49 protein-coding genes and 1 tRNA gene (2 of these 50 only partly in view) are annotated in these 56,766 nt (G+C 60.4%); 35 read left to right on the top strand and 15 right to left on the bottom strand.

Features of this window, described 5'->3' with window-relative positions; all coding sequences use genetic code 11:
* A protein-coding gene (locus AC24GY_RS11655; protein WP_487682996.1) for an outer membrane protein assembly factor BamB family protein crosses the window boundary here: on the bottom strand, positions 1–1,107 show its beginning. The gene continues 1,176 nt to the left of window position 1, outside the view; 1,107 of the gene's 2,283 nt are visible here — the first part of the coding sequence; the start codon lies at positions 1,105–1,107; the stop codon falls past the left edge of the window.
* 504 nt (positions 1,108–1,611) lie between these two features.
* On the opposite strand from AC24GY_RS11655, the gene AC24GY_RS11650 reads away from it, so the two are divergent.
* Genes AC24GY_RS11650 through AC24GY_RS11640 form a run of 3 tightly spaced genes read left to right on the top strand, consistent with a single transcriptional unit; the run spans position 1,612 to position 6,532 of the window.
* The gene (locus tag AC24GY_RS11650) at positions 1,612–2,655 is read left to right on the top strand and encodes an HlyD family secretion protein (protein WP_487683025.1); all 1,044 of its coding nucleotides are present in this window, start codon (positions 1,612–1,614) and stop codon (positions 2,653–2,655) included.
* The gene (rbbA, locus tag AC24GY_RS11645) at positions 2,652–5,405 is read left to right on the top strand and encodes a ribosome-associated ATPase/putative transporter RbbA (RefSeq protein WP_487682994.1); all 2,754 of its coding nucleotides are present in this window, start codon (positions 2,652–2,654) and stop codon (positions 5,403–5,405) included. Before AC24GY_RS11650 ends, rbbA begins: the two co-directional genes overlap by 4 nt.
* A 2-nt stretch (positions 5,406–5,407) precedes the next feature.
* Positions 5,408–6,532, top strand: coding sequence for an ABC transporter permease (locus AC24GY_RS11640; RefSeq protein ID WP_487682992.1), 1,125 nt, complete (start codon positions 5,408–5,410; stop codon positions 6,530–6,532).
* A gap of 33 nt (positions 6,533–6,565) precedes the next feature.
* Here AC24GY_RS11640 and AC24GY_RS11635 read toward each other — a convergent pair whose 3' ends face one another.
* A complete protein-coding gene (locus AC24GY_RS11635; RefSeq protein ID WP_487682990.1) occupies positions 6,566–7,315 on the bottom strand; it encodes a glycosyltransferase family 2 protein in 750 nt (249 codons plus the stop codon).
* Between the two features lie 168 nt (positions 7,316–7,483).
* Between AC24GY_RS11635 and AC24GY_RS11630 the strand changes: the two genes are divergently transcribed.
* The 12 genes from AC24GY_RS11630 to ybeY all read left to right on the top strand — a co-directional run bounded on the left by AC24GY_RS11630 (position 7,484) and on the right by ybeY (position 21,170).
* Positions 7,484–8,167, top strand: a complete 684-nt coding sequence (locus AC24GY_RS11630; protein ID WP_487682988.1) for a PIG-L deacetylase family protein — start codon at positions 7,484–7,486, stop codon at positions 8,165–8,167.
* Positions 8,167–9,831: an ArnT family glycosyltransferase gene (locus AC24GY_RS11625; protein ID WP_487682986.1), complete on the top strand. Its 1,665-nt coding sequence runs from the start codon at positions 8,167–8,169 to the stop codon at positions 9,829–9,831. The genes AC24GY_RS11630 and AC24GY_RS11625 overlap by 1 nt, the downstream gene beginning before the upstream one ends.
* Positions 9,832–9,942: 111 nt before the next feature.
* A complete protein-coding gene (locus AC24GY_RS11620) occupies positions 9,943–12,492 on the top strand; it encodes a protein kinase domain-containing protein (protein WP_487682983.1) in 2,550 nt (849 codons plus the stop codon).
* 153 nt (positions 12,493–12,645) lie between these two features.
* Positions 12,646–13,986 carry a coproporphyrinogen-III oxidase family protein gene (locus AC24GY_RS11615; RefSeq protein WP_397384936.1) on the top strand — a complete coding sequence of 447 codons (1,341 nt, stop codon included), beginning with the start codon at positions 12,646–12,648 and terminating at the stop codon, positions 13,984–13,986.
* Between the two features lie 37 nt (positions 13,987–14,023).
* Positions 14,024–14,575: a hypothetical protein gene (locus AC24GY_RS11610; RefSeq protein ID WP_487682981.1), complete on the top strand. Its 552-nt coding sequence runs from the start codon at positions 14,024–14,026 to the stop codon at positions 14,573–14,575.
* Positions 14,576–14,743: 168 nt separating this feature from the next.
* The gene (locus tag AC24GY_RS11605) at positions 14,744–15,850 is read left to right on the top strand and encodes an AAA family ATPase (RefSeq protein ID WP_487682979.1); all 1,107 of its coding nucleotides are present in this window, start codon (positions 14,744–14,746) and stop codon (positions 15,848–15,850) included.
* Entirely contained in the window at positions 15,847–16,359 is a 513-nt protein-coding gene (locus AC24GY_RS11600; protein WP_422318336.1) for a hypothetical protein, read from the top strand. Before AC24GY_RS11605 ends, AC24GY_RS11600 begins: the two co-directional genes overlap by 4 nt.
* Positions 16,360–16,608: 249 nt before the next feature.
* Complete coding sequence (locus AC24GY_RS11595; protein ID WP_487682976.1) at positions 16,609–17,433, top strand: hypothetical protein; 825 nt, start codon at positions 16,609–16,611, stop codon at positions 17,431–17,433.
* A 48-nt stretch (positions 17,434–17,481) separates the two neighbouring features.
* Complete coding sequence (locus tag AC24GY_RS11590; protein ID WP_422321161.1) at positions 17,482–17,925, top strand: hypothetical protein; 444 nt, start codon at positions 17,482–17,484, stop codon at positions 17,923–17,925.
* Positions 17,925–18,950 (top strand): PhoH family protein, encoded by a 1,026-nt coding sequence (locus tag AC24GY_RS11585; protein WP_422321162.1) that lies wholly within the window; start codon positions 17,925–17,927, stop codon positions 18,948–18,950. The genes AC24GY_RS11590 and AC24GY_RS11585 overlap by 1 nt, the downstream gene beginning before the upstream one ends.
* A gap of 34 nt (positions 18,951–18,984) precedes the next feature.
* Complete coding sequence (locus AC24GY_RS11580) at positions 18,985–20,706, top strand: HD family phosphohydrolase (protein ID WP_487682974.1); 1,722 nt, start codon at positions 18,985–18,987, stop codon at positions 20,704–20,706.
* Complete coding sequence (gene ybeY / locus AC24GY_RS11575; RefSeq protein ID WP_487682972.1) at positions 20,706–21,170, top strand: rRNA maturation RNase YbeY; 465 nt, start codon at positions 20,706–20,708, stop codon at positions 21,168–21,170. Before AC24GY_RS11580 ends, ybeY begins: the two co-directional genes overlap by 1 nt.
* A gap of 57 nt (positions 21,171–21,227) precedes the next feature.
* On the opposite strand, the gene hisH is transcribed toward ybeY, so the two are convergent.
* The 4 genes from hisH to AC24GY_RS11555 form a co-directional block, all read right to left on the bottom strand.
* Positions 21,228–21,848: an imidazole glycerol phosphate synthase subunit HisH gene (gene hisH, locus AC24GY_RS11570; protein WP_422321165.1), complete on the bottom strand. Its 621-nt coding sequence runs from the start codon at positions 21,846–21,848 to the stop codon at positions 21,228–21,230.
* Positions 21,848–22,450, bottom strand: coding sequence for an imidazoleglycerol-phosphate dehydratase HisB (hisB, locus tag AC24GY_RS11565; protein ID WP_487682970.1), 603 nt, complete (start codon positions 22,448–22,450; stop codon positions 21,848–21,850). The genes hisH and hisB overlap by 1 nt, the downstream gene beginning before the upstream one ends.
* A 66-nt stretch (positions 22,451–22,516) precedes the next feature.
* A complete protein-coding gene (locus AC24GY_RS11560) occupies positions 22,517–23,938 on the bottom strand; it encodes a DUF1501 domain-containing protein (protein WP_487682968.1) in 1,422 nt (473 codons plus the stop codon).
* A gap of 355 nt (positions 23,939–24,293) precedes the next feature.
* On the bottom strand, positions 24,294–27,368 hold the full coding sequence (locus tag AC24GY_RS11555) for a DUF1553 domain-containing protein (RefSeq protein WP_487682966.1): 3,075 nt from the start codon (positions 27,366–27,368) through the stop codon (positions 24,294–24,296).
* A gap of 137 nt (positions 27,369–27,505) precedes the next feature.
* Here AC24GY_RS11555 and AC24GY_RS11550 point away from each other — a divergent pair, with 137 nt between their 5' ends.
* From AC24GY_RS11550 to AC24GY_RS11535, 4 genes are all read left to right on the top strand, one after another.
* The gene (locus AC24GY_RS11550; protein WP_487682964.1) at positions 27,506–28,351 is read left to right on the top strand and encodes a helix-turn-helix domain-containing protein; all 846 of its coding nucleotides are present in this window, start codon (positions 27,506–27,508) and stop codon (positions 28,349–28,351) included.
* Positions 28,352–28,431: 80 nt separating this feature from the next.
* Positions 28,432–28,839, top strand: coding sequence for a hypothetical protein (locus AC24GY_RS11545; RefSeq protein WP_487682962.1), 408 nt, complete (start codon positions 28,432–28,434; stop codon positions 28,837–28,839).
* A gap of 41 nt (positions 28,840–28,880) precedes the next feature.
* A complete protein-coding gene (locus AC24GY_RS11540) occupies positions 28,881–29,225 on the top strand; it encodes a hypothetical protein (RefSeq protein WP_487682960.1) in 345 nt (114 codons plus the stop codon).
* A gap of 43 nt (positions 29,226–29,268) precedes the next feature.
* The gene (locus AC24GY_RS11535) at positions 29,269–29,739 is read left to right on the top strand and encodes a hypothetical protein (protein WP_487682958.1); all 471 of its coding nucleotides are present in this window, start codon (positions 29,269–29,271) and stop codon (positions 29,737–29,739) included.
* Between the two features lie 156 nt (positions 29,740–29,895).
* Here AC24GY_RS11535 and AC24GY_RS11530 read toward each other — a convergent pair whose 3' ends face one another.
* The 3 genes from AC24GY_RS11530 to AC24GY_RS11520 all read right to left on the bottom strand — a co-directional run bounded on the left by AC24GY_RS11530 (position 29,896) and on the right by AC24GY_RS11520 (position 35,933).
* Positions 29,896–31,338 carry a DUF1501 domain-containing protein gene (locus AC24GY_RS11530; protein ID WP_487682956.1) on the bottom strand — a complete coding sequence of 481 codons (1,443 nt, stop codon included), beginning with the start codon at positions 31,336–31,338 and terminating at the stop codon, positions 29,896–29,898.
* Position 31,339: 1 nt separating this feature from the next.
* On the bottom strand, positions 31,340–34,447 hold the full coding sequence (locus AC24GY_RS11525) for a PSD1 and planctomycete cytochrome C domain-containing protein (RefSeq protein WP_487682954.1): 3,108 nt from the start codon (positions 34,445–34,447) through the stop codon (positions 31,340–31,342).
* Between the two features lie 70 nt (positions 34,448–34,517).
* Complete coding sequence (locus AC24GY_RS11520) at positions 34,518–35,933, bottom strand: dihydrolipoyl dehydrogenase family protein (RefSeq protein WP_487682952.1); 1,416 nt, start codon at positions 35,931–35,933, stop codon at positions 34,518–34,520.
* 132 nt (positions 35,934–36,065) lie between these two features.
* Here AC24GY_RS11520 and AC24GY_RS11515 point away from each other — a divergent pair, with 132 nt between their 5' ends.
* Positions 36,066–37,364: a Gfo/Idh/MocA family protein gene (locus AC24GY_RS11515; RefSeq protein ID WP_487682950.1), complete on the top strand. Its 1,299-nt coding sequence runs from the start codon at positions 36,066–36,068 to the stop codon at positions 37,362–37,364.
* A gap of 155 nt (positions 37,365–37,519) precedes the next feature.
* On the opposite strand, the gene AC24GY_RS11510 is transcribed toward AC24GY_RS11515, so the two are convergent.
* Entirely contained in the window at positions 37,520–38,290 is a 771-nt protein-coding gene (locus tag AC24GY_RS11510; protein WP_487682948.1) for a TrmH family RNA methyltransferase, read from the bottom strand.
* Positions 38,291–38,382: 92 nt separating this feature from the next.
* Here AC24GY_RS11510 and AC24GY_RS11505 point away from each other — a divergent pair.
* Both AC24GY_RS11505 and AC24GY_RS11500 read left to right on the top strand, forming a co-directional pair.
* A tRNA-Thr gene (locus AC24GY_RS11505) sits at positions 38,383–38,457 on the top strand.
* Between the two features lie 147 nt (positions 38,458–38,604).
* The gene (locus AC24GY_RS11500) at positions 38,605–40,062 is read left to right on the top strand and encodes a hypothetical protein (protein ID WP_487682946.1); all 1,458 of its coding nucleotides are present in this window, start codon (positions 38,605–38,607) and stop codon (positions 40,060–40,062) included.
* Between the two features lie 16 nt (positions 40,063–40,078).
* On the opposite strand, the gene AC24GY_RS11495 is transcribed toward AC24GY_RS11500, so the two are convergent.
* From AC24GY_RS11495 to AC24GY_RS11485, 3 genes are all read right to left on the bottom strand, one after another.
* Positions 40,079–41,731: a CehA/McbA family metallohydrolase domain-containing protein gene (locus AC24GY_RS11495; RefSeq protein WP_487682944.1), complete on the bottom strand. Its 1,653-nt coding sequence runs from the start codon at positions 41,729–41,731 to the stop codon at positions 40,079–40,081.
* Positions 41,732–41,793: 62 nt separating this feature from the next.
* The gene (locus AC24GY_RS11490) at positions 41,794–42,168 is read right to left on the bottom strand and encodes a c-type cytochrome domain-containing protein (protein WP_487682942.1); all 375 of its coding nucleotides are present in this window, start codon (positions 42,166–42,168) and stop codon (positions 41,794–41,796) included.
* Between the two features lie 14 nt (positions 42,169–42,182).
* The gene (locus tag AC24GY_RS11485) at positions 42,183–43,250 is read right to left on the bottom strand and encodes a DUF3500 domain-containing protein (RefSeq protein ID WP_487682940.1); all 1,068 of its coding nucleotides are present in this window, start codon (positions 43,248–43,250) and stop codon (positions 42,183–42,185) included.
* Between the two features lie 250 nt (positions 43,251–43,500).
* On the opposite strand from AC24GY_RS11485, the gene AC24GY_RS11480 reads away from it, so the two are divergent.
* Together AC24GY_RS11480 and dnaE are read left to right on the top strand one after the other, a co-directional pair.
* Positions 43,501–43,953, top strand: a complete 453-nt coding sequence (locus AC24GY_RS11480) for a LexA family protein (protein ID WP_487682938.1) — start codon at positions 43,501–43,503, stop codon at positions 43,951–43,953.
* 6 nt (positions 43,954–43,959) lie between these two features.
* A complete protein-coding gene (gene dnaE / locus AC24GY_RS11475; RefSeq protein WP_487682936.1) occupies positions 43,960–48,222 on the top strand; it encodes a DNA polymerase III subunit alpha in 4,263 nt (1,420 codons plus the stop codon).
* Between the two features lie 7 nt (positions 48,223–48,229).
* On the opposite strand, the gene def is transcribed toward dnaE, so the two are convergent.
* Positions 48,230–48,793, bottom strand: coding sequence for a peptide deformylase (gene def, locus AC24GY_RS11470; protein ID WP_422316242.1), 564 nt, complete (start codon positions 48,791–48,793; stop codon positions 48,230–48,232).
* A 97-nt stretch (positions 48,794–48,890) separates the two neighbouring features.
* Between def and AC24GY_RS11465 the strand changes: the two genes are divergently transcribed.
* The 5 genes from AC24GY_RS11465 (at position 48,891) to AC24GY_RS11445 (ending at position 53,110) form a co-directional block, all read left to right on the top strand.
* Entirely contained in the window at positions 48,891–50,126 is a 1,236-nt protein-coding gene (locus AC24GY_RS11465) for a nucleoside permease (RefSeq protein ID WP_487682934.1), read from the top strand.
* Positions 50,127–50,144: 18 nt separating this feature from the next.
* Positions 50,145–50,510, top strand: coding sequence for a hypothetical protein (locus tag AC24GY_RS11460; RefSeq protein WP_487682932.1), 366 nt, complete (start codon positions 50,145–50,147; stop codon positions 50,508–50,510).
* On the top strand, positions 50,507–50,767 hold the full coding sequence (locus AC24GY_RS11455; RefSeq protein WP_487682930.1) for a hypothetical protein: 261 nt from the start codon (positions 50,507–50,509) through the stop codon (positions 50,765–50,767). Before AC24GY_RS11460 ends, AC24GY_RS11455 begins: the two co-directional genes overlap by 4 nt.
* Positions 50,768–50,895: 128 nt before the next feature.
* Positions 50,896–52,224 (top strand): dipeptidase, encoded by a 1,329-nt coding sequence (locus tag AC24GY_RS11450; RefSeq protein WP_487682928.1) that lies wholly within the window; start codon positions 50,896–50,898, stop codon positions 52,222–52,224.
* 82 nt (positions 52,225–52,306) lie between these two features.
* Positions 52,307–53,110, top strand: a complete 804-nt coding sequence (locus AC24GY_RS11445; RefSeq protein ID WP_487682926.1) for a hypothetical protein — start codon at positions 52,307–52,309, stop codon at positions 53,108–53,110.
* Between the two features lie 68 nt (positions 53,111–53,178).
* Here the strand turns inward: AC24GY_RS11445 and AC24GY_RS11440 are convergent, their stop codons facing one another.
* Positions 53,179–53,994 carry a sugar phosphate isomerase/epimerase family protein gene (locus AC24GY_RS11440; protein WP_487682924.1) on the bottom strand — a complete coding sequence of 272 codons (816 nt, stop codon included), beginning with the start codon at positions 53,992–53,994 and terminating at the stop codon, positions 53,179–53,181.
* 113 nt (positions 53,995–54,107) lie between these two features.
* On the opposite strand from AC24GY_RS11440, the gene AC24GY_RS11435 reads away from it, so the two are divergent.
* The 6 genes in view from AC24GY_RS11435 to AC24GY_RS11410 are tightly spaced (at most 47 nt apart) and all read left to right on the top strand, a layout consistent with a single transcriptional unit that may run on beyond the window.
* Positions 54,108–54,398, top strand: coding sequence for a hypothetical protein (locus tag AC24GY_RS11435; RefSeq protein ID WP_397381025.1), 291 nt, complete (start codon positions 54,108–54,110; stop codon positions 54,396–54,398).
* Complete coding sequence (locus AC24GY_RS11430) at positions 54,373–54,660, top strand: hypothetical protein (RefSeq protein ID WP_487682922.1); 288 nt, start codon at positions 54,373–54,375, stop codon at positions 54,658–54,660. The genes AC24GY_RS11435 and AC24GY_RS11430 overlap by 26 nt, the downstream gene beginning before the upstream one ends.
* Positions 54,661–54,690: 30 nt before the next feature.
* Positions 54,691–55,389 (top strand): DUF1573 domain-containing protein, encoded by a 699-nt coding sequence (locus tag AC24GY_RS11425; protein ID WP_487682920.1) that lies wholly within the window; start codon positions 54,691–54,693, stop codon positions 55,387–55,389.
* Between the two features lie 11 nt (positions 55,390–55,400).
* Positions 55,401–55,844, top strand: coding sequence for a rhodanese-like domain-containing protein (locus AC24GY_RS11420; protein ID WP_487682918.1), 444 nt, complete (start codon positions 55,401–55,403; stop codon positions 55,842–55,844).
* Positions 55,845–55,891: 47 nt separating this feature from the next.
* Positions 55,892–56,158 (top strand): GlsB/YeaQ/YmgE family stress response membrane protein, encoded by a 267-nt coding sequence (locus tag AC24GY_RS11415; protein WP_294400216.1) that lies wholly within the window; start codon positions 55,892–55,894, stop codon positions 56,156–56,158.
* Positions 56,159–56,203: 45 nt separating this feature from the next.
* Positions 56,204–56,766, top strand: partial view of an NfeD family protein gene (locus tag AC24GY_RS11410; RefSeq protein WP_487682916.1) — the beginning only. The gene runs 1,588 nt beyond the window's last position; 563 of the gene's 2,151 nt are visible here — the first part of the coding sequence; its start codon is at positions 56,204–56,206; its stop codon lies off the right edge, out of view.

The following is a 56,766-nucleotide window of genomic DNA, read 5'->3' as shown; positions in this document are numbered from 1 at the left end:
GCTGAGTTTGAGCTTCCAGAGGTCGGTGCCGGTGTTGGCGTCGATGGCGTAGAGTTCCGCGCCGTCGGTGAGCTGGTAGATCACGTCTCCCACCAGGACAGGGGAGCTGCTGGTGGCGCCGATCGGGTTGCGCCACACTTCCACGCCGGGTTCCAGCGTGGTGGCTTCCTGCGCAGGCGGCACCGGGGCGGTGAGCTTTTCCGGGAGCTTGATGCAGATCATGCGGCCCTTCTCGGAGTTGTCCACGTTTTCATCTCCGTGGATGGCGATGAGGTTGCCCTTGTGCAGGACCACGGAGGGGTTCACGCCGTTTTTGCAGATGGGCATCTTCCAGTAGGGCTTGCCGTTGTGCGTGTTGACGCAGACGACGTGGCCGCAGCCGGTGGTGAAGTAGGCCACGCGCTTGCCGTCGCGGGTTTCCAGCACGGGGGTGGAGAAGGAGCTGTCCACGGGCGGGCTCACGCCGGGCAGTGTCCACCAGGCCAGCTCGCCGGTCTTCTTGTCAAAGCCGTAAACGCGGTCGGCGGCAGGGCCGTCTGCGCCCCAGTTGGAGAAGATGAAGTGGATGATGACGAACTCGCCTTCGATCACCGGGCTGCCCACGCGGGAGTTCGGGAAGGTCATGCGGCCAAAGTCCTCCATGAGCGGGATCTCAAACACCTTGGTGCCGTCCAGCTCGTAGCAGAGGAAATTGCCGGCGTTGCTCACCAGATAGATGCGCTTCGTCTCAGGGTCGACCGTTGGAGCCCCGATGGAGTAGCGGTTGTAGATGGAGTCGCTGAGATAGTCGGGGATCTCATGCTGCCAGAGCTGCTTGCCCGTCTTTGCATCCATGCAGGTGATGAGTTCGATGAGATCCGATGTCTCACCTTTGTATCCCCAGAGGATCACCTTGCCATCCACCACCACCGGCGTGCCACGGCTGCGGATGTCAGCGGACCACGTGGGCTTTTCGTTCAATTTTCCAGCCTTGGTGTAATGCTCCAGGCTCACGCCGTTTTGCAGCGGGCCGCGCCAGTTGGTCCAGTCATTCGCTTGGGAGATTCCGGTCAGTGCCAGAGTGGCGGCAAACAAACAGCCGAAGGAGGGTCGGGGACGGTGGTGCATGGATTGGGAGGGGAGGATGGAAAATGAAACATCGTGAGCACGCGACGCGCTTCAATGCGATTTTCATACCTTTCGCACAGGAGGCGTCACTAGCTGTCATGGGGGGGATAATGGCAACGCATCTTACGCCTGCCATCTTGCAGAAGGACGACCACAGTTGCGGGCGGAAACGTGGAATCCTCCTTGCCTGCCATATTAGACTTCGGCCGTGGCTGCCTTGGGCCCAACCCGCTCAACGGTTGGCATGACCGCTGTCCACCACCTGCAAGAATGGCACAGGAATCGACAGTTCAGATTCTTGGAAAGAGGTAAATTGAAGGCGCTTCCAAACCTGTCTCCTTCCTCTCCCTGATCATGACTCTGCCCGTTACACCGAATGCTTCGAACAGTGTCACTCCCGTGCCTCCCGCTGCCACGGGTGCGGCACCGCCAGTTCCGGCCCCGGACTTGGCAAGCCGGCCCTTCAAAAAAACAAGCATGTCTTTGATCAAGGATCATGGGGGCATGATCGCCACTGCCGTTATTGTGGTCGTCATGGCTGTTGTGCTGGGGCTCAAATTAAAGCCTGCAGGACCAGGCGCTGGCTTTGTGAGCGGGAACGGGCGCGTGGAAGCCACCGAGGTGGACATCGCCACCAAGCTGGCCGGACGCGTCCAGAACATTCTGGTGGATGAGGGGGATTTTGTGCAGGCGGGGCAGTTGCTGGCGCAGATGCAGGTGGACGTGCTCAATGCGCAGTACGACGCGGCGAAAGCCCAGCTGCAGCAGGCCATCACCGCCGTTGCCAGTGCCGAGGCCCAGGTGGTCGCACGGCAGAGTGACATGGCTGCCGCGCAGGCTGCGACCGCCCAGCGCCAGGCTGAACTCGGAGCCGCCAAGAGCCGCTACGCTCGCACCAAAACGCTGTCTGCCAGCGGTGCGATATCCTTGCAGGACCATGACGATGATGTCGCAAGGTTGCACGGTGCCGAGGCTGCGGTGACGGCGGCACAAGCCCAGGTGGCCGCAGCCCAGGCGGCGATCAAGGCGGCGGAAGCTCAGGTCATAGGAGCCAACTCCGCCGTAACCGCGAGCAAGGCGACCGCCGCCAGCATCGAGGCGGACATTCTGGACTGCCAGCTCAAGTCGCCACGGGATGGGCGTGTGCAGTACCGCGTCGCACAACCGGGCGAGGTCCTGGCCGCCGGAGGCAAGGTTCTCAATCTGGTCGATCTCAGCGATGTCTATCTGACCTTTTTTCTGCCCGAGACGGCGGTGGGCAAAGTGGCGCTGGGCAGCGAAGTGCGCGTGATCCTGGACGCGGCACCGCAGTATGTGATCCCGGCGCAAGTTTCCTATGTGGCCAGCGTTGCTCAATTCACACCCAAGACCGTGGAGACCGCCACCGAACGGCAGAAGCTGATGTTTCGCGTCAAGGCGCAGTTCGGCCGCCCATTGTTGCAAAAGAATTTGAAACTGGTCAAAACAGGTGTGCCCGGCGTGGCATGGCTGAAACTTGACGCGAAAGCAGCTTGGCCGGAGAGCCTTGCGATCAAGGTGCCCCAATGAACCGGGTGCCATCCAGTTCCGTGCATGTGGCCCATTTGGTGGACGTCAGTCTGCACTATGGCAAAACCAGCGCGCTCGCCGGTGTCACGTTGGAGATTCCGGCCGGGCAAATGGTGGGGCTGATCGGCCCGGATGGCGTGGGCAAATCCAGTCTGCTCGCGCTGGTGGCCGGAGCCCGCAAGGTGCAGCAGGGGCGCGTCGAAGTTCTGGGTGGCGACATGGCGGGAGCGCGTCATCGCGAGGAGGTGTGCCCGCACATCGCCTACATGCCGCAGGGGCTTGGCAAAAATCTTTATCCCACGTTGTCGGTGGAGGAGAATCTGCAGTTCTTTGGCAGGCTCTTCGGTCACGATGCTGCCGAGCGCCGCCGCCGCATTGACGAGCTCACGCGCAGCACCGGGCTGCTTCCCTTTTTGTCGCGTCCGGCGGGGAAGCTGTCCGGCGGGATGAAACAGAAGCTGGGCCTGTGCTGCGCGCTGATTCACGATCCTGATTTGTTGATTCTCGATGAGCCCACCACCGGCGTGGATCCTCTGGCCCGGTCGCAGTTTTGGGATCTGATTCAACGCATCCGTGACGGGCGCTCCGGCATGAGCGTCATTGTCGCGACGGCTTACATGGAGGAGGCGGAGCGGTTCGACTGGCTGGTGGCGATGGATGCCGGCAAGGTGCTGGCCACCGGCTCACCCGCAGAGATCCTCGCCCGTTCTCAGAGTGAATCACTCGACGCAGCTTTCATTGCCTTGCTGCCAGAGGAAAAGCAGCGCGAACACCGTGCGGTTTCGATCCCGCCGCTAGGCACTGCGAACAAGGATCAGTTTGCCATTGAAGCCTCAAATCTCACCAAGCGCTTCGGCGATTTCGCTGCGGTGGACCACGTCAGCTTTCGCATTTTGCGGGGAGAAATCTTTGGCTTCATCGGGTCGAATGGCTGCGGCAAGTCCACCACCATGAAGATGCTGACCGGCCTGCTGCCGGCCACCGAGGGGCGTGCGATGTTGCTCGGTCATGAAGTCAATGCCAGGGACATCACCACCCGCAGGCGCGTCGGCTACATGTCCCAGGGTTTCTCGTTGTATTCGGAGCTTTCGGTGCAGCAGAACCTCGTGCTGCATGCGCGGCTGTTTTCGGTGCCGGAAGTGGAAATTGCCGCACGCGTCGCGGAGATGGCCCGGCGGTTTGGCCTGGCTTCGTTGCTGGATGCCATGCCGGACAGTTTGCCGCTGGGCATCCGCCAGCGTCTTTCGCTTGCCGTGGCGATGGTGCACAAGCCGGAGCTGCTGATCTTGGACGAGCCGACATCGGGCGTGGACCCCATCGCCCGTGACACGCTCTGGCAGCTGATGATAGATCTCTCGCGCAACGACCAGGTCACGATTTTCATCTCCACCCATTTCATGAACGAGGCGGGACGCTGCGACCGCATCTCGCTGATGAACGCGGGCAAGGTGCTGGCCACCGATGCTCCCGCCGCCATCGTGCGTGAGCGAGGCGCCGCCTCGCTGGAGGAGGCCTTCATCGGCTATCTGCAAGAAAGCGATGAGCAGGAGAGGCAGACGCCCGCAGTGGAAGCGGAGGCTCCACCTCCTTCGGCGGCGCCGGTCGCGCGCACTGGCCGGAAAGCATTCAGCTGGCGGCGTGCGTGGAGTTACAGCTTGCGCGAAGCGCTGGAACTCAAGCGCGATCCCGTCCGCGCCACCATGGCCCTGCTCGGGTCCATCTTCCTGCTGTTCGTCTTTGGCTATGGCATGAGCCTGGACGTGGAAAACCTGACCTATGCGGTGCTTGATCGTGACCAGACCGGCCTGAGCCAGAATTACGCGCTCAACCTGTCCGGCTCGCGCTACTTCATCGAACGTCCGGCCATCACCGACTATGCTGATCTGGATCGGCGGATGCGATCTGGCGAACTCGCGCTGGCGATTGAGATTCCCCCCAACTTTGCCAGGAACCTGGAGCGCGGCAATCCAGCCCAAATCGCAGCCTGGGTGGACGGCTCCATGCCAGCCCGCGCCGAGACGGTGCAGGCGTATGTGCATGGCATGCATCAGAACTGGCTGCAGGATGTTTCCCAGCGGCGGCTCGGTCAGAATGCCGGAGCCGGTCCGGCCACCATCGAGACGCGCTACCGTTACAACCCTGATGTGGCGAGCCTGCCGTCCATGGTGCCGGCGGTGATACCGATGCTCCTGCTGATGATTCCTGCGATGCTCACCGCGCTGTCGGTCGTGCGTGAAAAGGAGCTGGGATCGATCACCAATCTTTACGTCACCCCGGTCACGCGCAGTGAATTTTTGCTCGGCAAGCAGCTGCCCTACGTGCTGCTGGCGATGCTGAACTTCACCCTGCTCACGCTGCTGGCCATCACGGTTTTTGGCGTGCCGCTCAAAGGCAGTTTTCTGACCTACGCCGTGGCCGCGTTTTTGTTTGTGATGTTTTCGACCGGCCTGGGCCTGTTCTGCTCCACGTTTACGCGCAGCCAGATTGCGGCCATCTTCGTCACCCTCATTGGCACCATCATCCCCGTGGTTCAGTTTGCCGGCCTCCTGAATCCGGTTTCTTCGCTGGAGGGAACGGGCCTCTTCATCGGCCGCATTCAGCCGGCCACCTATTTTCTCAACATCAGCCGCGGCGTGTTCAACAAGGCCCTGGGCTTCTCCGGCCTGCAGCATTCCTTCTGGCCCATGCTGCTGGCGGTGGTGTTCATCATCTCCTTGTCCATTGCGCTGCTGAAAAAGCAGGATGCCTGACCATGCCACTCGCCCCCAACATCTACCGGCTTGGAATCAAGGAACTTTGGAGCCTGGCACGTGATCCTGTCATGCTCGTGCTGATCGCCTACACCTTCACGGTTTCGATCTATATCGCCGCCACGGCCATGCCGGACACGCTGCACAAGGCGCCGATCGCCATCGTGGACGAGGACGGTTCACCGCTTTCGGCACGCATCGCCGCAGCGTTTTCCATGCCCCGCTTCAGTCCGCCGGTCATGATCTCGCTGTCCGAGATGGATGCGGGCATGGACAATGGCGACTACACCTTTGTCATCGACATACCGCCGGATTTTCAGCGCGACGTGCTGGCGGGCAAGTCCCCGCGTCTCCAGCTCAATGTGGACGCCACCCGCATGACGCAGGCCTTCACCGGCAGCAGCTATGTGCAGCAGATGATCTCCGACGAGGTCAATGAATTCGTCGCGCACTACCGCAGCAGTGCCGCACCGAGGGTGGAACTGGTCCTGCGTGAACGTTTCAATCCCAATCTGGAGCAGTCCTGGTTCGGCTCCTTGATGGAGGTCATCAACAATGTGACCATGCTTTCCATCATCCTGACAGGTGCGGCGCTGATCCGCGAACGCGAGCACGGGACCATCGAGCATCTGCTGGTGATGCCCGTCACGCCGTTCGAGATCATGGTCGCCAAAATCTGGTCCATGGGGCTGGTGGTGCTGGTGGCGGCGACCATCGCCCTGCTCGGCGTGGTGCAGGGGGCCTTGCACGTGCCGGTGGAAGGTTCCGTGGGGCTCTTCCTGCTCGGCGCGGCGCTGCATCTTTTCGCCACCACCTCGATGGGGATTTTCATGGCCACCCTGGCGCGCTCCATGCCGCAGTTTGGCCTTCTGGCGGTGCTGATCCTGCTGCCCATGGAACTGCTTTCTGGCGGCTTCACTCCACGCGAAAGCATGCCGGGCATTGTGCAGCATCTGATGCTCTGCGCGCCGACGACGCATTTCGTGTCGTTCGGCAAGGCGGTTTTGTTTCGCGGTGCCGGCCTCAACGTGGTGTGGCCTCAGTTTCTGGTGCTGATCGGCATCGGCGCTACATTCTTCACCATCGCCCTCGTGCGCTTTCGCAAAACCATCCATGAAATGGCCTGAACCCTTTCAAACGACGGCACCCCGTGGGCGGGCCTACTTCTCCGCAGCAGCCTGGCGCAGGTCGGCCGCTCCGGCGGGCATGGTGCCTGATTGGCGCTGCCACCTGCGCATCAGCTTGATGAACTTGATGGTGTCCTGCACCGGACGGATCTTGGTCTTTTCGGCACCGTAGATGGTGCTCACCGGCACGCTTTGAATGGTGAATCCGGCGCGGCTGGCCAGCAGCAGCATCTCCGTTTCAAAGTCAAAGTGGTCGCTGCTGCCCATGATGTAGGACACCAGGCTGGAGCGCACCAGGCGGAAGCCGCACTGGGTGTCCGGGATGCGCACGCCGCAGGCATTGCTGATGATGCGCGACATCAGGCTGTTCACCATCCGGCGCACAATCGGCATGCCCTTGACGTTTTCAAAGCGGTTGCCCACCACCACGTAGGCAGAGCCATCGCGGGCAGGGGCGGTGAAGCGCGGAATTTCTTCAGGCGCGTGCTGGCCGTCGCCGTCGAGGAGCAAAATGAAATCAAAGCCGCGCTCGGTCAGGGTCTTCATGCCCGTCTTCATGGCGGCGCCTTTGCCCTGATTGACCGAGTGAATGATGACTTCCGCGCCAGCCGTCTTGGCGAGTGCCGCCGTTTCATCGGGGGAGCCGTCGTCCACCACCAGCACCAGGTCCACATGCGGAATCGTCCTCTGCACCACATCGGCAATGGCCATCGCTTCTCGGTAGGCCGGAATGAGTGCAGCGATCTTGCACGTGGGGGTTGGGGGGTGGCTGGCGGCCTGCATGAATTAAGTGGGTCGGCAATCTTCCACGGTTTCCCTGACCCTGTCCAACCAGAATATGCCGCCGCCAAGAATTCATCTGGCACGCTGAAAGAAGCCGGGTATGGAAATGCCTCCCATCCTCCCCCCACCCAGCGGTTTCTTTATTCCCTTATTCCCTGATCCCACCAGATGCCTTCCTCCTTCACGCTTTCACCCCAGGATCGCGTGTTGGTTTTCGCCCCCCATCCGGATGACGAGGCCCTGGGCTGCGGCGGGCTGATCCAGCAGGCGGTGGCGCTGGGGGCGCAGGTGCGGGTCGTTTTTCAGACCGATGGCGACAACAATCCCTGGCCGCAGCGCTACGTCGAGCAGCGCTGGACCATCGACGCCTCCTGCCGCCAGCGCTGGGGCGCGCGGCGGCGTCTTGAGGCGCTGCGTTCCTTGCAGACTCTCGGCCTGCAGTCGGATGCGGCCTCCTTTTTTGGCCTGCCAGATCAGGGGCTGACCCGGCTGTCGCAGCAGAAAGACGCGAGCACCCTGGATCTGCATGTGTCTGAGCTGCAAACCTTCCGCCCCACGCTGCTTGTGGTGCCCTCCCAGGATGACAACCACCCGGACCACGTTGGCTCCTACGACCTTATTCAAGAGTCCATGCACCGTGCCGGGATGGACCTGCCGCAGTGGGCCTACCTCATCCACCGCCGCTGGTTTTGCCCTGAGGCCGCCGGGCTCACCCTTCACCTCACTTTGAAGCAAAAGGCCCGCAAGCTCGCAGCCATCGAGTGCCACGAAACCCAACTTTTCCTTAGCAGCTCCCGCTTTTGCGGGTATGCACGCGATCAAGAAATCTTCATTCCATCCAACCCAGTCTGATGTCCACGCGCTCCCAATTTGTCACCCTCCTCGCTATTTGTACAGTCATGTTCTGGTGGCGCCTCGGGCATCTGCCCCTGATCGACCCCGATGAGCCGTTCTACGCGCAGACCACGACGGAAATGGTGAAGGGGAACGAATGGATCACGCCCACGATCTTTGGCGAGCGCCAGTTTGAAAAGCCCATCTTCTTCTACTGGCAGGCCATGATCGCGCAGAAGATCTTCGGCCAGACGGAGCTCGCCGCACGCGTGCCTTCCGCCGCCGCCGGCACGCTGCTGGTGTTCCTTACTTGGATTTTTGGGCGGCGCATGTTCTCTCCCCGCGCCGGTTTCTGTGCGGCAGTCGTGCTCGCCACCGGGGTGGAGTACGCCTTCATGTCGCGGCTCATGCTCACCGACATCTTTCTGGCGCTGTGCATCAGCGCGTCCGTCTTCTGCTTCTGGCTGGCCACCGAGGAGGAGGACAAACGCGACCGCTGGATGATCCTGCACTTCATCGCCTCCGCGCTGGCGATGCTGACCAAAGGCCCCGTCGGCTTTCTGGTGCCCACGCTCGGCTCCATCTGCTACCTCTGGCTCACCGGCAAGCGCTCTCCCTGGCGTGGCAAGGGCCTCTGGCTTGGCATCGTTGCCTGGCTTCTGATCGCAGGCCCGTGGTATGCCACCATGTTTGCCAAATACGGCATGGAATACTGGCACCGCTTCTTTGTGCATGAAAACTGGGAGCGCCTCACCAGCGCCGAGCACAAGCACAGCAACCACTGGTGGTACTACCTCATGATCCTGGTGGCGGGCAATCTGCCCTGGATTCCGCTGCTCATCGCCGCCGTGGTGCGCACGGTGAAGGACCTCAAAACCGACCGCCGCATGCTCTTCCTAGTGTGCTGGTTCGTGCCCAACCTGATCTTTTTCACCATCTGCAACAGCAAGCTGCCCACCTACACCTTCTTCCTCTTCGTCACCCTCGCCCTGGTGATGGGCCACACCCTCGATCAATGGATCGGCAAAGGCTTCCGTGGCAAAGGGGAGCGCATCCTCGTCTCCGCCCTCGCCATCCTGCAGACCGTTCTCGTGCTGGGGGCTGCCAGTGCCATCACGCTCATGCTGCCCAAGGACAGCAACGCCTTCATCAAAGACCTGTCCCCGGTCATCTACGTCCTGGCGGCGATCATCAGCATCCCCATGGTGCTCATGCTCCTGCGGCGCACCGTTGCCTGGGCCGGCACCACGGTTCTCGTCACCGCCTTCATCATCATGTACATGCAGTACGGGGTGGATGCCAAGGTCATGGAATACACCTCCACCCGTGGCATCGCCGCAGAGGCCATGAAAGTCCGCCAGCCCGGCGAGCCGATCATCTCCTCCAGCTTCATTGCCCGTGCCGTGACTTACTACACAGGCAGCATGCCTGATGGCGTCATCTTCTTCCCATCCAGGCCGGATCAGTTGCAGCCCTACTTCACCCCGCACCCGCCCCTGCACATGCTGCGTGCGGACGTCGGCACGGGTGAGTTTGCCGACAAGTATCCCAGCGTCCTCTGCATCGCCCTCATGCGTGACTGGGACCACTTCCAGTCCAGCGGCTCGGTGCTCAGGGAGCGTTGCGAAAAAATCAAGGTCATTGGTGACCGCCTGGTGTTCCGCATCAAAGGCAAGCAGTAGGCGCTGGACCCATGGGCTGTGGCTGCCAGTGCCACAGCCCCGCATTTCTCCACTTCACAACTCGACAAGCAGGCGTGGTTGCGGTGTAATTCCGCTATTCCAACCTCCTGCATGCAGTCCAAGTCACGAACAGCGCCCGATATTCGCGATCACGAGACCCTTCGTATTATCGGCCAGGGGGCGTTTGGAGAGGTCTGGCTGGCGCGCAGTGTCACCGGGGTGCTGCGCGCGGTGAAGGTGGTGTGGCGGGAGGACTACGACCGGCCCGAATCCTTTGAGCGAGAGTTTGAAGCGATTAAAAAGTTTGAGCCCATCTCCCGCCGGCATGAGGCGCTGGTGCCCATCCTGCAGGTGGGGCGCAACGACCTTGAGGGCTTCTATTACTATGTGATGGAGCTGGCGGATGATCTGGAGACCGGCCGCGAAATCCATGCCGACACCTACAAGCCTCACACGCTGGGGCTGCAGATGAAGCGGGACAAATGCGTCTCTGCCGATCTGTGCATCAAACTGGGCGCGACCATTGCCGAGGGGCTGGACTACCTGCACCGCAATCAGCTCATTCACCGCGACGTCAAACCGTCGAACCTCATCTTCATCGACGGCATCTGCCGGTTGGCGGACATCGGGCTGGTGGCCCTGCTGGGGCAGCGCAGTTTTGTGGGCACGGAGGGCTTTGTGGCACCCGAGGGACCGGGCACGGCGGCCTCCGACATTTTCTCTCTGGGCATGGTGCTGTATGAAGCGAGCACCGGAAAGGACCGCCTGGATTTCCCGGACCTGCCATCCTGCGCGGAAACGGGCTCCAGCCTGGAGGTCTGGCGCAGGCTTCAGGATGTGGTGTGCACCGCCTGTGCTCCCAAGGCGAAAGGGCGTTTTGTCAGTGCGCGGGAGATGGCGCTGGCGCTTCGAGGCGAGCCTTTGCCTTCCTCACGTCGGCTCATGTGGTCGTGGATCGCAGTCGGCTCCGTGGCGCTGCTGCTGGCGGTGGGATTTGGCATGTGGCTGGCGCAGAATCATCGCACCCGCACGCTCATGGCGGTCAACAACAGCGTGCCGCGCCTGAAGATCGTGACGACGCCTCCGGGCGCGGTAGTCTTTGCCGGTGAAGAAAAGCTGGGCGTGACGCCGCTGGAGCTTAATCCAGCTGAAGGCGTGCCGGTGATCTATCAACTGCGCCTGCCGGGCTACAAGCAGATCGAGATCGACCACATCGCCCTGGATGAAAAGCCGGCGATGTTTGACCTAAAACTGGAGCCTTCCAAGCTGCCGCAAAAGGGCGAGCGCTGGGTGAACAGCCTCGGCATGGTCTTCAAGCCCGGAGCGGGCGGACACATCAGCGCGGAGCCGGTGGAGATGAAATTCTTCAAGCGCTTTCTGGAGGCCACCGGCAGATCGTTTGAAGGCAAAGTGGTGCGTTATCAGCGCGGCAAAGATCAGGACTCGGCTTATCTTGTCGTGGTGCCTGACGGCGATGCGGAAGCCTTCCGCTACTGGTTGACGGACCGTGATCGCAGCGAGGCCTTTCTGAGTCAGGAACACCGTTATGAGGTGGAACCGTTCTACTTTGTGGAAAGCGGGCAGGCCGCCGCCGATGACATGCCGGATGGCCGGGAAATGGACAAAGGGGAGCTGACGGAGGAAAAGAACTGGCGTGCGTTTCACCTGCGCGTGGAGCGGCAGACCTACGGCAGCGTGGTCGTGCACAGCCAGCCGGAGAAAGTGCGCGTGTTTCAGCACGATCAGTTTCTGGGCGAGACACCGTTGGAACTTCCCCGGGTGCGTACCGGCCCCGTGGAGTTTGAATTGCGCGAGGAAGGCTTCGCGGATGTGGTGCTGGAAGGCGAGGTGAGGGAAGGGGAGCAGGCGGAACTCATTGCCGACATGCAGACACGCAAGGCCGTCACCTTCGGCCGCCAATGGAAGGCGAACAGTCTCGGGATGAATCTGGTGCCGCTCGGGGACGTGATGCTTTCTGCGTGGGAGACCCGCCATCGCGACTACATGGAGTTTTGCAAAGCCACTCAGGCGCGCCGCCCGGGGCGGGTGGACGGCACCAACAAAGGCGGCGGCACCCTGCCTGTGGTGGGAGTGGACCGCGAGGAGGCCCGGGCCTTCTGCGCGTGGCTGACAGAGCGTGAGCGCAATGCCGGGCTGATCGGCGCGAAGGATTCGTACCGCCTGCCCACGGATGAAGAATGGAGCCGTGCGGTGGGCCTGCCGCTGGAGCGCGGTTCGTCGCCCGAGGAGCGCAACGGCCGTATCCGTGGCATCTATCCGTGGGGTTTTGAATGGCCGCCGCCACAGGACGTGGACAATCTCGCCGACATGAGCGGCGCACGCAAAGCCAGCCTCGACAGCGCCATTCCCGGCTACGACGACAGATTTCCATTCCTCGCTCCCGTGACCGCACTGCGCCCGAATGATCGCGGCATCGCCGGACTCGCAGGCAATGTCTCCGAATGGGTGGAAACGGACTTCACACCGCTGCCACCCGCCAAGCCAGGTGAACCCGCGAAACCCGTTCTCGGCACCACACGCGGCGGCAACTGGCGCTCCGCCTCCCAGGATGAACTCCTGGCCTCAGCACGCATGCCCGTGCCGCCGGAAACACGGCGGAACACCATCGGCTTCCGTGTGGTGCTGGCGCATGGGAAGTGAGGGGGGAGCTTTGCCGAAGCCTTTGGCTCAAAATACCCAGCCATCTCTTTATGCGGGGTCCCTTCCTCAGGGAGAAAATCATCCCTTCGCCTCGCTTCGCGCACATTTTGCTCGTAGAACTTCCTGCGGCAGTCGTTATTCTTTTACCCCATCATGCAAACCGCTCTCGAAACTCCCGCACCGGAGAAAAAGGTCGAACAGACCGAGGCTGGAAACTACTTTGTCTCCAATTATCCGCCGTTCTCATTTTGGAAGCCTGACCAGGTTCCCGTGGTGGAGGAAGTGCTGAAGCAGCCCGCCCCGGCCAACATCCCGCTGGGCGTTTATTTCCACATCCCGTTCTGCCGCAAACGCTGCCACTTCTGCTATTTCAAAGTCTATACGGACAAGAATGCGCAGGAGGTGAAGGCCTACATCGACGCCGGCATGCGCGAGATGGAGCGCTTCACCAGCCAGCCCTATCTGAAGGGACGCAAGGCGCACTTCGTGTACTTCGGCGGCGGCACCCCCAGCTACCTTTCCGTGCCGCAGCTCAAGGATCTGACCAACCGCATGAAGGACATGATCCCCTGGGACGAGGCGGAAGAAGTCGCCTTCGAGGCCGAACCCGGCACGCTCAATGAAGTCAAGCTCACCGGCATCCGTGACATTGGTGTCACACGTCTGAGCCTCGGCGTGGAAAACTTCGACGATCACATCCTCGAAACGAACGGTCGCGCACACCGCAGTGGCGAGATCGAGAAGGCCTATCGCTTCGCCCGCACGCTCGGCTTTGAGCACATCAACATCGACCTCATCGCGGGGATGATGAACGAGACCTGGGAGAACTGGAAGGACACCGTCCGCAAGGCCATCGCCCTGCAGCCGGACGCCGTGACCATCTACCAGATGGAGGTGCCCTACAACACCACCATGTATCAGCAGATGAAGGCCGAGGGCAAAGTCACCGCACCCGTGGCCGACTGGCAGACCAAGCGCGACTGGGTCAGCTACGCCTTCGATGAATTCCAAAAAGACGGCTACACCGTGACCAGCGCCTACACGGTGGTGAAGGACCCCAAGCGCATCAAATTCGTCTATCGCGACTCCCTCTGGGAAGGTGCCGATCTCTTGAGCTGCGGGGTGGCCTCCTTCGGCCATCTCGGTGGTGTGCATTACCAAAACCAGGCCGATGTGGGCCCCTACATGCAGGCCGTGGATGCCGGCCAGCTGCCGATCTTCCGCGCCTACCAGACCACGGCGGAAGACCGCTTCGTGCGCGAGTTCATCCTCAAGCTCAAGCTCGGCCGCAGCGAGTTCGACTACTACATCCAAAAGTTCGGTGAAGATCCGCGCAAACACTTTGGCCCGCAGCTCGACTACCTGGCCAAGGAAGGCTTTGCCACCCTGGATGCGGCGGGCGTCACGCTCTCGCGCGATGGCCTGCTGCAGGTGGACCGTCTGCTGCACGATTTCTTCCTGCCGCAGCACCGCCAGTACGCCCGCTATACCTGAAGCCCTTCGACGCAACCGAACGACGATAACGACGGCGATGAACGAGGCACCCCGGCAGGACGAGGACATCCTGGCACCCCTGATCTTTTTTTACGGCATCGGCAGCACACGTCCGCGCGTGACCTTTGTGGATCCCCAGGACCTGGCCGAGCAGGAGCGCGGCCTGCTGGTGCATGACAAAGACATGACGCCGCGCCTGCGGGATTTTCACGCCAGCGAGATCGATCTGGATGTCGCCGCCCGTGCCCGCATCGGCAATTACCTCGTGCGTGCCTCAGTGCTGCATCGCCATACAGACGGCATGCCCGTGGAGTTTGGAGCCATCGGCATTCACCTGGATCTCCTGCCTGAGGAAGCGCAGAAACTCGTCCTCGAAGGCCTCGTTCCCTTCGGTGCCATCCTGGAGCGCTATCAAGTCCCGCACTCCAGCCACCCCCGCGGCTACTTCCGCATTTCGGTGGACCAGCGCCTCGCAGACCTCCTCGGTGCCACCAGCGGCCAGATGCTCTTCGGTCGATGCAATGAGCTGCGCCACGGCAGCGGCCGGGTGCTGGCGGATGTGGTCGAGGTGCTGCCGAGGATGTCATAATGTTTCAGCGTCCACGCACGCGCTCAGCGCGAAGGTAGGGCGGTTGGTCCTCCAACCGCCGGGAGAGCGGGAAGCGGCCCGTTTGAATTCTTGCCAATTCTGCGACATCACCCAGTGTGGAGCTATTCCGAATAATTCAAAAACACGCATGACTTCTGACTCGCCGCCATGATCCAACGATTTTATGTTCACAACTATCGAAGCCTCGAAAACTTCGAGCTGCCCGTTGGTGGCCTCTCCTCGGCCTTGCTGATCGGCAAGAATGGATCAGGCAAATCGTCCGTGGGTTTTGCGCTGCAAATTTTCCAGCAGATCGGGCGGGGAATCAACAAAGTGGGCAATCTCCTGCAACCTCGTGACATCAGTCATGGGCGCACGGAAGTGCCTGTACGCCTGGAACTGGAAGTGGAGATCGAAAAAGTTCGCTACGAGTACAAGGTGGCGTTCGAACTGCCGAAGGGGGCGAAAGAACTGCGCGTGGCTGAAGAGTCACTGGTAGTCGCAGGCGAGACCAAGTTCATTCGCAAAGGGGCGGAGGTGAATACGTCTCCTTCGGCTTTAATGGGTGTCCTAATCCCCTTGGATCAGCACTTGGTCTGGCTGCCGATGATGCAGGCAGCATCAGATACAGATCCTCTGCACATTTTACAGCAATGGCTGGCACGCATGATTATCCTTCGCCCAGTGCCGTATATAATCGATGGAGATTCCACCGAGGAAACTCTGCATCCCTCTGCTATTGGGATCGATCTGGGCGGCTGGTGGAGCGGACTCCTTGCGCATTCGCCAGCGGCTTACTCCCGCATTGATGCCAGCTTGAAGCAACTGATGCCTGATTTGAAAGACATCAAAAATCCTTTGATCGCCAAGGATTCACGCAGCCTCACTGTGCAGTTTGAAGGACAGAATTCAGCCTCATCCCTGGCCTTCGATCTCCTTTCGGACGGTGAAAAGTGCATGGTCATCTGGGCGCTGACCATGGCGGCCAATGAGGCCTATGGCCCCTTGCTGTGCTTCTGGGATGAGCCGGACAACTATCTGGCTCTCTCGGAGATCGCCAATTTTGCCACCGATCTCCGGCGTGCCTTTCAGGGCGGGGGGCAGTTCATCGCCACCTCACACAATGCGGAGGCCATCCGGCAGTTTTCGGATGAAAACACCTTTGTTATCTACCGGCGCAATCACCTGGAACCTTCGCAGATCAGGTCTCTCGCCAGCATCGGCTACACCGGAGACCTGATCGGCGCGCTCACGCGCGGAGAAATCGAGCCATGAGCGCCAACAACTATCTGCCTCACCTTTTGGTGCTGCCAGAAGATGATGCCAACCGTCAGATCTTGGTGGGCTTTAGGAACCATCATGCCGTGAATTTCAGGAAGATGGATGTGCAAAACATTGCCGGGGGATGGCTCGTGGCAGTGAAGTTAGTTAAAGATGAGCATGTTCCATTGATGCGTAAATTTCCAAAACGGCATGTCCTGCTGGTCATCGATTTTGATGGTCACTCCGAAAGGCGTGATCAGATCTTGAGCGAAATTCCGGCAGAATTGAAGAGCCGCTTTTATATCCTCAGCTGCTCAGATGAGCCCGAGGCGCTTCTGGCCTCCCTCGCCTCCACGGGCATCCGCGCTGAAGAAGGTAGCAAGCTTGAAACTTTGGGCAAACGGCTGGCAACTGACTGTGATCAAAACACCAACGAGACTTGGGGCCACGACATGCTGGCCCACAATGCCACAGAACTGGAGCGGCTGAAGACGAATGTGAAGGACTTTTTGTTCAGCTAGGGCGGTGGAAAATCCCCCCAGCCTTCGTTTCCACCACGCCCCCCTGGGAGGGAAACGGGAAACAAAGCGCGGCCTGTTGTTTTCCCTGGCATGCAGGCTGGAGTGGACTGCGGCTGGGACGGCGGAGGGATTTCCGCAGCGAAAAGACGTGAGCTTCGTACGGTTGGTGGTCAAACCATTTGCGATTTAAGGGTAATGGGGTTTGAGTTGGCATAACCCAATTTGCGCTCTTACCCTGGTTATTTTGTCATGAAACGCTCCCTGTTCATTCGCCCCACCTTGACTGCCGCCCTGCTTCTGGCCGGCATTCTGCCTCTCACCGCCGCTCCCAAGGGCACCAAGGGGGTGGAGGAGTTCGACCCGCTCGCTTTCCCGGGCAAGGTCGTGGACGACGTGATCGTCCCGGTCCCGAGCGAAGTTTTCTCCGTGCTCGACAAACTCGGCGAGCCCAACTGGAACGCGGAACTGCGCAAGCAGGACATGCCGACCACCAGCGACCGCACCAAGCTTTCCCTCCTCTTTGGCTACACCGTGGCCGAGGGCTTCGTGGCCGTGCAGGCCGAAGACAAGGAAGCAGTGAAGGACATCGGCCATGACGTCATCTCCCTGGCCAAGAGCCTCGGTCTCAGCAAGTCCGTGCTGCCTCACGCCCAGGCCATCCTGGATGCGGCGGACAAGGGACAATGGAGCTCCATCCGCAAGGAATTCGACCAGACCCAGAAGACCGTGCGCGACACGATGGAGCAGATGAAGGACATGGACCTCTCGCAGTGCGTCAGCCTCGGCGGCTGGCTGCGTGGCACGGCCTCCGTGACCTCCGTGGTGAAGAAAAGTTTTTCCGCCGACCGCGCGGAGCTGCTGAACCAGCCGATGCTGGTGGAGCACTTCGTCAACAGCATCGCCAAAATGCCCGTCAGCACCCGTGATCACGATGTGGTGAGGTCCATCCAAAAGGGCCTGGCCTCCGTGCTTCAGCAGATGGAAGGCGCCGTGGACGGTTTCTCCAAGGATGCAGTGTCTGACATCGGCAAAACCTGCGATGGCCTGCTGACGGAAATCCTCGCGAAAAAGTAGTCGGTGCCCTTCACCTTCATGATCTCCTCCATGGAAAGATACCCCCAAATGAAACGCCCCTGGTCCCGCTTTCAAGTTCTCGCCGCCGCCTGCCTGCTGGTGCTGGGAGCCACGTGCGTCTATGCGACCGTGGATGAGTCCCATGACTTTGCCATGGAGGCCGCCACTCCGTTTGTGGAGCAGGGCTTCATCGTGCGTGAAGACTACTGGAACGGCGAGGTGAAGAGCGGACAGAAGCTCCAGATCACCCACCAGCTCTTCAAGGGCAACGAATACGCCTTCTGGCTCGGCACGAGCCAGGAAGGGGTCACGCTCGACATGAAGGTCTACGATGAAAAGAACCAGCCGGTGCAGATCAATGCCAAGTCCGACAAGTTCTTCATGAGCGTGCGCGTCAATCCGCCGAAGACCGGCACTTACAAGATCGTCTTTGAACTGAAGTCGAAGACGGATGCCGGCGTGCTCTGGGCGCTGGCCTATGGCTACCGCTGATGCCCGTCGAAACGCTCACTTACGAGACGCCACAGTTCCTCCAAAAACTGATTGGCAATGACCTCGGCAGTCTGCGGCTGATCGGTGAGTCGTTCGGCGTGAACGTGACCAGCCGTGAAGGCTGGGTGCGTTTGGAGGGCGAGGAGAAACCCATCGCCTCAGTGCGCGAGGTTTTCACCCAGCTTGAAAAAGTGCGCCGCAGCGGTGGCGATGTGTCTGCCGGCATGGTGCGTCTGGTGACCGAGAGCGTGCAGCGTGAAATGGGCGATGCCCCTGCGGATGCCATCATGCAGCTGAAACTGCTGGGCTCCGGCAAGCGTCCTCCCGTGCTGGCCAAGACGCGCGGGCAGATCGCCTACGTGCAGGCCATGCGGGAATGCGAAGTGGTCTTTGGCGTGGGGCCTGCGGGCACTGGCAAGACCTATCTCGCGATGGCTCAGGGCCTTCATTACCTCAAAGAAAAGCTCGTGCAGCGGCTGGTGCTCACCCGTCCTGCCGTGGAGGCTGGCGAGGCGCTGGGCTTTCTGCCGGGTGACTTGAAGGAAAAGATTTTCCCCTACCTGCGTCCCCTCTACGACGCCCTCTATGACATGCTGGAGCCGGAGGAGGCGGAGCGCCTCATCGAGCGCGGCAGCATCGAGATCGCGCCGCTGGCCTACATGCGCGGGAGAACGCTTAAAAATGCCTTCATCATCCTCGATGAAGCGCAGAACACGACCACCGAGCAGATGCTGATGTTCCTGACCCGTCTGGGGGAAGGGGCCCGCTGCGTGGTCACGGGAGACCCTTCACAGATCGACCTGCGTCGTCATGTGAAGTCGGGTTTGAAGGAGGCCGTGGAGCTGCTGCAGGACGTGGAAGGCGTGCGTTTCGTGGCTTTTGCCCCGAAAGACATCGTTCGTTTGCCCGTCGTGCAGCGTATCATTGAAGCCTATCAGTCTGGGCGGAGCCGTAAAAATGAGACACAATGGCCCAAACAGGATGAAGGTCCGGGGAAAGATTCTTGTCCCAGCCCCGATGTATGATAGCTTCATAGCCGTCCCCTCTATTTTTTAACACATGTTCGAGTCCATTCGTCGTGCCCGCTTGCAACGCGAAGGGCTTTCCTGCGGTAAAACCCGCCGAAAGCACCAGGAAGGGGATCTGCTTGACGAGATGCGCACGCATCCTGCGGGCACGGTGGGGGCTTACGTTCTGTTTTTCGTTGGCATCGGCATCCTGATGCGCCTCGGCACCCAGGTGGAGGCCGGACTGCCTGCCGTCACCTGGCTGCATATGCTCTATGCTGGGGCCATTGGCTTTGCCATGGTGGTGCATGAGCGCGTGGCACTGCGGCATGACATCTGTGACAACGGCGTGCTCCTGCTGGTGCTGGGCACCATCTTCACCCATCTTGCCCTCGTGGTGCTCATGCTGGATCTGTCCTTCAGCCAGAGCTGGGGCAAGACGCTCAAGGCCATCGTGCTTCCTCATGCCTTTGGCCCGGTGGTGCTGTCCGTGATTCTTGGTCGGCGCATCGGCCTCTTTGGGGCCATCTACGCCACCCTCTTCGGGGTGCTGGTCTGCATTTCCATTTCGGCTCCCACCTACATGGCCACATCGGCCCTGCTCGGCTTCACCGGAGTGCTCCTCACCAAGCATGTGCGCCGTCGCAACCGTCTCTTCATGGCGGGGCTCTACGTCGGACTCGTGGCCATGGCTTATTCGCTCCTGCTGCATGAGGCCGCTGGCGTCATCATGGAGGAAAAAATCGGCCGCATGGTGGGCCTGCCGCTGCTCATCGGCGTCGTCACCGGCATGGCCGTGGGCGGCTTGCTGCCGGTGATGGAAAGTGTCTTCGGTGTCACCACGGATGTGTCCTGGCTGGAACTCGGAGATTTGAACCACCCGCTGATGCGCCGCCTCAGCATCGAAGCACCCGGCACCTACCATCACAGCCTCGTCGTGGCGAATCTCTCCGAGGCCGCTGCGGAGAAGATTGGTGCCAGCGCCAGCATGTGCCGCGTGTGCGCCTACTTCCATGACATCGGCAAGCTCAGCAAGCCGGAGTACTTCATCGAGAACATGGACCCCTCGGCCAATCCGCATGAGGACCTCACGCCGCGCATGAGTGCGCTGGTGATCATCGCGCACGTCAAGGATGGCGTGGATCTCGCCATCAAGCACAACCTCAACTCGCGCATCATCGACGTCATCGAGCAGCACCACGGTAACTCGCTCGCGTGGTTCTTCTACCGTCAGGCGCTGGATCAGAAAGCCGAGGTGGAGCGTCTGGTGAAGCAGGCCAAGGCCAAGGAGGACGACGTCCCGCAGGTGAGCGAGGAAACCTTCCGCTATCCGGGCCCGCGTCCGCAGTTCAAGGAATCCGCCATCATCTCCCTGGCAGACGCCGTGGAGAGCGCCTCCCGCACGCTGGACAAACCCAATGCCTCACGCATTGAAACGATGATCGACGACATCGTGCAGGCACGCATGATGGACGGCCAGTTGGATGAATGTGATCTCACCATCGCCGAACTGGCCAGGATCAAGGCCAGCTTTGCCAAAACCCTGCTCAGCATGATGCATGGCCGCATCAAGTATCAGAAGGCCGTTGAGACCAAGCCTTCAACACAGCAGTCTCATGCAAGGGAGGAAGCCAAGCCCGTGCTGGTGGGCGATGAAGAAACCGAAGCCTCGGCAAAAATCGTCGAAGCCTCCTTTTCCAGCCCCGCCGCTGACGAGACCGCCCCCGTCAAGAAGCCCCGCAGCCGTAAATCTCCCCCAGCCTCCGCCGCCTGATGCCGCTGCCGAAGCTCCGTATTTATAACCGGCAGAAAGCCCACTCCATCCCGCTGCCCTGGCTGCGGCGCATCGGCAAAGCCGCGCTGCCCGGGTGCCTCGCCGCCCTCAAATCTCCGGACGCCCCGCTCGCCTCGCTGGAGGAGATCGAGATCACCATCGTCGATGACGCCGACATCGCCCGCGTGCACGCCGATTTCCTCGACGATCCCACGCCCACGGACGTCATCACCTTCCACCACGGCGAGATCCTCATCAGCGCCGACACCGCCCTGCGCCAGGGCACTGAGCACGGCCAGACCCTCGACCACGAGGTGGCCCTCTACCTCGTCCACGGCCTCATGCACCTCGCTGGCTGGGACGATCATGAGCCGGAAGAGGCCAAAGAGATGGCACAGCGCCAAGAGGCCATCCTGCAAGGAGCATTGGCCGCAAAGAGCCTCAAAAAGGAACAAAAAAACTGATCAAGATCTGATCTGTTTTTTGCGAGTCTTTGCGTCTTTTTGCGGCCAACGAATGCCTTACTGCTCCAGCACCTTCAGCGCATTGCGCAGCAGCGTGAGTCCGGCTTCCTGGCTTTTCTCCGGGTGGAACTGCACGGCCACGAGGTTCTTTTTGGCGATGCCGCTGATGAAGCTGACGCCGTAGTCGGTGCGGCAAAGGGCGAGGGATTCATCCTGCACGTCCGGGTAGTAGGAGTGCACAAAGTAGACGTAAGTTGGGTTTGGCAATCCGGACCACACGGCAGCCTGTTCTGGAGCCCACTGGGCGACGTTCCAGCCCATGTGGGGGATCTTGAGGCCGCTGGTGGGATCGAACTTGCGCACCAGACCTTTGGCCACGCAGAGGCCTTCCACGCCGGGGGATTCTTCGCTGCTTTCAAACAGGAGCTGGTAGCCCAGGCAGATGCCGAGGTAGGGCTTTTCCGCTTTCAACCAGGCCTGCAGGGGCTCCCAGAGGCCGGTCTCCTTGAGGATGCGGATGGAGTCGCCAAAGGCACCCTGGCCGGGGAAGACGAGGACATCGATGGCATCGAAGTCTTCCGGCTTGGTGACGAGGTTGGCGTGGGCGTCGATCGCATCAAAAGCATTCAGCACGCTGCGGAGGTTTCCGCCGCCGTAATCAAGCACTCCGAGTTTCATCACAGGACGTCCTTGGTGCTGGGGATGCCGGTGACGCGGGGATCATGCTTCGTTGCAGCATCCAGTGCGCGGGCAAGACCTTTGAAGATGGCTTCGGCCATGTGGTGCGCATCGCGACCACGGCGGATTTCGACGTGCAGTGTCGCCAGCAGGCTGGAGGAGAAAGCGCGGAGGAATTCTTCCACGAGCTGGTAGCTGAAGCGGTTCACGCCACCGATGGCTTCCACGTTTTCAGGCGCGTGATAGCTGAGGAAGGAGCGGCCGCTGAGGTCGAGCGCGACTTCGGCGAGGGTTTCATCCATGGGCAGGAGGAAGAAGCCGTAGCGCACGATGCCCGCCTTGTTGCCCAGGGCTTCGCGGAAGCAGTTGCCGAGCACGATGCCGGTGTCTTCGACGGAGTGGTGGTAATCCACCTCGATGTCGCCCACGCACTTCACCTTGAGGTCAAAGAGGCCGTGCTTGGTGAACAACGTCAGCATGTGGTCAAAGAACGGCACTCCGGTGTCGATCTGTGATTTGCCGGACCCATCGACATTGAGTTCGATCTCAATGTCGGTCTCGGCGGTTTTGCGGTGCTGCTTGGCGGTTCTGGCTTGGCTCATTTGGGGAGGGGCAATGAACACGCGTTTCCCCGTAGTGCAACCGTCTCGGTTGCCTCATCACAGGCGTCAGGCGAGCAGGCCCTTCACCAGCTTTCCTTGGATGTCCGTGAGCCGGTAGCGCCGGCCCTGGAACTTGTACGTCAGGCGTTCGTGGTCGATGCCGAGGAGGTGCATGAGCGTGGCGTGGAAGTCGTGGATGTGCAGACCGTCCTTCACGGTGTTGTAGCCGAAGTCGTCGGTTTCGCCATAGACGGAGCCTGCCTTGATGCCGCCGCCGGCGAACCAGGCGCTGAAGCAGCGGGGGTGGTGGTCGCGGCCGAAGTTGGTGCTGATCTTGCCCTGGCAGTAGGCGGTGCGACCGAATTCGCCGCCCCAGACGACGAGGGTGTCGTCCAGCAGGCCGCGCTGCTTGAGGTCCTTTACCAGTGCGGCTGCGGGCTGATCGGTTTCTTTGCAGAGTTTTGGTAATGCACCGGGCAGACCGCCGTGGTGGTCCCAGTCCTGGTGGTAGAGCTGGATGAAGCGCACGCCTTTTTCCGCGAGACGACGCGCTTGCAGGCAGTTCGCGGCAAAGGTGCCGGGTGTTTTCACATCGGGTCCGTAGCTGTCGAGGATGTGCTGCGGCTCATCGCTGAGGTCGGTGACTTCGGGGATGCTGGTCTGCATGCGGAAGGCCATTTCATAGTGGTCGATGCGGTTCTGGATTTCGGCATCGGGTGTCCCTGTGAACTGGTGCTCATGCAGTTCCTTGAGGCGGTCCAGCATGAGCCTGCGGCTGTCAGCGCTGACACCGGCGGGGTTGCCGAGGTAGAGCACGGGGTCCTTGGCGGCGCGGAAGAGCACACCTTGATGTTTCGTGGGCAGGAAGCCGCTGCCCCAGAGATGGGAGCCGAGCGGCTGGCCACCTTTGCCCTTGGTGATTAGGACGGTGAACGATGGCAAATTCGCATTCTCCGCGCCGAGGCCGTAGCTGAGCCACGAGCCGAAGCTGGGCCGTCCGGCGATTTGGGATCCCGTTTGGAAAAACGTCACACCGGGGCCATGATTGATCGACTCCGTGTACATCGAGCGGACCACGCAGAGATCATTCGCGATGCTCGCGGTGTGCGGCAGCAGTTCGCTGAACCATCCACCGGCCTGACCATGCTGGGTGAACTTGAAGGGAGAGCCCACCATGGGAATGGAGGACTGATTTCCCGACATGCCGGTCAGTCGCTGACCACCGCGCACGGAATCGGGAAGCTGCTCTCCGTTGCGTTTGTTGAGCAGCGGCTTGTAGTCAAACAGGTCCAAGTGGGATGGACCGCCGGACATGAAGAGGTAGATGATGCGCTTGGCCTTTGGCGCAAAGTGAGTGCCGCCGAGCACGCCATGGTCTGCGGGTTCGGAGCCTTGGGCGAGAAGCTCGTTCAAAGCGATGCCGCCGAGGCCCATGCCAAAGCGGTTGAGGAGTGTGCGGCGGTTGAGAGGTGAATTTGAAGGGTTCATGGGAGCTGCGGTAAGAAGCGAGTGCGAGTCATGAAAGGCACTCAATGAAGGCGGGGAGTCGTTTGTTTTTTGCCTGACTTAGTGATGGAAAGAGCGAAAGCGCGACAGCGTCTTGGAGTGCGGTGGGAAGCGCAGCGCCACACCGCTTTCGCAGGCCGGACGGCAGTTTCAGGCTCAAGAACAGCCTGCACCTCGCGAAAGCGGTGTCGCCGATGCAGGCTTGCGCCGTGCATCTCTGCCACCGCACTCCAAGACGCTGTCGCGTTGATTGAATGCGCCCGGCTGGGATTCGTGTCCTTGAGCAATTTGCGTTCATGAAAGAGCTTTTAAGAGAGGGCGGTCAGTGGTTCAAATCTCACCGTTTCACCACACAAGCATCGTGGTTCAAGAAGGCCTGTGCGAGCACCGTTGCCGCAGCGGCTTGTGGCAGGGGGATGGCGGGATTGCGTTTGGCATTGCCGGTTTTAAGCAGTACTTCCGCTTCTTTGGGAACGGCTTTGAAATGGGTGAGCTGCTCTTGGTAGAGCTGGGTGCAGATCTGCACTTCCTTGGCGTCGGGCTTGCGGCTAAGGCAGCGGAGGAAGCCGAGTTCGATCATCTTGGGGAGATCGCCTTTGGTTTCTTGATGCAGCTTTTCGCCGAGGACGCGGGCGGCTTCGACGTATTGGACTCCGTTGAGGAGGATGAGGGCCTGGAGGGGGGAGTCGGTGCGTTCGCGTTTGGAGATGCAGACGGCGCGGCGGGGGGCGTCAAAGGCGACCATGGCGGGCGGGGGGCTGGTGCGGCGCCAGTTGGTGTAGATGCTGCGGCGATACACGGCATCGCCCGCGCTGGGGCCAATGGGCTTGAAGGCTTCGGTCATTTCATAAGGATAGACCGGCGCACCACCCATGGTGAGTTTGAGCAAGCCAGCGGCTGCGAGGGCGTTGTCGCGGATCATCTCGGCGGGCAGGCGGAAGTGCGGGCCGCGTGCGAGCCATTGGTTCTCGGGATCGTCGGCCATGGTCTTGGCATCGGCGATGCTGCGCTGGAGATAGACTTTGCTGGTGACGATCTCCTGAATCAGCGCCTTCACGTTCCAGCCGCTTTGAATGAACTTCATGGCGAGGTAATTGAGCAGCTCTCGATGCAGGGGGCGCTCGCCCTGGCTGCCAAAGTCTTCCGCCGTCTTCACCAGTCCGCGTCCGAACAGGCTCTGCCAGATGCGATTCACGGTGACGCGGGCGGTAAGTGGATGGTCGGGTGCGGTGAGCCACTGCGCGTAGCCGAGACGGTTCTTGGGGGCTTTTTTGGGGAAAGGGGGAAGGAATGCGGGCGTGGCAGGGCCGACCTCGTCACCGCGCTTGTCATACTCGCCACGTGTCAGCACATAGGCCTTCTTGGGCTGCGGCAGTTCTTGCATGACCATGATTTCCTTCTGCGCATCGGCAAAGGCGGTGACCTCTGCGCGTGCGGCTTTGAGTTCAGCGAGCAGCGGTTCCAGCTTGGCATCAAAGGGCAGTGAGAGGTCGCGATTGAAGATGCGCAGGTCATCCACCAGTCCGTTTTTAAAGCCGCGATCCCGCATGCGCTCGCCGAGGCTGATGTTGTCATGGCCACCGCCGGTGATGTTCTTGGTGAGGTGGTCTTTGATGATGTCCACGGCGGCCAGTTTGCCATTGATGAAGATCTTCAGGCCGGAGGCGCGGCTGCTGCCGTCGTTGGTCACGATGACCTGTGTCCACTCATTGAGCGGCACCTTGGCCTGCGTGCGGATGGAGATGGCGTTGCCGGGCCAGAAGTGAATCAGGGACCACTTGATGCGGCCATTTTCGATGAGGAGTTCATAGCCGCGGCTGGCGGCATCTGTCCAAGCCTGGGAGCGATGCAGCACCACAGCGCGGTCCTTCTCGTCCGGGGTTTGCAGCCAGAGGGAGATGCTGAAGGGATCGTGGCGTTGGAAGTTTCCCAGCGGTGTGTCCACCGAGTCATCGCCGGTGAACTGGATCGCGCTGCCGAGTTTGCCGGACACGAGTTTGTTTTCGCCTTTGAGGATCGCCTCGGGGCCCGGAGGTGGGGCTTTGGCGTCTTTCTTTTTCTGTGCGGGTGTTTTGTCCTTCGCGTCTGCGGCTACCTTTGGCTGAGGAGGTGCGGGTGGCGGTGCGGGATGGAGGGCATCGGCGAGCTTGTTGCCTTTGAGTTCGTCGAAGGTGAAATGGGCGATCTGGCCTTCCAGTGATGCAGGCACTCCTGCCTGCAGTTCGAGCGTTGTGCGGGCAGGAGTGCCCGCATCACTTAGCTTTGCTTCCAGCGCTTTCACCTTGGAATTCAGTGCCGCCATTTTCTCTTTGGCGGGTGCGTCCATCATCATGAGCGCGGGTGTGGGCGGGGAGGGAGTGAAGTAGGAATACAGGCCTGCTTCGTCGATGTTCTGCAGCATGGAGAACAAACCGTAATAGTCCTTCTGCTTGATGGGGTCATACTTGTGATCGTGGCAGCGTGAGCACTCGAAGGTAAGGCCGAGGAAGGCGGTGGCGACGGTCTGCACGCGGTCGGCCACGTACTCCACGCGGTACTCCTCCTCGACGCTGCCGCCTTCGCTTTCCTGCTGGTGCATGCGGTTGAAAGCGGTCGCGAGAATCTGTTCGTCGGTGGGATTGGGCAGCAGATCGCCCGCGAGCTGCCAGGTGATGAACTGGTTGAAGGGGAGGTTCTCGTTGTAGGACTTCACCACCCAGTCGCGCCAGGGCCAGACTTCGCGTTCGCGATCCACCTGGAAGCCGTAGCTGTCGGCGTAGCGAGATACATCCAGCCAGTCCACCGCCATGCGTTCGCCATAGTGAGGTGAGGCGAGGAGGCGAGTGACGAGATGCTGGATGCTTGATGCAGGATTGAACTCGTGTTCGGTGACGAAGGCGCTGATCTCCTCGGGTGATGGAGGCAGGCCGGTGAGGTCAAAGCTCAGACGGCGAATGAGGGTTTCGGGTGTGGCTTCGGGCTGCAGTTTCAAGCCCAGCTCTGACAGTCCGGCGCTGACGATCTTGTCGATGCTCTGATCCTTGGTGGATTCGGGCTTCAAGGAGATGAAGGCCCAGTGGGCCTCATACTCAGCGCCTTCGTTGATCCATTGCTTCAAGATGGCGATTTCAGCGGGTGTGAGATCGCCGAGCTTGGACTTGGCCGGTGGCATGTGGTCGTCGGCATCGGTGGTGAGGATGCGCTGGATCAGCTCGCTGACTTCGGCTTTGCCGGGCAGGAAGGCCTTGGCCTCGATGGCGGCATCGCGTTCATCCAGTCGGAGATCGGCCTCGCGCTTCTTGGGATCAGGGCCGTGGCAGAAGAAGCACTTGTCCGAGAGGATGGGCCGCACATCGCGGTTGAACTTCACCTTCGCGGGTGCTGCCGGTAGCAGGGCGGGGAAGGAGAGGAGGAAAATGAGAAGCCGGTGCATGAGTGGAAGGATGCTGCCAGAACAAACGGCGCGCGCCTATGCCTCTTTATGGATGTTTTGTGTCTTATTCTGCTGCTGGATATGCGAAAAGCTGGTGAATGAAGGCTGCGATTGCGTATCTGATTCCATAGATACGCATGCCGATCCGCCGCAAATACCTGAACTACACCACGCCGTGGGGCGTGGATCTGGCGCGCGTGGCGCAGTCTGGCTGGACGCCGTTTTTGATTCATGAAAGCGGCTATCAGCCAGCCTTGGACAATTGGAATCATCAGGGCGTTGATTCGCCTTTTTGGCGTTTCTATTACAACCCGAAGCCGGGCTGCCATCTCCTGTTTGAAGGGCGCAAGATTCCGCTGGGGCCCAAGTGCGCGGTGCTGATTCCGGCTGACACGGTGTTTGACTGCTGCGGCCCGGTGAAGGCGAGCCACTTCTGGCTGCATTTTACGACAGCGCGGCCGGGAGTGACGATTCCTGCGGCTCCCATCGTCATCGAGGTGGATGAAGTGCTGCGAGCAATGCTGAGCCAGATGATTGCGACGCATCGTGAGCCCCCTGCTGAATTGCGCGATCATCGGCTGCATCATTTGAGCGCGGCATTGCTGCATACGGTTTTTGCCGGGTTGGAAACGGAAGCGCCGCCGGTGATGCCCGAGCGGCTTGCCGAAGTGCTGGCACTCATTGCGCGTGCGCCGCACGGCAAGCTGACGAACCCATTTTTAGCGGAGCGTGCGGGGATGAGTGTGGAGCGGTTCATCCGTGCCTTTCGTGAACACACAGGGCAGACGCCTGCGGCATATGTGCTGGGCACTCGGGTGCGTCTGGCGGGTGAGGCGCTGGCGCTGACGGACAAGACGATTGAGCAAATCGCCGTGGAGTTTGGGTTTCCGAACCGGCATTACTTCAGCCGCATGTTTGCGCGGCAGGTGGGGTGCGGGCCGGGGGAGTTTCGACAGCGGCAAAGGGAGCGGAAGGGAAGATGAGGCGGGAAAGCATCAGTGCTGGAATTCATTCGTGATAAACACCGCCCCTGTTGTGCATTCCGCTCGTATTCGCCTGATCCATGAGCGAGAAGGAATCCTTGATGCTGCGTTACATTCTTCTCTGGTTCGTCATGCTGATCATTGCGATCGGCAACGGCGTTCTTCGCGAAACGACGTTTGGCAAAGTGCTGCCCGAACTGCGTGCGCACCAGCTTTCGACACTCATTGGAGCGGTGCTCATGGGCGTGTTCATCTGGTTTGTCATCCACGAGTGGCCGCCATCTTCCAGTGGAGAGGCTTTCACCATTGGGGCTGTTTGGCTGTGCCTCACCGTTGTCTTCGAGTGCTTCATGGGGATGGTGCTGCGCAAACGTCCGCTGGCCGAGGTGCTGGCCGACTACAACTTGCTGGCCGGTCGCGTGTGGGTGTTCTTGCTGCTCTGGATCATGGTCGCGCCATGGCTCTTTTTCGTTTTGAGAAGTGTCTGACAAAGCAGAGCTGGCACCTATATTGTTGATGCTGAAACGGCATGTCTCTTTCCGCCTCCATCTCGCTCAGGACAGTCAAGCTTCTCCATACTTGCGTGTGGGCATTCTTCGTTGCCTGCATCATCGCCATTCCCTTCGCGGCCATTCATTCGGCTTATGGGGTGGCGGCGCTTCTGATTGTCGTCGTGGGCATTGAGGTGCTGGTTCTATTCCTCCATTCCTGGCAGTGCCCCCTGACTGCTGTCGCTGGGCGCTACACGACCGAGCGTCGCGCCAACTTCGACATTTACCTGCCTGAATGGCTGGCACGCCACAACCAAACCATTTTTGGCACCCTTTACGTGGTGGGCGTCCTCTTCACCCTTGTTCGCTGGGTGCGCTCCTAGTGGGCGGCGTTTCGCACTTCTCCATTTACTGGTATTATACGTCATGTTTTTGCCACTCTCAAATCGGACCGTCGTCGGGGCTCTCACTGTGCTTGCGGTGTTTCAGGCGCTGTCTGCTTTCTTCGGTGCTTTCCTCGCGGTCGCACGCAATGGGGCTGGTGTCTCCTTGGAGAATCTGGAGGGCAGCCCGTTTACCACCTACCTCGTGCCGGGCCTGATCCTTGGCGGGGTCGTCGGCGGCACCCAACTGGCCGCTGCGGTGGCGCTGCTGGCGAAGCGACGCATGGCGCTCCTGCTCTCAGCCGTGGCCGGATTCGGCATGCTCATCTGGATCTTCGTGGAGCTGGTGATCATACGTCAGTACTCCTGGCTCCAGTCCGCGTATTTCGCGCTGGGCGTGCTGGAACTGAGCTTCGTTCTGGCCCTGCTGGGAATTGCACCCACGCTTTGTCAGCCGCTGCAGTGGCCGGAGGTGGAGCGCTCCTGTGCGACTGACCTCCTTGACGAGGGATAGGTCACGGTTGAGGAAGCATCCCAAACATGGATGACGATGACGACTTTATGGGGCAACTTGATCGTCGCAGGACCACAGCGGCAGGCAGCGAAGTCCGCCATAATGCCGGCGTGATCGGAAAGGCGGGTGAGTAGGTCAGCGCTTTGCAGCTTCGCTTTATGCCAGCACACCCTTCACGAGATTCCCGGCGATGCCGGTGAGGCGCATGTCGAGGCCCTGGAACTTGTAGTTGAGGCGTTCGTGATTGATGCCGAGGAGATGCATGAGGGTGGCATTGAGATCGTGCACGTGCACGGGGTCGCGGACGATGTTGTAGCTGTAGTCGTCGGTTTCGCCGTAGGTGGTGCCTTTCTTCACGCCGCCGCCGGCCATGAAGAGGGAGTAGCAGCGCGGATGGTGGTCGCGGCCGTAGTTCGTGGCGGTGAGCGTGCCCTGTGAGTAGATGGTGCGGCCGAATTCGCCACCCCAGACGATGAGGGTGTCATCGAGCAGGCCACGCTGTTTCAAATCTTTGATGAGCGCGGTGGTGGGCTGGTCGGTATCGCGGCATTGGCCGCGGATGGCGGCGGGCAGGCCACCGTGATGATCCCAGCCCATGTGGAAGAGCTGGATGCAGCGCACATCGCGCTCAGCGAGGCGGCGTGCGAGCAGGCAGTTTGCGGCAAAGGTGCCGGGCTTTTTGACATCGGGGCCGTAGCTGTCGAGCACGTGCTGCGGCTCTTTGGAGGTGTCCACCAGATCGGGCACGCTCATCTGCATGCGGAAGGCCATTTCGTACTGGGAGATGCGTGCGGTGGTTTCGGGATCGCCGAAGGATTCGAAGTCGCGTTGATTGAGCGCGGCGATTTCATCGAGCATCTGTCGGCGCATGGGGCGGTCCACGCCGGCGGGATTGGAGAGGAAGAGGACGGGGTCGCCGGCATTGCGGAAGCGCACGCCCTGATGCTGGGTGGGCAGGAAGCCGCTGCCCCAGAGGCGGTCGTAGAGCGGCTGGTCATCGCGACGTCCCGTGCCAAAGGAAGTCATGACGACATAGGCGGGCAGATCGCGGTTGGCACTGCCGAGGCCGTAGCTGAGCCAGGCACCGATGCTGGGGCGTCCGGCGAGCTGGGAGCCGGTCTGGCAGAAAGTGATGGCGGGATCGTGATTGATCGCCTCCGTGAACATGGAGCGGATGACGCACATCTCATCGGCCACGGTGGAGAGATGGGGGAAGAGTTCGCTCAACCAGACGCCGCCTTGACCATGCTGTGCGAATTTGAAGATGGATGGGGCGACGGGAAAAGCCTTCTGACCTGAGGTCATCGTGGTGAGACGCTGTCCCTGACGAATGCTGGCGGGCAGATCCTCGGCGCGGTGTTTTTCCATCTGCGGCTTTGGATCGAACAGATCGAGCTGAGATGGTGCGCCGGACTGGAAGAGATAGATGATGCGCTTGGCCTTGGGCGCGAAGTTCGGGAAGTAACGCGCGGGGGATGCGGCGGCGGCTTCGTCCTGCAGCAGTGAACCGAGCGCAGCAGCACCGATGGCCGCCGAGGAGTTCTTGAGGAAGATGCGGCGGTTGAGCCGGTCTTGAAATTGAAGGGCTGGATGATTCATATCAGTCGCGGGTGATGACGCGGTCGAGGTTGAGGAGGACGGCTGCGGTGGTGGTGTAGGCGGCGAGTTCTGCGGGAGGAAGCGAGGCGTCGGCCTTGGTAGCGCCTTGAGAGATTAGGGCTGTGGCTTCGGCGGGCTTGGCTTGGAACTCGGTGATGCGCTTGTTCAGGCCGACAGTGAGTTGCTTGAGCGCTGCGGGGTCTATGGCGCGAGCAGTGGCGCGCTGGAAGCCGTAGGCGATGCGCTGCTCCGGCGTGGTGCCACCGTGCTGCATCATTTGTTGAGCAAGACCGCGTGCGGCTTCGACGAAGGTGACTTCATTGAGCAGGGAGAGCGCCTGCAGCGGGGTGTTGGTGCGGCTGCGCTTCACGGTGCAGATTTCACGCGTGGGGGCATCGAAGAGCAGCATGGTGGGCGGTGCTGCGGTGCGTTTCCAGATGGTGTAGAAGCTGCGGCGGTACAAGCCTTCGCCGGTGTCGGCCTTGTAGCCGCGGAGGTCGCCATATTTGCTGGTATCATCCCACACGCCATCTGGCATGTAGGGCTTCACGCTGGGGCCGCCGACTTTCGGCACGAGCAGGCCGGCGATGGCGAGCGCCTGATCACGCACGACTTCACCGGGAAGACGGAAACGTGGGCCGCGTGCGAGGAGGCGGTTCTCGGGATCTTTTTCGAGCAAGGCAGGCGTGAGCTTGGACGATTGCCGGTAGGTGGCGCTCATGACGATGAGCTTCTGCATGGCCTTCATGTCCCAGCCGCAGCGGATGAACTCGGTGGCCAGCCAGTCGAGCAGTTCCGGATGCACCGGATACTCCGACTGCGTGCCGAGGTTCTCGGTGGATTTGGACAAGCCGTAGCCGAAGAATTTCTCCCAAGCACGATTCACCCACACGCGTGCGGTGAGAGGGTTTTCAGGCGAGACGATCCACTGGGCGAGACCCAGGCGATTGTCGGGCGCGTTCTTCGGCATGGGCGGCAGCACGGCAGGCGTGACCATGCTGACCTTGTCTCCGGGTTTGTCATATTCGCCGCGGTTGAGGATGAAAGCATCGCGCACGGGGCCTTCTTTCATGACCATCACGGAAGGGACGCTGCGCTCGTATTTTTCCAGCTCTGCTTTGGCTGCGGCGAGGGCGTAGTCGGCATCGCGCAGGGGGCTGTCCACACTGGCGCGGTAGTATTTTTCAAGCTCGCTGCGCTGCTGTGGCGTGCGGTTTTCGGTGGGCGTTTTCATCACGGCCAGCACTGCGGCAGGCGGGCCACCCGTGCCATCGATGCTGGCAAGCGCGGGCTCGGCATCGGTGGTGGAAAGGCGGAAGCGGCCCACATTGTGTCCGGCAAAAGTGGACTGATGCAGCATGCGCACGGTGATGGTGGCACCGGCGGGGACGTGCACGGCTTTATCCACGATGAACATGGCATTGCGCTCCACGCGTTTCTTGGGGTCGTTGCCGTCGATGGCCCAGCCGTTCTTTGGATTGTTGTCGAGCAGGAGCTTCACATCGTAACCCTTTTGCGCGTAGTCGGCCTCAGCACGAGTGAAGGTGATTTTGGCGGGGGGCTTCAAGGTGGGAGCGGAGATGGTGCCCTCGATGCCGGTGAGGACGAAGTTGCCATTGGAGGCGCGGCCCAGGCTTTGATTGGGCAGTGTAGGATCTGGCAAAGCCTCCAGCAGCAGGCCGGTGAAGCTGCCTTCGGCGAGCGGTGCTGTGATGGTGTAAATGTCAGAGTTGGGATTGCGACCTCCGGCGATCCATGAGGCATCCGGCAGTTTGCGCAGCGCGGCTCCGCCTTGGGACTTGGCTTCACTTATCGGAAGCACTTCCCACATGGGCTTTTTGGCGGCTTCGGGATTTTCCATGTCGGCCTCCCAACTGGCCACGAGGTTGGGCAGTTGGAGCTGGGTCTCGGTGACTTTGGCCTGAGCGGCGTCGATCTTTTTGCGGAGCTTGGCCAGTTCCATCTCTTCCTCCTTGTCGGGCACCTGGATCACCGGATCGGAGTTGCCACCGCTGCGATTGGATGTGCCCTGAATGGTGCCGCTTTCGGCGATGTTGTTGAAGAAGGCGAAGAGCGAGTAGAAGTCCTTTTGAGTGAAGGGATCATACTTGTGATCGTGGCAGCGGCAGCAGTTCAGCGTGAGGCCGAGCCAGGTGAAGCTGGTGGTTTCCACGCGGTCGATGATGTTCTCAATGCGCCACTCCTCCGCGATGATGCCGCCTTCGCCATTGAGGCGATGGTTGCGATTGAATCCTGTGGCGACGATTTGATCGCGCGTCGCATTGGGCAGGAGATCGCCGCCGATTTGTTCCAAGGTGAACTGATCGAATGGCTTGTTATCGTTGAAGGCTTTGATGACCCAGTCGCGCCAGGGCCACATGGAGCGGCTGCTGTCCGTCTGGAAGCCATGGCTGTCGGCAAAGCGGGCGAAGTCGAGCCACTGCATGGCCATGCGCTCGCCGTAGTGCTCGGATTTGAGGAGGCGGTCCACGACGTTTTCATAGGCCTTGGGGCTGGTGTCTTTTTCAAAGGCGGCGATTTCTTCCAAGGTGGGTGGCAGACCGGTGAGATCGAGCGACACACGGCGCAGGAGCGTGGCGCGATCGGCTTCGGGTGATGGGGAGAGGTTTTCCTCCTGAAGACGCTCGGCGATGAAAGAGTCGATCTCGTTGCGGAGGGTGAATTTCGGATCGGTGATCTTCGGCACGGGGGAGCGCTCGGGTTTGAGGAAGGCCCAGTGGCCCTGATACTCGGCGCCTTCGCTGATCCATTGGCGTAGGATTGCTTTCTCTTCGGCGGTCAAAGGCTTGCCGTCTTTGTCGGGCGGCATCACGTCATCATTGTCGTGCGGGAGTTCCACACGCGCGATGAGCTGGCTCAGTTCGGGCTTGCCGGGGACGAGGGCGATGTCTCCGGACTTTGCGGGCTTGATCGCCTGATCACGCAGATCCAGCCGCAGGTCGCCTTTGCGGTGGGCGGCATCGGTGCCGTGGCAATGAAAGCACTTTTCATTGAGGATGGGCCGCACATCGCGGTTGTATTTCAGTTTGGCGGACTTCGCCGAGAGCAGGGCGGGGAAGGCCAGGAGGATGAGAAGGGCTTGGCGCATGGGTTGGACGTTGTGAGGGTAACGTCCGTAGAACCCCGCCTTTTCGTGGGATTGTGATGCACTATCTTGCTCAGTCGGCCATCTGATCCGCAATTTCTTCCGCCGGATACGTCCAGATCTCGCTCAGCGTGGGATGGTAATGCGGGATGGCCATGAACTGCTGCACGGTGGCGTGGAAGTTCATGGCGATGACGACTTCGTGGATGAGCTCAGTGGCTTCAGGACCGACGACGCAGGCTCCGAGGATCTCGCCGGTTTTCATGTGCGCGAGCATCTTCACGAAGCCGGCGGTCTCGCCCATGACCATGGATTTGCCGTGGTCATTGAAGGGGTAGCTGGCCTCAAGGAACGGGATGTTGTGGGCTTTGAGCTTTTCGGTGGTGGCACCGACGACGGCGACCTGCGGGTGCGAGAACACGCCGAAGAGAGTGAGGCGGTAGTCGATGGTTTCATCAGCCGCGTTGCCCTGAATGAGTTTCGCGGCATTACGGGCGGCGATTTCGCCCTGCTGGATGGCGATGTGTACGACATCGAGCGGGCTGCAGACATCGCCAGCGGCAAAGATGTGCGGCTGGGAGGTCTGCATGCGGTCGTTGACGATGACCTTGGATTTGTGCAGGGCGACTTTGGCGGCGTCCAGCGCGAGACTCTTCGTGGCGGGAACGCGACCCATGGCGAGGAGGATTTCATCGACGAGGATCGCGTGGGTGTGGCCGTCTTGGGTGAAGGCAATGCGCTTGCGGCCTTCGTGGGTGGAGACGTTGCTGAGGTGCGTGCCGAGATGAACCGCCATGCCGCGCTCGGTGTAGGCTTTGGCGATGACATCGCTGCATTCGCGGTCGAGGCCGGTGAGTAGCTGGGTGTTGCGCTGGAGGAGCGTCACGTGGCAGCCCATGGCTTCGAGGTAGTGGGCCATCTCCAAAGCGATGGCACCGCCACCGAGGACGGCGATGGTTTTGGGCAGGGTGTCGGCATCGAGCACATCGTCGCTGGTCCAGTAACCAGTTTCGGACAGGCCGGGGACGGCAGGGACCATGACTTCAGAACCGGTGGCGATGCAGAAGCTGCGAGCGGTGGCTTGGAAGGATGCGGAGCCGTCGCGTGGGAGAACTTCAACGGTGTGGGCATCCACAAAGCGTGCGTGGCCGCGATAGAGGGCGAAGCGACCGTCTTCGAGCTGGCCCTGGCGGTAGCCGGCGAAGTCGGCGATGAGGGTGCGCTTGCGGTCGCGAATGGTGCGGACATCCACGCCGTGGGAGGTGGCTTTGAGGCCGAACTCTGCTGCGTGACGAATATGGAGCTGGCGGTTGGCGGATTCGATGAGGGTCTTGCTGGGCATGCAGCCGCGCAGGATGCAGAGGCCGCCGAGCTCGGATGCGCCGTCGATGACTGCAACACGGAGGCCGGCGCTGTGGGCGGTGCGGGCTGCTGCGTAACCGCCGCTGCCGCCGCCGATGACGATGAAGTCGAAAGAGTGTTCTGACATGAGGAGAAGTGCAGGGGAGATACGGATTGCGCAAGGCCCTGGCTCCTTTTGTCTGATTTCGCCCAAACTTTGTCCTTCAAAACCCAAGGGCGGATTTCGTAGCATTCAGGAACCAACCCTTTTGCTGCCACCATGAAGACTCGCCGTTCTTTTCTGTCTCAGATCATCGCCAGCGGTGTCGCGCCGGTGTTTATTCCGGCGCATGTGCTGCGCTCGCAGACGGCGCCGTCGAATAAAATCACGCTGGGGGTCATTGGTGTGGGCTCGCAAGGGACGCATGACATGCGGGCGTTTTTGAATCATGAGGATGTGCGGGTGACGGCGGTCTGCGACGTGAACAAGAAGAACATCGAGCGTGCGCAGCAGGCAGTGGCGGAACGGTATGGCAGTGCGGACGTGAAGGTGCTGAGTGACTTCCGCGAACTGAACCGGGACAAGTCGATCGATGCGGTGCTGATGGCGCTGCCGGTGCACTGGCACAGCATCCCGGCGACGGATGCGATTTTGAATGGCAAGCACATCTACCATGAGAAGCCGATGGGGATGTCCATGCAGGAGTCCAAGCACGTGCGCGCGGCGGTGAAGAAGACAGGGGTGGTGTTTCAGTTTGGCACGCAGCAGCGCAGCGATCTGAAGTTCCGCTGGGCCTGCGAGCTGGCGCGCAACGGGCGCCTGGGCAAGCTGAAGGGGATTCAAGTGGGCGTTCCGGGAGGAAAGATCGGTCCTGATTTTCCGGAGCAGCCGGTGCCGGAGCATGTGGACTGGGAGCGCTGGGTGGGGCCTGCGCCGATGTCTTCGTTCAACGTGGAGAAGCTCAAGCGCGACAACCACGAGAACATCACGAACTTTTCGCTCGGCATGATTTCATGCTGGGGGATTCATCATCTCGACATCGCCCAATGGGGCAACGGCACGGATGAGACGGGGCCGATCAGTGTGGAAGGAGAGGCGACGTATCCTGACAAAGGCGGCTGCGATGCCGTGCTGACGTGGAAGATGCGGATGGAGTATGCGAATGCGGCACCGATCACGTTTGTGAACGAGAAGAACATGGGCATCGGCCATGGCACGCGGTTCATCGGTGAGAACGGCTGGGTGCATGTGCTGCGGGGCAACATCAAGGCGAGTGATGATGCGATTCTGCGTGACCCGGCGAACAAGGAGGGGACGATGCCGATCAAGCTCATCGCCAGCATCGAGCACACGCGCAATTTTGTGGATGCGATCAAGAACAAGCAGCGGGCGATTTGTGACATTGAAACGGCGGTGCGTTCGGACACGCTGCCGCAGCTCACGGCGATGGCGCTGAAGGCGAAGCGCAAGCTGCTGTGGGACCCGAAGGCGGAGACTTTCACCAATGACGAGGCGGCGAATGCGCTCATGAATGCGCGGACGTTCCGTGGGGAGTGGAAGCTGCCGGAGATCGGGTGAGGGTCGGTAGGTTGGGTGTGTTTGGCGTCGAAGAAATTGCAACGTCCCGCAGCATGCTCCGCCAAACCGCCCGACTGCGAGGACATTCGCAGGCCATATTGTTTTCAGCATGCTGACAGACGGGCGGGCTGTCGCCACACCCATCCTACAGGCTGCTACCGCCGCTGCCTGACCGCTTCGAACAAGATCGCGGCTCCCGCAGCAGCCACGTTCAGGGATTCCACGGTGGAGTGGAGGGGAATGCGCACGCGGGCGTCGCAGGCGGCCATGATCTCGGGGCTGGCACCGCGGCCTTCGTTGCCGAGGATGAGGAGGGTGGGCTGGCGCCAGTCGTAATCGTAATGAAGCAGGTCGGCTTCGCCGGTGGCGACGACGGTTTTGAGGCCTCGGCTGCGGCAGGTCTCGATGGTGCCGAGGCCGGAGACATCGGGGAGGATGGGCAGGCGGAAGGCAGAGCCCATGGAACTGCGCAGTGTTTTGGGGGAGAAGGCGTCCGCAGAGCCTGCGAAGGAGAAAAGGCCGCTCGCGCCGGCGGATTCGGCGGTGCGCACGAGGGTGCCGAGATTGCCGGGGTCTTGGATGCGGTCGAGACCGAGGATGAGGGGAGCAGGGTTTGCAAAGAGGGCATCCAGTGCCGGCCACGGGCGCTCGGCGATGACGATGATGCCCTGGGTGGAGGTGGTGTCGCTAAGGGATTCGAGGACGGACTCCGAGAGCTGGAAGACCGGGCAGGAGATGCGCTCCAGCAGGGCCAGCTGGGCTGCGGAAGGCGCGGCGGCGGTGAAGCAGGCCTGCAGTGGAAGGCCGGACGAAACGCACTCAGCCACGAGGCGTTCACCTTCGATGAAGATCAGGTCACGCTCACGGCCTTCGCGGACTCTGCGGGCGTGTTTGATGCGTTCGTTGGATGAGCTGGTGATGAGCATGCGGGGGAGGGGACCATCTATCGGCTAATCCTGTTGTAAATCCATTTGCCGAATGAACTCGGGCGTTTATTATCACAACCCCTCACGAATGTGCCTGCATAGCTCAGTGGTAGAGCAGCGGTTTTGTAAACCGCAGGTCGTCGGTTCGAACCCGACTGCTGGCTCCATTCGAGTCTTTTAAGACACCTGGTGCCAATGGTTTAGTGGGGGGGCGAAGCGAACGCAGAGGAAATCAACGTCCTCCTGAACCTGACCGGTTCACGAGGTTTGTCTTGAGGCTCGAAGAAAAGGCTGCTGCGGTCCGTTTGTCGCTCATGAGACTTCTTCTGGTTCTTCTTGTCACGAATTCGCTGTGCGCCGCCGAACTCCGCATCGGCTCAGCCACAGTCAGCATCACGCCGGACAAGCCGGTGGCACTGGCTGGACAGTTTGGCACGCGCATTTCGCAAAGCGTGGAAGCTCCGGTTATCGCCGCCGCCGTGGCGATTGAGTCGGTGGAAGGCGGCAAGGTGGTCGATCAGAGCATTCTCATCTCCTGCGACCTCGTGGCGATCCATCACTCCGTGCTCGCCCAGTTTCGGCAGCATTTGAAGCCGCTGCTGCCCGATTTCGATGTGCGGAAGGTCATCGTGTCCGCCACGCACACGCACACCGCGCCGGTGACGTCCGAGATTTCAGAGGAGACGCTGATCACCTATGCGATTCCCAAGGAAGGCGTCATGAAGCCGGTGGAATACACTGCGTTTCTCGTCGAGCGGCTCTCGCAAGCCGCTGTGCAGGCCTGGAAGGAGCGCAAACCGGGTGGTGTGAGCTGGACGCTCGGTTTTGCCCAGATCGGCGAAAACCGCCGCTCGGTCTTCGCCGATGGTCATGCACAAATGTATGCGAAGACGAATGACGCTCGGTTCCGGCATCTGGAAGCCGGCTCCGATTCGGGTGTCGAGACGCTGTTCTTCTGGAATGCGGAGAAGCAGCTTCAAGCCGTCGCGATCAACATCGCGTGCCCATCGCAGGAAGTGGAGAGCCGCAGCGCGCTCAACGCCGACTTCTGGCATGATGCACGGGAGCAGTTGAAGACCAGATTGAACCTGCCTGATCTCACGGTGCTCGGCTGGTGCAGCGCGGCCGGTGATCAATCGCCGCATCCGCAGTACCGCAAGGACGCCGAGGCACGCATGATCGCCCTGCGGGGTCTCACGCGGCAGCAGGAACTCGGCCGCCGCATCAGCAATGCCGTTTACGACACGGTCGATGCTGCAAAGGCCGACATCCGCACGGATGCGCCCTTTGGCCACATCGTTGAAGACCTGCCACTGCCGCCGCGCAGGATCCTCGAACGCGAGTATGTGGACGCGAAGAAAAACATCGCGCAATACAGCGTCGTCGAGAAGCCGGACAACCGCGTCATCACGATGCTGAAGCTTGAGCAGGGCATCATGAAGCGGTTCGAAGAGGCGGACAAGCTGCCGGCTTATGACATGGAGCTTCATGTGCTGCGCCTCGGCGACATCGCCATCACCACGAACACGTTTGAGCTGTATCTCGACTGGGGCATCCAGATGAAGGCCCGCAGCCCCGCGCAGCAGACCTTTGTGCTCCAGCTTACGAATGGCTGCGGCATGTATCTGCCCACCGCGCTCGCCATCGAAGGCGGCAGCTACAGCGGTCTGCCTCACGTGAACAGGGTCGGTCCCGAAGCCGGGCAAATCCTCGTCGATCAAACCGTGCGTGCCATGCAGGCCCTGTTTCCATCACCGGCCGTGGTGAAATAAACATGTCGTCGCAAGATCACACTCTTCGCAAAGGCTGAGAAAAGATCATGTCCACGATGGGGATGCGGGAGCGAAGTTCCGCACCGCCTGAACTGGAGAAATGAGCCTTGCCTCCCGTGGAGCGGCGGTCATGCAGAAGGGAGATGTCATGGACATTCAGGGCGCGCATCTTCTCAGCCGTCAGAGGCTCTCCGCCAAGGTGCGTGTCCGGATAGGCGAAGGCCTCCACCCGCACAAACGCCGCCACCCACTGGCCGGCGGCGTCCCGCTGCAAAGGAAACTCGGCCTGCGATGCATCGACCACCTGCGCCACTCCCTGATCGGTCACAAAACGGATCTGCACCTTGGGCCGCTTGACGCTGTCGTTGCCTGTGACTGCCACCTCGACAGCCGCCGCTTTGCCAGCGGCATCTCGCCGGACGACGATGCGTGTGAAGCGAAAGGTACTGTAGTCATAAGGTGGCACCACTTCTCCCGCGTCGTTGACCGCCAAGGCAGACACCGCTCCGAAAAAGGCTCCCTTTCTGTAGGCGCGCAGAGCCTCCACTTCCGCGTCGGCTGCGTGCTCTCCAGTGTTTGGGACCAGCAGCACATTACGACCGCGCCCGAAGGTGTTGTGATCTTTGACAAAGAAGCCCCAGCAGCGCCTGCCAGTTTTCAGCAGGTCGTCCCACAGCTTGTAAAAGTGCCAATGCGGCCCTTCGCTGTCGTCGTAGAATCCTTTGCTGGATCCGAAGCCTGACGTCAGCTGATTCCATACTTCGATGCCCAGAACGCGGGGGTCGAAATCCAGAAACATCTCATACAGTTTACGATCCTGCGTGGGATGGTTGAGCGTGATTCCCCCGCCATCCGCATGCAGCAGTCCGCCGGTGCGACGACCCTCGATGGTTTCTCCATCCAGCGCGGCGCGGAAAACTTCGCGCCATGGGCGGTTGGTGCCCTGCATCAAGCGACACTGAGTTACCATGAGCTGCTGCTTGTCATAGACCAACTGCGTGTGCAGATGCGGTTCGGTCGTTCTGAAATAGATCGTGTGGCTGCCTGCCTTCAGGGGCCTGTCATGCACGGGCGCTTTGGCGGCAAATTTGCCGGTGAACTCGCATTCGGTGGCACCTTGGACCGTGAGTTTGGCGAGCCCGCCTTCGGCGACGGCCGTTAAAGTCAGGTCCAGCCGATACACGCCTGCCCATGGGCGGGCTTCATTAAAGACCTGCAAGCCGTCAAACTGATGGACCAGCGGAGATGTGCTGAGCTGCGCAGCACTGAGACTGCTGCCGTACCCGGTGGCGAGCAAACTGCCGAGCGAGTTGAAATGAAGCCCCGCGTCTGGCATGGAGTGCTGCTCCGCGTTCGGCGCAGCCACGACGTCGGCATGCCTCGACAGGAAGGCCTGAGGGAGTGGATACGTGGGCGCAGAAGGATAATAATTGCTGAAGGCAAAGTGGCGGTAGCCCATCGCATAAAACTCCTCACACGATGCCGCCGTCTGCCCCGTATGCTGATGGGACATCGAGTGCAGATAATCACACTTGTCCCAGTCCACATCCGCATAGGGATCGTGCAAACCGCCTTCGCTCTTCGTCTCTGCCGCCTGGGCGTCATGACGCAGCAGTGCCTGGGCGCCATACAAGCTGGCCATGGTGGAGAGTATGCGCCTTCGTTTCATGGCTGAAACCAACGAGACCACCGCCGGATTGTTTCTGCTGCCGGTTTACGATCGGACATTGATCAACTCTTGTCCGGCATGGTGTTGATCCAGTGGCGCAGCATTTCGAGTTCGGTGGAAGTGATGAAGGGGCCCTTCTTTTTGGGCGGCATCTCCTTGTAGTGGATGAGCTCGATGAGGAGGCTCTTTTTGGCGTTGCCGGGTTTGATGGCGGGGCCGGTCACACCGCCTTCGAGCAGGGCTGTCGGGGTGCGCATGTCCAGTTTGCCATCGCGCCGTTTCGCACCGTGACAGCGGATGCATTTCTCTTCGAAGACGGGCAGCACGTCTTTTTGGAAATCGGGCGGGGCTTGCGGTTTGTCTTCGGCACGGACGTTCACTCCAGCGAGGCTGCTGAGCAGCAGCCCGCTGAAGAGAATTGAGAAGGATGCCTGCATCAACTGCAAGGGACTCAGGCCTGGCCGACGACGTTTACGAAGCAGTGGACGTGGGGGAGGACGCGGTAGTTCCAGACGAAGCCGGGGCCTTCGATGCGCCAGGCGTCCCAGCGGTCGTTGCCTTTTTCCGCGTTGTCCTTGTAGAAGGCGAGGCGCAGTTTTTCCATGCCGCCGTTGATCTTGATGAACTGCATCACTTCGTCGCTATCTTCCTGGCGGAAGGGGTTGAGGAGTTTGCGCATCACATCGGCGACCAGTTTGCGCTGGGATTCCTCAAGATCGCCGTAGCCGACGCCGGTGGCGGGTTTTTCGACCAGCTTGGGCTTGAGCGCGCCGACGCCGTCTCCCGGGGAGCCGACGATGACGGCCTGCTTGCGCTGGGGCTCGTTGAGCATGTCAAAGACGCTCATGACTTCCTTGGTCTGGTCGTTGTAAACATTCATGTCGCTGTGGCCGTTTGCGGAATGGCCGTAGTACATCGGGCCGCCGAAGGCGGTGTTGGGCTGGGAATTGCCATCGCAGCGGAGGGTGAGGTGATGGCCGGCGAAGACCCAGGAGAAGGGATCCTTGCCGGAGGGATCGCCGAAGATGGCGATGCCGTTGCCTTCAAAGGAGCCGCTGCTGTCCCACTTGCCATGGCGGCTGATGCGGTCGTAGGCCTCGTCGCCTGAGAGGATGGATTTGAAGGTCTGCTTGATGAGGTCCTGCTGCGGGGTGGTGAACTGCTCGCTCAGCTTCTTGCCCAAGGGCGCGGCGTTGTGGGTCTTGAGGCGTGTGGGGATGCCGCCTGCTTCTGCGCCATGGTCCCAAGGGCGCACCATGGCCGTTTTCTGCTCGGCGGTCAGCGTGGCGAAGAGCTCGCGGATGAGTTCTTCCGCAGGCTTTGCGGTGCGCGGAGCGTCTGCCGGGGCGGCTATGCCCGAACTCAGTGAGGAGGCGCCCATGACTCCAAGGGCACTGCCGGAAAGCACGCGGATGAAGTCACGACGTCCGCGATGCGGTGAAGGGGAGGAGTGCTCGGCACACTCTGGGCAGACCGCTTGATTCAAATCGGAGGAGGATGGAGTTGGGTTGGAATTCATGGCGGGGTCTTATACAGCCGGGGCTTTGGGCATCTTGCTGGGCGCGGGGAGGAAGATCGTCTGCGTAGCGAGGGGATCGCTGGAACCGCGTATGCCCTCCGGGCTTCGGTCCACGTGAAGCTGAAAGGAACGATTTTCCAAATGCAGCCGGAGAACTTGCCGAACACTCACAAGGTTCGTAAAGGGCTAGAATTCAGAGGGTTTTATAGCTTGTAGTTGATACTGTTCCAAAGAACAGTATCAGGTGGACATGATCAATCCCTGCCAGACTCGCGCTTTGAATCTCCTTTGGCTGTCCGAAGGCCGTTCCTGGATCCGGCATCAGGTGCCGTTCCTTGGCAGCATCATCGCTGGGAGGCCGGAGATTCAGGACGGGCGGGTGGATGGGTGCATCGACATCGACCCCACGACGTTGCGGCTGCCGAAGAATGCGCGAACTTTTGCGCTGAAGGTGAGGGGGGATTCCATGCGCAACGCGGCCATTTTAGAGGGGGACATTGTCATCATGGAGTTTCGTGAGGCGAAGCATGGGGACATTGTGGCGGCGCTGATCGACGGAGAGACGACGCTGAAGCGCTTCGTCGTCCAGGGGGGCGTGCCCTACCTCCGGGCCTCAAACCCGAAATATCCGGACCTCATTCCGGCGCGGGAACTGGTGATCCAAGGGGTGCAGATCGCGCTGCTGCGGCTGTCGGAAAGGTGATGTGCCATGATTCTTCACTTTGATGCGGATGCGTTTTTCGCCTCGGTGGAGCAGGCGGCGGATGTGAAACTGCGCGGGCGACCGGTGGCGGTGGGTGGTGAGCGGCGGGGCATCATCGCCTCGGCCAGCTATGAGGCGCGCAAGCTGGGGATCTACACGCCCATGCCGACTGCACGGGCGCGAAAGCTGTGCCCCAGCCTGATCGTGCTGCCCTGCGATTTTGAGAAATACGAGCGCTTCTCGCGGCTGATGTTTTCGTATGCCTATGACTTCTCGCCGTTGGTGGAGCAGGCCTCGATTGATGAGTGCTACCTGGATCTCTACGGCGCCAAGCGCACGCGGGCGGGGGAGGCGGCTGTGACGATCCAGAAGGCCATCGCCCAGAGCCTGAAGCTGTCGGTTTCGGTGGGGGTGGGGACGAACAAGCTGGTGTCTCAGATCGCCAGCAAGCTGAGGAAACCGCATTGCTTCATCGAGGTGGAGCGGGGAAGTGAGCAGGGGTTTCTGTGGCCGTTGGAAAACCGGTGGCTGCCGACGGTGGGCCCGCAGCTGGCCGCCAAGCTGAACACCGCCGGGCTGCGCCAGATCGAGCACATTGCCCGAACGCCGGTGGATGAGCTGTCTCTGCTGGTAGGGCAGGGGGCTCCGGTGCTGCATGAGTATGCCATGGGGCTCGACACCCGCCCCGTGGTCTGCGATGCCCCGGAGGCGAAGAGCTACGGCGAGCAGGACACCTTCAGCCAGGACACCACGGATGAGGCTTTCATCATCGCCCGTCTGCGAGCCATGGCGGACACGCTGATGCGGCGGGTGCGGCAAGATGGGAAAAGTATCCGAACGGTGTTACTGCGTCTTCGTTACAATGACATGGATGAGGTGACGCGCTCGACGAGCCTGGATGAGCCGACTGATCTGGAGCATGATGTCTATCCGCTGATCACCGGCCTGCTGAAGCGGGCCTGGGAACGGCGTGTGAGTGTGAGGCTGGTGGGGCTGCGCTTTACCAAAGTGTATGAGACGGGCGGGCATGCGCTGCTGCCATTGGAGCAGTCTGACATTACGCGAGAACGGTTACATAAGATCGCAGTGGTGGTGGATGCGCTGCGGCATGAACACCGCAGCATCATGCGGGGGCATGACTTGTGGCTGTCACAGCACCGGCATGCTCCCAGGCAGGCGCTGCCCAAGCCGCAGTCTATCGTTGACCTCATTCCCGAAGTGTCGAGTCGGACGTTGAAAGAACGGCCAGGGATAGGTGTGCAAATCATAACGAAACAATCGTTACACAATGTAGTGCCTGCTTTGAATGTGAAAAGCTGTTACAGCTTCCTCGATTCCACGCTCACCATTCCGGCGATGATCGATGCCGCGATCGAGAGGGGGCTGCCTGCCATGGCGATCACCGACCCGAACCTGCATGCTGCGGTGCCCTTTTTCCAGGCAGCCAAGGCGAAGGGCATCAAGCCCATCATTGGGGCGGAATTGCGCTGTGACCAGAAGCCGCTGCTGGCCTATGTGAAGAACCAGCGAGGTTATCAGAACCTCTGTCGGCTGCTGTCATTTGGTGACGCTGGGTTCGTTACTATTGAGCAAGTGCATGATCATGAGGAGGGTTTGATTGTTGTGCCTGTAGATGCTGATTATGTAACGTTTAAGCCGATACGTTATCGGGACAAAAAAGACCGGGTGTTTTTCGATATCCTGCAAAGCATGAAGACGCTGACGCTTTTGCACGAAGCACATTCGGGCAAAAGAAAGGGAGACTTTTCTTTTCACGATTATGGCGTGTTAACGAGTGTCATTTCTGCTGGTGAGATAAAGATTATCAATACTATTCACGCAGAATGTGAATTTGAATTCGACTTCAAAACGTTACGATTTCCACGTTATGATCTAACGGATGGGAGCACGCCAGCGGCGATGCTGCACCGGCTGGCGCATGAGGGGCTGAGGCGGCGGTATGGGAGGCGGTCACGGCAGCATGAAGCGCAGTTGATGGAAGAGCTTTCGATCATCGGGGAGGTGGGGTACGAGGAGTACTTCCTCATGGTCTGGCAGTTGCTGCAGGAGTGTGAACAACTCGGCATCGGTTGGATCACTCGGGGCAGTGCGGCGGACTCTTTGGTGTGTTACGCTTTGGGCGTTAGCAATGTTTGTCCGATTCGTTTCGATCTTTACTTCAAGCGGTTCCTGAACCGTGACCGCATGGCGTTACAAAAGCTGCCGGATATCGACATCGACTTTGCGCATGATCGGAAAGATGACGTGGTGAAGTTACTGTTGAATCGTTACGGATCGGAGCATGCGGCCATCGTTGGAGGGTTCAATACTTTCCAGGCTCGCTCCGCATTTGGGGATGTGGCCAAGGTGCTGGGGGTGGCTGAAAACGAGATCCGGCGGCTGACTGAGCACATGCCCTGGACCGATGCAAGGCATGCGGCGGACGCGGTGGCGCTTTCGCGCGAGTGTGATCTTTCGGCCTGGCAGGAGGAACCTCTGAGCACCGCCCTGCTCATGGCTGGAATGCTGGATGGGCTTCCCCGGTATGCCAAAATGCACCCCTGCGGGGTGGTGCTGTCCCGCGACCCGATCCGCGACCAGACGCCCACCTTTATTAGCGGCAAGGGGTGGCCGACCACTCACTTTGACATGGATGCGGTGGAGGCCGTGGGGCTGATCAAGCTGGATATTTTGGCGCAGGGCGGACTGGCCGTTTTGCGGGACACCCAGATTACCCTCCGGAGCCAGGATCAGGCTTTGGACCTTTTGGCACTGGAAGTCGGCGCGGCGGGCGGAACGGAGCAGCCGCCCCGGAAGGTGGAAGTGGGGCCTTGGAGCGATCCGGGCATTTGGCAGATGATCGCCAGCGGCAATGCGCGGGGAGTGCATCATATTGAGAGTCCCGCCATGATCGGCCTTTCCTGCATGGCCGATGTGCGGGACATCGACCGGCTGGTGGCCATCGTGTCCGTGATCCGTCCTGGTGCGGCCAATGGCCTCAAAAAAGTGCAGTTTGCGCGGCGGGCGCAGGGGCTGGAAAAGGTGGACTACCTCCACGAGAGCCTGGCCCCGGTGCTGAAGTCCACCTTTGGCGTGATCGCCTATGAGGAGCACGTTTTGCAAATCTGCGAGGCCTTCGCGGGGCTGGCCCCGGGCCGGGCGGACGTGCTGCGCCGTGCGCTGGTGAAGCAGGACGCGGCCAAGATTGCAGAGATTCGGGGAGAATTCATCGCTGCAGCTCGGGTGCTGGGACGTGAGGAGGGGATCATCGGCAAGGTCTGGGAGCTTCTGGCGAGGTTTGAAGGGTATGCGTTCTGTCGTGCGCATAGCACCGCCTATGCGGTGGAGGCCTATCAGGGGGCGTATGCCAAATGCTACCACACCGCTGAATTCATGGCGGCCGTGCTGACGCATGGAAAAGGATTCTACTCAGCGCTGGTTTACACCCTGGAATGCCGGCGGCTTGGCATTGGGTTTCTCTCTCCTTGTGTGAATGTGCTGAGTGAGGCGTTCGGGGTTGAGTCTGTGAGTGCCGAGCACGGTACGCCTGCGCCTTCCATGGGCAAAGCCATCCGCGTGCCCCTGCGGTGCATCAAGGACCTCACCGAGGCCATGCTGGAGCGCTGGCGCAGTGAGCTGGGGCGTTCTCCCTTTGTGAGCGTGCGAGATTTTTGCCAGCGGGTGCGTCCTGCGGGCACCGAAATTTTAAATCTCATCCGAGCCGGAGCTTTCGACCGGCTAGGGGACACGCGTACGGCGCAGTTCTGGCATTGCCTGCACGCGGCCAGCGACAGCACAGTCGGAGCGGACTGGTTGTTTCGAAACAGCGAGCCGGCGGTTTTGCGAGCCACCTGCCGCGAGGAACCGACGCTGCTGCAGAAACTTCACGATGAAGCCGAGCTGTTTGGCTACACGGTCAGCGGCCATCCGCTTGATCGCTTTCCTGAGGTGGACTGGCGTACGTATTGCCCCATCGCGGAACTGCACCGCTACCCGAATCAGCGTGTCACGGTCTGTGGGCTCATTGTTGTCACGCGTTCGCATGTGCAGCAGAACGGGCAGCCGATGAAGTTTATCTCGATCTGCGACCGCACCGGCATCGTCGAGTGTGAGATTTTCGCCGCCGCCTACCGCGCCTATGGGCTCAATACCGCACGCTATCCTGTGGTGCAGATCACGGCGGAGGTGAAGCCGTTTGAGAACGGACAGGGGTTTACGCTGGAGGTGCGGCGGGTGGAGAAGGCACGGACTTGGTCGTCCGGCCGCTGACTCCGTTTTATTCGTCGTCCTCTTCCCACTCCTGCATCAGGCGGGCGAGCTTGCGCTTGATGCTGACTTTGGCGACGGCGTTGAGGCGGTCGATGAAGAGGATGCCGTTGAGGTGGTCGATCTCATGCTGGAAGGCGCGGGCGAGGAGGCCGTCGGTTTCCACGGTGACGGTTTTGCCGTCGAGGTCGGTGTAGGAGACTTTGATCTGGCTGGAGCGGCGGATGTCGCCACGGAGGCGGGGGAAGCTGAGGCAGCCTTCTTCGCCGATCTCCTTGGCGCTGCCGAGTTCGAGCTGGGGATTCATGAGCACGATGGGCATGTGCTGGGGCATTTCCACCTTCTCACCGTTGATCTTCATGAAGGTGATGCAGTCGGGGTTGTGCGAGACGTCGATGACGGCGAGCTGCACATCCACGGCGACCTGCGGGGCGGCGAGGCCGACGCCGTTGGCCTCGCGCATCGTTTCCAGCATGTCGGCGGCCAGGGCACGGATATCGGGCGTGACTTCAGTCACGGGGCGGCATTTGGCACGGAGCACGGGTTCAGGATAGCGGACGATTTTACGGACCATATCCTTCTTTAATATCACCGGGTTTTCACCGGCTCAAGCCGGGAGTGGTTTTGTCCTTGCCAAGATGTGGCGGTCTCCCTAGCCTCGCGGCCTCCCTATGACTGACACCGCAGCGCAATCATCCATCAAGATCAAACTGTTCCTCATGATGATCCTCGAGATCGCGATCTGGGGGGCGTGGCAGATCAAAATCTTCTCTTATATGACGATGCTGGGTTTTAATCCTGATCAGCAGTGGCTGGTGGGCAGCGCGTTTGGCATCGCGTCGATTGTGGGGATCTTTTTCAGCAACCAGTTTGCGGACCGCAACTTCTCGGCCGAGCGCTTCCTGGCTTTCAGCCATGTGATCGGCGGTCTGGCATTGATCGCGACGGCGTTTCAGACGTCCTTCTGGCCCTTCTTCGCCTGCTTCATCACCTATTGCCTGCTGTATGTGCCGACGATTTCGGTGACGAACTCGCTGGCTTTCGCCAATCTCAAAGACCCGGCGAAGGATTTTGGCTTTGTGCGCATGGGTGGTACGATTGGCTGGATCGTGGTGAGCTGGCCGTTCATCTTCCTGCTCAGTGAAAAGGCGGGCGCGTCTGAGACGAAGTGGGTGTTCATCGTGGCTGGCATCATCTCGCTCGTGCTGGCCGTGTTCAGTCTGACGCTGCCACACACGCCGCCGCGCAAGGATGTGGAGGGCATTGACAAGGTGGCATGGCTGAAGGCGCTGAAGCTGCTGGGCAATCCCTTTGTACTGGTGCTCTTCATTGTCACCTTCATCGACTCGACGATCCACAACGGCTACTTTGTGGTGATCGACGGCTTTCTGCAAAAGGTGGGCATCTCGGCGAACATGAGCATGGTGGTCAGCAGCATCGGACAGGTGGCGGAGATCGTGACGATGCTGATCCTTGGGACGGTGCTCAAGAAAATCGGCTGGAAGACGACGCTGATCATCGGGATCATCGGTCACGCAGCGCGCTTCAGTATCTTTGCCTTCTTCGGCACGCCAGAAAACCAGTGGCTGATCATCGCAGTTCAGGTGCTGCACGGCATCTGCTACGCGTTCTTCTTTGTGACGGTGTACATTTTTGTGGACGCGGTGTTTCCGAAGGACATCCGCTCCAGTGCACAGGGCTTGTTTAACCTGCTGATCCTCGGCATCGGCATGGTGGTGGCGAGCAAGATTTTCCCCGAACTGGTGGTGAAATACACCGTGAATGGCGTGGTGGATTACCATCAGCTCTTCCTGGTGCCGACCGGCATGGCGCTGGCAGGCATCGTGCTGCTGGCGCTGTTCTTCAAGCCGCCGACTTATGGGCCTGAGGGCGAGGTGAAGCATTGATCCCTTGTTGAAGTCCTTATGAAACGCATCGTGCTGCTCTGTTTCGCCCTGGCCACCATGGTGCATGGGGCGGACAAGAAGCCGAAGGCGATGCGTTTGAAGGGGGATGTCCTCTTCGCGGATGACTTCAAGGCTGAGAAGCTGGACGAAAAGTGGGTGTATGCCAAAGGCGCGGAGGCGGCGAAATTTGAGATCGCCGACGGTGCGCTGCTGATGGATCAGGCGGCGGGCAAAGGGGCGGTGATCTGGCGTGCGTTTGAGGCGCCGGTGCAGGATGTCTCAGTGCAGCTGCTGGTGAAGCCCTGGGCCTGCAGCTGGATTGCCTTCGGCTTCTATGCTCCGGGGATCGACCTGGGGCGCAGCGAAAGCTCAATATTGCCGTGACACCGAAGGGGGCTGTGGCGGTGCGTGATGTGGAAAATCAGAAAGTGCTGAAGTCTGCGAACACGCGCATTGAATCCACCGAATGGCGGCGGGTGGCGTTTGAGTCGAAGGGCGACAAGATCAACGTACAGGTAAATGACCAGGTGGTTCTGGAGCTCAAGACGGAGCTGACGCAAGGCGAAAAGGGCGGGGTGCTGCTGAACCTCTATGGAGGCAAGGGGAGCGTGGATGAGATTGAGGTGAAGAAATTGAAATGACGAATGACGAATGACGAATGACGAATGACGAATGACGAATGACGAATGATCCGGCGGCGGCGCTGCTTTTGTCATTTGGTCTTCGACATTCATTCGTCATTCGTCATTTTGCATTCGCCTTCCTTCTTATGAACCCACCCGGCCTTGATCACCTCCTCACCTGCCTGCGATTTCCTTCTGTTTCCACTGACTCCACGCGGCGTGCGGATGTGCGTGCGTGTGCTGAATGGCTGCTGAGCAAGGTGCGTGAAATGGGGCTGATGGGTGATCTTCATGAGACGCCGGGACATCCGGTGCTGGTGGCGAAGAACAAGCACATCGCCGGACGTCGCACGGTGCTGCTGTATGCGCATTACGATGTGCAGCCTGCGGAGCCGCTGGGGGAGTGGAAGTCACCGGCGTTTGAGCCGACGATCCGCGATGGTCGCATCTTTTGCCGCGGAGCCACGGACAACAAAGGGCAGCTCATGGCGCACATGCAGGGGCTGGCGGAGACGCTGGAGAAACATGCGGATCTGCCGGTGAATCTGACGCTGCTGTTTGAGGGGGAAGAAGAGATTGGCAGCCCTAATTTGAAGCCGTTTTTGGAGCAGCATCGGGAGATGCTGAAGTGTGATGTGGTGGCGATTTCAGACACGGGCATGGTGGCTCCAGGCGTGGGGACTTTCACGTATGGGCTGCGTGGCATCGCGTGCATGGAGGCGAAGATCCATGGGCCTGCGATTGACCTGCACAGCGGTATTTTTGGCGGAGCCATCGCGAATCCGGTGACGGCCATCGCACGGCTGACGGCGACACTACACGATGCGGAAGGGCGCGTGATGATTGATGGATTCTACGATAGCGTACGTCCCATCGCCGACTGGGAGCGCAAGGCGTGGGCGGAGCTGGGGGATGGTGATGCGGAGATGCTGGAGCTGACGGGATCACCCGCGCTGTTTGGTGAACCGGGCTACACCGAGCGCGAGCGTCGCTGGGCACGGCCCACGGCGGAGGTGAACGGCATCGGTGGTGGTTATCAGGGTGAAGGATCGAAGACGGTGATCGGGCGTGAAGCCTTTGTGAAGCTGTCGTTCCGTCTGGTGCCGGACCAGCATCCGGACCTTGTGCTGAAACGTGCCGCTGAACATCTGCGGGCGCATCTGCCCAAGGGCGTGCGGCTGGAGATCACGCCCGGCCATACGGGCATGCCGTATCTGATGGATCCGCATTCGGCGCTCGGCACCGCTGCGCAACGTGCTTTGAAGCAGGTGTTTGGTGACAAGACCGCGCTCATCCGTGAAGGTGGAAGCATCCCGATTGTGCAGGCGTTTAAAGACGTGCTGAATGCCGACACACTGTTGCTGGGACTGGCGCTGCCGGACTGTCAGGCGCATGCGCCGAATGAGAACTTTCCCATCGAGAATTTCGTGGCGGGTGTGCGCTTGAATCAGGCACTGCTGACGGAGCTGGCTTGATTTTTTTCTGCAAACTTTGCAACCAATCCAGCGGGGGTCTGTTTGAGACCTCGTGCTTTCACTAACCAAATACACGCACGACATGAAACTTAAAAAAACACTTCTCTACGGGTTCAGCATTCTGAGCCTGACCTGCCTCTCCACGGCTCAGGACGCACCCAAAGGACCTCCGCCAGACGGTGGCCCACCCGGGGCACCTCCTCCTGGCGGACCTCAGGGTGGCCCGCCTCCTGGTGGCCCCCAAGGAGGCCCTCCTGGTGGTGGTGATCCTGCCGCGCGTGCCGCAGAGCTCATCAAGCGCATGGACACCGATGCCGATGGCAAGGTGAACAAAGACGAATTTGCCGCCATGAGCCGGAAGATGAGCGATGAGCGTTTTGGCCAGATGGATGCCAATGCAGATGGCTTCATCGACCAGGAAGAAGCTGGCAAGCTGGCGCAGCGTGGGGGCGGTCAGGGCGGCATGCGTCGTCCCGAAGGCGGTGGTCCCCCCGGCGGTGAGGGTGGCGGCTTCCGTCGTCCGCCTGGTGGCGAAGGTGGCCCCCCTGGAGGATCTCCCGGCGGCCAGCCTCAAGGCCAGGGTCGTGGACGCGGCATGTTTGGTGATCCCAAGGAAAACTTCAAGCGCATGGATGCAGATGGCAACGGCAGCGTCTCCGAAGAGGAGTACCTCAAGGCCATGGAAAAAATGCGCGAGATGTTCCGCGGTGGTCAGGGTGGTCCTGGCATGAATCGTCCTGGTGAAGGCGGCGGCCCTGGTGGTGCTGGCGGCCCTCCTGGAGAAGGTCAAGGCGGCTTCCGTCGTCCTCCTGTCGAAGGCGATGCGCCGAAGGGGCCTGCTCCGACTCCGGCCCCGGCTCCTGACAAACCCAAGGATCCAGCGTAGTCGCGGCGTCTGATTTCAATCAATCACAGTGCGGGATGGCCGAGAGGCCATCCCGTTTTTCGTACTGCTTATAACCCCATCACCTGCTTCAGGTATTGAATGCTCTGGCGTGCGATGGTGGGGGCATCGGGGGTGTAATCGAAGACTTCGACAGACAGGTAGCCGTCGTAGTTGGTCTCGCGCAGGGCGGCGATGATGGGTTCGTATTTCACTTCGCCCTGGCCGGGGCCGCGGAGGTTGGGATCGTTGGTGTGGAAGTGGACGGTCCACTCCTTGCTGTCGCGGATGATGTCCGGGATGGGCTTGGACTCATCGCTCATCGCTTTCACATCGAGGTGCAGCTTGCAGGAGGGATGGTCCACCAGCTTGCAGAGGCGGATGGTCTCTTCGGCGGTGTTGAGGAAGTTGGTTTCCTTGCGGCCGAGAGGCTCCATGGCGATGACGACACCGTATTTGCCACATTCCTCGGCCACTTCGCGAACGCAGTCAGCGGCACGTTTGAATGCGTCTTCGTAGTTCCATTCCGGCAGGATATTGCGGGCCTTGGGGCTGCCCCAAACCATGATGCGGCCGCCGGTGGCACCGCAGAATTGAGCGAGGTGCCGGCCAAATTTGGCGGTTTCCTTGCGCTGGAGGGCGTCGGGCGTGGTGATGTGAAACCACGTGGGTTTTGTCAGAAGCCAGTGGAGGCCGAGGATTTCCAGACCGAAGGATTTGGCCTTGGCGCAGAGGGTGACGGCCTCTTCCACGGTCAGTTCGCGGGGGTCTTCCTTCAGGGTGAAGGGGGCCAGTTCGATGGCGTGATACCCCGCCGCTGCGGCGTCCTCACACATTTTTTCAAAGGTCCAGTTCTGGTAGGTCTCGTTGCAAATCGCGAATCGCATAGGCGGGCAGGGTGCGCGGGCATGGGCTTGACGTCAACTTTGGAGGTGGTGCGCAGTGACGCTGAATATCTGCTCGCATAAACGCCGGAAATGCGTCATCTTTAAGTATGGCCATGACCACACTGACGCCCACGAGTGCACGTTTAAACCTTTCCAGCCTGCTGCGTCGGGCGCTGAAAGGCGACGATATTGGCATCGTGCTGGACGGGAAAATCATCGCGCTGCGCCCAGTGGAAGTGGAAGCCACTGACTATGCGATGCGTGAGTATGGCGCGACTGAGAGTGAACTGGCCGACTTTGCAAAAAACGTTCATGGCAAAATCGAAAAAGAGGGGAAAGCAGGAAACCTCCGAGAGTTCACTGGCGACATCGAAGCCCTTGTTGCGGGCAAGAGTCACCGCTGATCTTCTGGACCAACTCCGTCAGCGCACCAAAGCCGACCGCAAGGTGATCGGCGAGGCGATGAACTCCGTGCTGGCTGCATGGGGGCACCCGCACCTGCACTCCGGCATCAGCATCCGCCGTCTGACAAAAAATATCTTTGAATGCCGTGTAGGTCTTGAGGAGCGGCTGGCCTTTGTCTTTGTCACCACGCCTCCTGAGCTGGTATTCTTTTTCATTGGCAAGCATGATGAAGTTCAGCAGCTCATTCGCTCGCAGCGATAGATTTGACGCCAAATTGTGCTATATTTTTACATGCCAGCCGCCCGACTTACCCTTCTCCTATTTGCGCTTGCCGCCTCGGTGCATGCCGAGCTGTCTCTCGACGTGCCTGCGATCGAACTGAAGCCGAAGCCGGAGGACGAGGAGGTGGAGACCACTTTCAAGTTCCGCAACAAGGGCGACAAGACGGTCAAAATCCTCGGCCTTGAAAGCGCCTGCAGCTGCCTGAGTGCTGAACTCGACAAGGCTGAGTACAAGCCGGGGGAGGTGGGCACGGGGCACGCTTCGTTCAAGGTCTCCACTTTTGTGGGGAGGCATGAAAAATTTGTCACGGTCAATACCGACGACCCGAAGCAGCCTGACTGGCAGATCAACTTCATCCTTGATGTGCCGGCGGTTGTAGACATCAAGCCCAAGAATCTCCAGTGGTTGGTTGGTGATGCTCCGGCGACCAAGGCCTGCCAGGTCAAATTCGTGGGCGATGAACCGATGAAGATCCTCAAGATCACATCGACCCGTGAAAATGTGGAATTCGACTGGAAGGAGATCAAGGAAGGTCGGGAGTATCTTATTACAGTGAAGCCTAAATCCACGGAGGAGGTCACGATGGGGGCGCTCAAGATCGAGACGAACAGCACCATCGCCAAATACCGCTACCAGCTCGCCTTTTTCACGATCACCCGGAAGCCGGAGGCGCAGCCTGCTGCCGCCACGGCAGAGACCAAGCCCTGAGCTGCGGCTGTATGTTTTCCATGCTTCGTCAGGCCACGATCCTCATCCTGCTCGCCGCTACGGCGGCCTGGGCCACCCGTGAGTGGCATCCGCGTGCCCCGGCGCTGTATCTGGTGGAGGAGCCGCTGCGAAATGACGAGGTCTCCATGCAGGTCATTCAAGAGCGCTGGCAGGGCAAAGTGTTGTGGATCGACGCCCGCATCCAGGAGCAGCATGACGCCGAGCACATCCCGGGTGCGGTGCTGCTGAACGAGCAGCATTTTGAAGAGCAGCTTTTTGGTTTGCTGGACACGCTGCAGACCAACACGAAGCCCATCATCATCTACTGCAATGCAGCGAAGTGCGACGCCAGCCGCAAGGTTCTCGAACGACTCAAGCAGACACTTCCCATTGAGAACGCGTTTGTGCTGAAAGGCGGCTGGCATGCATGGCAGGAGGTTGCAAAGAAGGAGTAGGAATGGAATTGACGGTGCCGGGCATGTCTCAGTAGCATGGCGGCCTTATGTCACTCCAAGGACTTCTTATCTGGTCGGCGCTCGGATTGGTCGCTGGCATTCTGGCGAAACTCATCATGCCCGGCAGGCAGGGCATGAACCCCATCACCACGGTGCTGCTGGGGATCATTGGCAGCATCATCGGCGGCAAAGTGGGGAGCCTTTTCCACTGGGGTGTCGTGGGCGAATTCAGCATCAAAGGCATCGCCACAGCCGTGGGTGGTGCGCTGATTCTAATGTTTGTCTGGCGGCTGCTGTTTGGCAAAAAAGGCTGACGCAGTGCTGGTTGCGGTGCGGACGACACACTCGTAGTCTTGAGCATGCAAATCTTACGTCTTCTTCTGCTGGCCTGCCTGACGGTGCTTTCTGCCACAGGCTTCGCGGCGCCGCTGACCGGCCAGATGGCCCGGGTGGGGGTCACCGATTCTGACATCGAGGACATACGGCGCTGGCGTGAACTGCGGCAGTGGATGGATGAAGCCATCAAACAAGGGGCGGCGGGGCTGATCCTCGACATCAACGTCACGCAGAGCCCTGCCCAAGCTGCGCTGTCTCTGGCGGAGGAGGTCGCGCGCTTGAAGATCAAAACGCATGCCTACGTGAACACTTCGGCCATCGGCGGTGGTGCTTTGCTGGCACTGGCTTGTGATGAGATCTGGATGGCTCCCGGTTCCCGCATCGGCGCGGCACCTCCCAAGGTGAAGACGGGCGAAGAGCTCTCGCAAAAAGCGCAGGACACCCTGCTGGCGGAGTCGCTGGCTGTGCTGAAAGCTGGTGCGCGCAGTCTGTGCAAGCTCAAGGGGCACCGCCCGGAGATCGCCGATGCCTTTGTGGATCGCGACAAGGGTTTGTTGCTTGGCACCCTGACGCTGGCGGACAAAGG

This window comes from Prosthecobacter sp. Pr1, from assembly GCF_057652315.1.
The sequence above is the reverse complement of the archived record's forward strand: the minus strand, read 5'-3'. Positions and strand labels throughout refer to the sequence as shown.

What these genes read in the sequence shown, in the direction of transcription:
- rbbA (WP_487682994.1), top strand. Translation starts at nt 2,652, where the DNA reads ATGAACCGGGTGCCATCCAGTTCCGTGCATGTGGCCCATTTGGTGGAC.
- AC24GY_RS11485 (WP_487682940.1), bottom strand. Translation starts at nt 43,250, where the DNA reads ATGAATTCCAACCCAACTCCATCCTCCTCCGATTTGAATCAAGCGGTC.
- AC24GY_RS11560 (WP_487682968.1), bottom strand. Translation starts at nt 23,938, where the DNA reads ATGAACCCTTCAAATTCACCTCTCAACCGCCGCACACTCCTCAACCGC.
- AC24GY_RS11525 (WP_487682954.1), bottom strand. Translation starts at nt 34,447, where the DNA reads ATGCGCCAAGCCCTTCTCATCCTCCTGGCCTTCCCCGCCCTGCTCTCG.
- AC24GY_RS11650 (WP_487683025.1), top strand. Translation starts at nt 1,612, where the DNA reads ATGATCGCCACTGCCGTTATTGTGGTCGTCATGGCTGTTGTGCTGGGG.
- ybeY (WP_487682972.1), top strand. Translation starts at nt 20,706, where the DNA reads ATGCCGCTGCCGAAGCTCCGTATTTATAACCGGCAGAAAGCCCACTCC.
- AC24GY_RS11595 (WP_487682976.1), top strand. Translation starts at nt 16,609, where the DNA reads ATGAAACGCTCCCTGTTCATTCGCCCCACCTTGACTGCCGCCCTGCTT.
- AC24GY_RS11545 (WP_487682962.1), top strand. Translation starts at nt 28,432, where the DNA reads ATGAGCGAGAAGGAATCCTTGATGCTGCGTTACATTCTTCTCTGGTTC.
- hisH (WP_422321165.1), bottom strand. Translation starts at nt 21,848, where the DNA reads ATGAAACTCGGAGTGCTTGATTACGGCGGCGGAAACCTCCGCAGCGTG.
- AC24GY_RS11425 (WP_487682920.1), top strand. Translation starts at nt 54,691, where the DNA reads ATGCCAGCCGCCCGACTTACCCTTCTCCTATTTGCGCTTGCCGCCTCG.
- AC24GY_RS11555 (WP_487682966.1), bottom strand. Translation starts at nt 27,368, where the DNA reads ATGCACCGGCTTCTCATTTTCCTCCTCTCCTTCCCCGCCCTGCTACCG.
- AC24GY_RS11640 (WP_487682992.1), top strand. Translation starts at nt 5,408, where the DNA reads ATGCCACTCGCCCCCAACATCTACCGGCTTGGAATCAAGGAACTTTGG.
- AC24GY_RS11590 (WP_422321161.1), top strand. Translation starts at nt 17,482, where the DNA reads ATGAAACGCCCCTGGTCCCGCTTTCAAGTTCTCGCCGCCGCCTGCCTG.
- AC24GY_RS11520 (WP_487682952.1), bottom strand. Translation starts at nt 35,933, where the DNA reads ATGTCAGAACACTCTTTCGACTTCATCGTCATCGGCGGCGGCAGCGGC.
- AC24GY_RS11600 (WP_422318336.1), top strand. Translation starts at nt 15,847, where the DNA reads ATGAGCGCCAACAACTATCTGCCTCACCTTTTGGTGCTGCCAGAAGAT.
- AC24GY_RS11450 (WP_487682928.1), top strand. Translation starts at nt 50,896, where the DNA reads ATGAACCCACCCGGCCTTGATCACCTCCTCACCTGCCTGCGATTTCCT.
- AC24GY_RS11495 (WP_487682944.1), bottom strand. Translation starts at nt 41,731, where the DNA reads ATGAAACGAAGGCGCATACTCTCCACCATGGCCAGCTTGTATGGCGCC.
- AC24GY_RS11420 (WP_487682918.1), top strand. Translation starts at nt 55,401, where the DNA reads ATGTTTTCCATGCTTCGTCAGGCCACGATCCTCATCCTGCTCGCCGCT.
- AC24GY_RS11510 (WP_487682948.1), bottom strand. Translation starts at nt 38,290, where the DNA reads ATGCTCATCACCAGCTCATCCAACGAACGCATCAAACACGCCCGCAGA.
- AC24GY_RS11480 (WP_487682938.1), top strand. Translation starts at nt 43,501, where the DNA reads ATGATCAATCCCTGCCAGACTCGCGCTTTGAATCTCCTTTGGCTGTCC.
- AC24GY_RS11550 (WP_487682964.1), top strand. Translation starts at nt 27,506, where the DNA reads ATGCCGATCCGCCGCAAATACCTGAACTACACCACGCCGTGGGGCGTG.
- AC24GY_RS11615 (WP_397384936.1), top strand. Translation starts at nt 12,646, where the DNA reads ATGCAAACCGCTCTCGAAACTCCCGCACCGGAGAAAAAGGTCGAACAG.
- AC24GY_RS11465 (WP_487682934.1), top strand. Translation starts at nt 48,891, where the DNA reads ATGACTGACACCGCAGCGCAATCATCCATCAAGATCAAACTGTTCCTC.
- hisB (WP_487682970.1), bottom strand. Translation starts at nt 22,450, where the DNA reads ATGAGCCAAGCCAGAACCGCCAAGCAGCACCGCAAAACCGCCGAGACC.
- AC24GY_RS11620 (WP_487682983.1), top strand. Translation starts at nt 9,943, where the DNA reads ATGCAGTCCAAGTCACGAACAGCGCCCGATATTCGCGATCACGAGACC.
- AC24GY_RS11490 (WP_487682942.1), bottom strand. Translation starts at nt 42,168, where the DNA reads ATGCAGGCATCCTTCTCAATTCTCTTCAGCGGGCTGCTGCTCAGCAGC.
- AC24GY_RS11610 (WP_487682981.1), top strand. Translation starts at nt 14,024, where the DNA reads ATGAACGAGGCACCCCGGCAGGACGAGGACATCCTGGCACCCCTGATC.
- AC24GY_RS11580 (WP_487682974.1), top strand. Translation starts at nt 18,985, where the DNA reads ATGTTCGAGTCCATTCGTCGTGCCCGCTTGCAACGCGAAGGGCTTTCC.
- AC24GY_RS11500 (WP_487682946.1), top strand. Translation starts at nt 38,605, where the DNA reads ATGAGACTTCTTCTGGTTCTTCTTGTCACGAATTCGCTGTGCGCCGCC.
- AC24GY_RS11630 (WP_487682988.1), top strand. Translation starts at nt 7,484, where the DNA reads ATGCCTTCCTCCTTCACGCTTTCACCCCAGGATCGCGTGTTGGTTTTC.
- dnaE (WP_487682936.1), top strand. Translation starts at nt 43,960, where the DNA reads ATGATTCTTCACTTTGATGCGGATGCGTTTTTCGCCTCGGTGGAGCAG.
- def (WP_422316242.1), bottom strand. Translation starts at nt 48,793, where the DNA reads ATGGTCCGTAAAATCGTCCGCTATCCTGAACCCGTGCTCCGTGCCAAA.
- AC24GY_RS11435 (WP_397381025.1), top strand. Translation starts at nt 54,108, where the DNA reads ATGACCACACTGACGCCCACGAGTGCACGTTTAAACCTTTCCAGCCTG.
- AC24GY_RS11625 (WP_487682986.1), top strand. Translation starts at nt 8,167, where the DNA reads ATGTCCACGCGCTCCCAATTTGTCACCCTCCTCGCTATTTGTACAGTC.
- AC24GY_RS11585 (WP_422321162.1), top strand. Translation starts at nt 17,925, where the DNA reads ATGCCCGTCGAAACGCTCACTTACGAGACGCCACAGTTCCTCCAAAAA.
- AC24GY_RS11530 (WP_487682956.1), bottom strand. Translation starts at nt 31,338, where the DNA reads ATGAATCATCCAGCCCTTCAATTTCAAGACCGGCTCAACCGCCGCATC.
- AC24GY_RS11540 (WP_487682960.1), top strand. Translation starts at nt 28,881, where the DNA reads ATGTCTCTTTCCGCCTCCATCTCGCTCAGGACAGTCAAGCTTCTCCAT.
- AC24GY_RS11445 (WP_487682926.1), top strand. Translation starts at nt 52,307, where the DNA reads ATGAAACTTAAAAAAACACTTCTCTACGGGTTCAGCATTCTGAGCCTG.
- AC24GY_RS11415 (WP_294400216.1), top strand. Translation starts at nt 55,892, where the DNA reads ATGTCACTCCAAGGACTTCTTATCTGGTCGGCGCTCGGATTGGTCGCT.
- AC24GY_RS11515 (WP_487682950.1), top strand. Translation starts at nt 36,066, where the DNA reads ATGAAGACTCGCCGTTCTTTTCTGTCTCAGATCATCGCCAGCGGTGTC.
- AC24GY_RS11535 (WP_487682958.1), top strand. Translation starts at nt 29,269, where the DNA reads ATGTTTTTGCCACTCTCAAATCGGACCGTCGTCGGGGCTCTCACTGTG.
- AC24GY_RS11440 (WP_487682924.1), bottom strand. Translation starts at nt 53,994, where the DNA reads ATGCGATTCGCGATTTGCAACGAGACCTACCAGAACTGGACCTTTGAA.
- AC24GY_RS11605 (WP_487682979.1), top strand. Translation starts at nt 14,744, where the DNA reads ATGATCCAACGATTTTATGTTCACAACTATCGAAGCCTCGAAAACTTC.
- AC24GY_RS11460 (WP_487682932.1), top strand. Translation starts at nt 50,145, where the DNA reads ATGAAACGCATCGTGCTGCTCTGTTTCGCCCTGGCCACCATGGTGCAT.
- AC24GY_RS11635 (WP_487682990.1), bottom strand. Translation starts at nt 7,315, where the DNA reads ATGCAGGCCGCCAGCCACCCCCCAACCCCCACGTGCAAGATCGCTGCA.